43 protein-coding genes are annotated in these 45,758 nt (G+C 39.0%); 25 read left to right on the forward strand and 18 right to left on the reverse strand.

What is annotated here, in order from left to right:
• On the forward strand, window positions 1-1,187 hold a 1,187-nt coding region (locus LVD47_RS22025; protein ID WP_236980705.1), incomplete at its 5' end, for a T9SS type A sorting domain-containing protein.
• 371 nt (window positions 1,188-1,558) lie between these two features.
• On the opposite strand, the gene LVD47_RS22030 is transcribed toward LVD47_RS22025, so the two are convergent.
• The 3 genes from LVD47_RS22030 to LVD47_RS22040 form a co-directional block, all read right to left on the reverse strand.
• On the reverse strand, window positions 1,559-1,762 hold the full coding sequence (locus tag LVD47_RS22030) for a hypothetical protein (RefSeq protein ID WP_236980707.1): 204 nt from the start codon (window positions 1,760-1,762) through the stop codon (window positions 1,559-1,561).
• A 571-nt stretch (window positions 1,763-2,333) separates the two neighbouring features.
• A complete protein-coding gene (locus tag LVD47_RS22035) occupies window positions 2,334-3,797 on the reverse strand; it encodes an arylsulfatase (protein ID WP_236980709.1) in 1,464 nt (487 codons plus the stop codon).
• 218 nt (window positions 3,798-4,015) lie between these two features.
• Window positions 4,016-4,351 carry a hypothetical protein gene (locus LVD47_RS22040; RefSeq protein ID WP_236980711.1) on the reverse strand — a complete coding sequence of 112 codons (336 nt, stop codon included), beginning with the start codon at window positions 4,349-4,351 and terminating at the stop codon, window positions 4,016-4,018.
• A gap of 201 nt (window positions 4,352-4,552) precedes the next feature.
• On the opposite strand from LVD47_RS22040, the gene LVD47_RS22045 reads away from it, so the two are divergent.
• Genes LVD47_RS22045 through LVD47_RS22055 form a run of 3 tightly spaced genes read left to right on the forward strand, consistent with a single transcriptional unit; the run spans window position 4,553 to window position 8,316 of the window.
• Entirely contained in the window at window positions 4,553-6,184 is a 1,632-nt protein-coding gene (locus LVD47_RS22045; protein WP_236980713.1) for a mechanosensitive ion channel family protein, read from the forward strand.
• 13 nt (window positions 6,185-6,197) lie between these two features.
• Window positions 6,198-6,734 carry a PH domain-containing protein gene (locus tag LVD47_RS22050; protein ID WP_236980715.1) on the forward strand — a complete coding sequence of 179 codons (537 nt, stop codon included), beginning with the start codon at window positions 6,198-6,200 and terminating at the stop codon, window positions 6,732-6,734.
• Window positions 6,724-8,316 (forward strand): PH domain-containing protein, encoded by a 1,593-nt coding sequence (locus LVD47_RS22055; RefSeq protein ID WP_236980717.1) that lies wholly within the window; start codon window positions 6,724-6,726, stop codon window positions 8,314-8,316. Before LVD47_RS22050 ends, LVD47_RS22055 begins: the two co-directional genes overlap by 11 nt.
• Here the strand turns inward: LVD47_RS22055 and LVD47_RS22060 are convergent.
• The gene (locus LVD47_RS22060) at window positions 8,313-8,765 is read right to left on the reverse strand and encodes a heme-binding domain-containing protein (protein ID WP_236980719.1); all 453 of its coding nucleotides are present in this window, start codon (window positions 8,763-8,765) and stop codon (window positions 8,313-8,315) included. The two genes, LVD47_RS22055 and LVD47_RS22060, sit on opposite strands and share 4 nt — an antisense overlap.
• A 545-nt stretch (window positions 8,766-9,310) precedes the next feature.
• Between LVD47_RS22060 and rnhB the strand changes: the two genes are divergently transcribed.
• Entirely contained in the window at window positions 9,311-9,928 is a 618-nt protein-coding gene (gene rnhB / locus LVD47_RS22065) for a ribonuclease HII (RefSeq protein WP_236980721.1), read from the forward strand.
• 3 nt (window positions 9,929-9,931) lie between these two features.
• Here rnhB and LVD47_RS22070 read toward each other — a convergent pair whose 3' ends face one another.
• The 11 genes from LVD47_RS22070 to LVD47_RS22120 form a co-directional block, all read right to left on the reverse strand.
• Complete coding sequence (locus tag LVD47_RS22070) at window positions 9,932-10,372, reverse strand: 2TM domain-containing protein (RefSeq protein ID WP_369427830.1); 441 nt, start codon at window positions 10,370-10,372, stop codon at window positions 9,932-9,934.
• 475 nt (window positions 10,373-10,847) lie between these two features.
• The gene (locus LVD47_RS22075; protein ID WP_236980723.1) at window positions 10,848-11,300 is read right to left on the reverse strand and encodes a DUF1569 domain-containing protein; all 453 of its coding nucleotides are present in this window, start codon (window positions 11,298-11,300) and stop codon (window positions 10,848-10,850) included.
• Complete coding sequence (locus LVD47_RS22080) at window positions 11,297-12,076, reverse strand: alpha/beta fold hydrolase (RefSeq protein ID WP_236980725.1); 780 nt, start codon at window positions 12,074-12,076, stop codon at window positions 11,297-11,299. The genes LVD47_RS22075 and LVD47_RS22080 overlap by 4 nt, the downstream gene beginning before the upstream one ends.
• A 337-nt stretch (window positions 12,077-12,413) precedes the next feature.
• Complete coding sequence (locus LVD47_RS22085; protein ID WP_236980727.1) at window positions 12,414-13,325, reverse strand: helix-turn-helix domain-containing protein; 912 nt, start codon at window positions 13,323-13,325, stop codon at window positions 12,414-12,416.
• A gap of 237 nt (window positions 13,326-13,562) precedes the next feature.
• Window positions 13,563-13,937 (reverse strand): DoxX family protein, encoded by a 375-nt coding sequence (locus tag LVD47_RS22090; protein WP_236980728.1) that lies wholly within the window; start codon window positions 13,935-13,937, stop codon window positions 13,563-13,565.
• A gap of 188 nt (window positions 13,938-14,125) precedes the next feature.
• On the reverse strand, window positions 14,126-14,527 hold the full coding sequence (locus LVD47_RS22095) for a VOC family protein (RefSeq protein WP_236980730.1): 402 nt from the start codon (window positions 14,525-14,527) through the stop codon (window positions 14,126-14,128).
• 93 nt (window positions 14,528-14,620) lie between these two features.
• Entirely contained in the window at window positions 14,621-15,037 is a 417-nt protein-coding gene (locus LVD47_RS22100) for an SRPBCC family protein (RefSeq protein ID WP_236980731.1), read from the reverse strand.
• Between the two features lie 75 nt (window positions 15,038-15,112).
• Window positions 15,113-15,706, reverse strand: a complete 594-nt coding sequence (locus LVD47_RS22105; RefSeq protein ID WP_236980732.1) for a dihydrofolate reductase family protein — start codon at window positions 15,704-15,706, stop codon at window positions 15,113-15,115.
• A gap of 128 nt (window positions 15,707-15,834) precedes the next feature.
• Window positions 15,835-16,839 carry a glycosyltransferase family 2 protein gene (locus LVD47_RS22110; protein ID WP_236980733.1) on the reverse strand — a complete coding sequence of 335 codons (1,005 nt, stop codon included), beginning with the start codon at window positions 16,837-16,839 and terminating at the stop codon, window positions 15,835-15,837.
• Between the two features lie 374 nt (window positions 16,840-17,213).
• Window positions 17,214-18,302, reverse strand: a complete 1,089-nt coding sequence (locus tag LVD47_RS22115) for an alkene reductase (protein WP_236980734.1) — start codon at window positions 18,300-18,302, stop codon at window positions 17,214-17,216.
• 69 nt (window positions 18,303-18,371) lie between these two features.
• Window positions 18,372-18,821: a MarR family winged helix-turn-helix transcriptional regulator gene (locus tag LVD47_RS22120; protein WP_236980735.1), complete on the reverse strand. Its 450-nt coding sequence runs from the start codon at window positions 18,819-18,821 to the stop codon at window positions 18,372-18,374.
• A gap of 248 nt (window positions 18,822-19,069) precedes the next feature.
• Between LVD47_RS22120 and LVD47_RS22125 the strand changes: the two genes are divergently transcribed.
• The 8 genes from LVD47_RS22125 to LVD47_RS22160 all read left to right on the forward strand — a co-directional run bounded on the left by LVD47_RS22125 (window position 19,070) and on the right by LVD47_RS22160 (window position 27,064).
• The gene (locus LVD47_RS22125; RefSeq protein WP_236980736.1) at window positions 19,070-20,797 is read left to right on the forward strand and encodes a T9SS type A sorting domain-containing protein; all 1,728 of its coding nucleotides are present in this window, start codon (window positions 19,070-19,072) and stop codon (window positions 20,795-20,797) included.
• Between the two features lie 41 nt (window positions 20,798-20,838).
• Complete coding sequence (locus tag LVD47_RS22130; RefSeq protein ID WP_236980738.1) at window positions 20,839-21,783, forward strand: M23 family metallopeptidase; 945 nt, start codon at window positions 20,839-20,841, stop codon at window positions 21,781-21,783.
• Between the two features lie 95 nt (window positions 21,784-21,878).
• Window positions 21,879-22,607, forward strand: a complete 729-nt coding sequence (locus LVD47_RS22135) for a carbon-nitrogen hydrolase family protein (RefSeq protein ID WP_236980740.1) — start codon at window positions 21,879-21,881, stop codon at window positions 22,605-22,607.
• 22 nt (window positions 22,608-22,629) lie between these two features.
• The gene (locus LVD47_RS22140) at window positions 22,630-23,304 is read left to right on the forward strand and encodes a DUF4377 domain-containing protein (protein WP_236980742.1); all 675 of its coding nucleotides are present in this window, start codon (window positions 22,630-22,632) and stop codon (window positions 23,302-23,304) included.
• A gap of 151 nt (window positions 23,305-23,455) precedes the next feature.
• Entirely contained in the window at window positions 23,456-24,868 is a 1,413-nt protein-coding gene (locus LVD47_RS22145; protein ID WP_236980743.1) for an aldehyde dehydrogenase family protein, read from the forward strand.
• A 73-nt stretch (window positions 24,869-24,941) separates the two neighbouring features.
• Complete coding sequence (locus tag LVD47_RS22150) at window positions 24,942-25,715, forward strand: SDR family NAD(P)-dependent oxidoreductase (RefSeq protein ID WP_236980744.1); 774 nt, start codon at window positions 24,942-24,944, stop codon at window positions 25,713-25,715.
• 356 nt (window positions 25,716-26,071) lie between these two features.
• Window positions 26,072-26,671 (forward strand): YhgN family NAAT transporter, encoded by a 600-nt coding sequence (locus LVD47_RS22155; RefSeq protein WP_236980745.1) that lies wholly within the window; start codon window positions 26,072-26,074, stop codon window positions 26,669-26,671.
• 27 nt (window positions 26,672-26,698) lie between these two features.
• Complete coding sequence (locus LVD47_RS22160; RefSeq protein ID WP_236980746.1) at window positions 26,699-27,064, forward strand: DUF4180 domain-containing protein; 366 nt, start codon at window positions 26,699-26,701, stop codon at window positions 27,062-27,064.
• 228 nt (window positions 27,065-27,292) lie between these two features.
• Here LVD47_RS22160 and LVD47_RS22165 read toward each other — a convergent pair whose 3' ends face one another.
• From LVD47_RS22165 to LVD47_RS22175, 3 genes are all read right to left on the reverse strand, one after another.
• Entirely contained in the window at window positions 27,293-27,484 is a 192-nt protein-coding gene (locus LVD47_RS22165) for a type II toxin-antitoxin system antitoxin (RefSeq protein WP_236980747.1), read from the reverse strand.
• 93 nt (window positions 27,485-27,577) lie between these two features.
• A complete protein-coding gene (locus LVD47_RS22170; RefSeq protein WP_236980748.1) occupies window positions 27,578-28,432 on the reverse strand; it encodes an SPFH domain-containing protein in 855 nt (284 codons plus the stop codon).
• A 686-nt stretch (window positions 28,433-29,118) separates the two neighbouring features.
• Entirely contained in the window at window positions 29,119-29,367 is a 249-nt protein-coding gene (locus tag LVD47_RS22175) for a zinc ribbon domain-containing protein (RefSeq protein ID WP_236980750.1), read from the reverse strand.
• A 356-nt stretch (window positions 29,368-29,723) separates the two neighbouring features.
• Between LVD47_RS22175 and LVD47_RS22180 the strand changes: the two genes are divergently transcribed.
• The 12 genes from LVD47_RS22180 to LVD47_RS22235 all read left to right on the forward strand — a co-directional run.
• Entirely contained in the window at window positions 29,724-31,322 is a 1,599-nt protein-coding gene (locus LVD47_RS22180; protein ID WP_236980752.1) for a sodium:solute symporter family transporter, read from the forward strand.
• An 8-nt stretch (window positions 31,323-31,330) separates the two neighbouring features.
• A complete protein-coding gene (locus LVD47_RS22185) occupies window positions 31,331-32,392 on the forward strand; it encodes a Gfo/Idh/MocA family protein (protein ID WP_236980754.1) in 1,062 nt (353 codons plus the stop codon).
• A 33-nt stretch (window positions 32,393-32,425) separates the two neighbouring features.
• Entirely contained in the window at window positions 32,426-33,793 is a 1,368-nt protein-coding gene (locus LVD47_RS22190; protein WP_236980755.1) for an alpha-L-fucosidase, read from the forward strand.
• 18 nt (window positions 33,794-33,811) lie between these two features.
• Window positions 33,812-35,050, forward strand: a complete 1,239-nt coding sequence (locus LVD47_RS22195; protein WP_236980757.1) for an enolase C-terminal domain-like protein — start codon at window positions 33,812-33,814, stop codon at window positions 35,048-35,050.
• Window positions 35,051-35,072: 22 nt separating this feature from the next.
• The gene (locus tag LVD47_RS22200; protein WP_236980759.1) at window positions 35,073-36,575 is read left to right on the forward strand and encodes a sulfatase; all 1,503 of its coding nucleotides are present in this window, start codon (window positions 35,073-35,075) and stop codon (window positions 36,573-36,575) included.
• Between the two features lie 4 nt (window positions 36,576-36,579).
• Window positions 36,580-38,058, forward strand: coding sequence for a sulfatase family protein (locus LVD47_RS22205; RefSeq protein ID WP_236980761.1), 1,479 nt, complete (start codon window positions 36,580-36,582; stop codon window positions 38,056-38,058).
• 8 nt (window positions 38,059-38,066) lie between these two features.
• Window positions 38,067-38,684: a TetR/AcrR family transcriptional regulator gene (locus LVD47_RS22210; protein WP_236980763.1), complete on the forward strand. Its 618-nt coding sequence runs from the start codon at window positions 38,067-38,069 to the stop codon at window positions 38,682-38,684.
• Between the two features lie 203 nt (window positions 38,685-38,887).
• Entirely contained in the window at window positions 38,888-39,115 is a 228-nt protein-coding gene (locus tag LVD47_RS22215) for a hypothetical protein (protein WP_236980765.1), read from the forward strand.
• Between the two features lie 305 nt (window positions 39,116-39,420).
• Window positions 39,421-39,816 carry a hypothetical protein gene (locus LVD47_RS22220; RefSeq protein ID WP_236980767.1) on the forward strand — a complete coding sequence of 132 codons (396 nt, stop codon included), beginning with the start codon at window positions 39,421-39,423 and terminating at the stop codon, window positions 39,814-39,816.
• A gap of 134 nt (window positions 39,817-39,950) precedes the next feature.
• Window positions 39,951-40,751: an exosporium glycoprotein BclB-related protein gene (locus tag LVD47_RS22225; RefSeq protein ID WP_305067727.1), complete on the forward strand. Its 801-nt coding sequence runs from the start codon at window positions 39,951-39,953 to the stop codon at window positions 40,749-40,751.
• 94 nt (window positions 40,752-40,845) lie between these two features.
• On the forward strand, window positions 40,846-41,619 hold the full coding sequence (locus tag LVD47_RS22230) for a phage tail-like protein (protein ID WP_236980769.1): 774 nt from the start codon (window positions 40,846-40,848) through the stop codon (window positions 41,617-41,619).
• 47 nt (window positions 41,620-41,666) lie between these two features.
• Window positions 41,667-45,758 (forward strand): hypothetical protein (locus tag LVD47_RS22235; protein WP_236980771.1); only part of this gene is annotated, 4,092 nt, incomplete at its 3' end.

Below are 45,758 nucleotides of genomic sequence, written 5' to 3' on the forward strand. Positions count from 1 at the left end.
CTAAAGAATTGGAAGACCTTACCATATCATGTGAAGCGTATAACCTGTTCTACAAAGACGTAGTGGAAGAAGCGGCATCGTACAACGCTGTAGGCGGAAGCATTTCGGATACGTCAGGTGTGTATGCGTCATTGGATGAAGCGTTTGGTAAGTATATCAAGACGTGGGTAAACAACCAGGGACAGCCTACGGACATAGAGGGGAATGTATTTGGTGACAGTGTCCTTCAGTTTTACTACAGCACAGTAGTATGCGAGGAGAAATCGGTGACAGAGAAGATCGCAGATACCTTGCACGATGGCACGATTGCCTGGATCACGAAAGTGCGCAAGGAAAGCTACCTGGATACGATACGTGAAGCGGGATACAACGGAGTGATTGGGGTAAACTGCAGTGCTACGTGTGAGCAGGATGTGTGGATTGATTTGGATGATTGTGGTTACGGAACCATCACGCGTAGGTTCTTCATCCAGGGCGGGTGCGGACCACATGCGACACCTCCACAAGAAGTAGAGCAAGTGATCTATGTAGAACCGGCCTGTGAAGTAAGATTGAGCATGTTTGACTTGCCGTCGGATATAGGTACGAAGACAGAAGCCCTGTGTGTAGCGAGTGAAGTGACGGTGAACAATTTACCGACGAGTTTGACGGGAGATGCGACGTTGTTGCCGCACCTGGAAGGCGCATTGTGTAATGCTGTGGCAATCGGTCATGAAGACAAAGTGAGTCGCATCCTGGATGCGAGTGGTATGTATAAGGTAGAGCGTACCTGGGAATTTATAGACTGGTGTGATCAGGATTCACGGATCACGCATGTACAGGAGATCATAGTACAGGTAGACCCGGAATGTACAGAGCCGGATGTAGTATCGCGAGGACCGGACCCAATGGATGATTTTGAAGTAGGGAACCGTGAGATCGGAGACGGCTTTAAATTACACCAAAACCGTCCGAATCCGTTTGACGGGTATACGGTAATTGGTTTTGACTTGCCGGAAGATACGGATGCGCGGTTGACGATATACGATGTGACGGGCAAGGTATTGAAGGAATTTGAGGGTGAATACAAGAAGGGATACAATGAAGTCCAGGTAGCGCAGCACGAATTACCGATTACGGGCGTGATGTATTATCAGTTGGATACGGATAAGTATACGGCTACGAAACGGATGGTGAAAGTGGAGTAGAGATAGAAAGAATTAATTGGTCCTGAGTTCTACTCGATATTCTGAAGTATAGTTTTAGAAATTAAGTGGGGTCCTTTAAAAGGCTCCACTTTTTTATTTTGAAAAGTTTATTTAGCTGTTTCACTTGTAAAGCATAATAATATTTCTACATGAAAATTAAAATATTACTATAACATTTATACAGCGCAGTAGCTATATTTAATTTTTGAATTCCATACATGTTGGAACTTAAGTATGAGGTTAATCTATAGAATAATCCGGATTGCAAAGTCCGGATTTTCTTTGATGCGAATATTGGTTTGTCATTTAGTTAGCCGTTTGGACTTTGCGGCTCATTTTGTATGTTTTGGTCAGGATAAAAAGGAATTCCTTCAGTGTTTTTCGAAAAGTTTTTCCTTCCAGGTATAGTTCAGGAGCGTAATGATAATAAAGGATAAAAATCCGCCGAAAACTTGCCCGTATAGTATCATCCTAATTCCGGCGTCTAATCGAGCGATCCAGGTTCCTGGATCACTGTTTCCAACTTTTTGATTCCATCCTGTTATTACTCCGAATATCCATAAAAAAAGAATCATACTTAGGTAAAAAATCAAAGATTTGTAGGCCCAGTTTTTCCTGAGAAGGAGAATAGGATATTGGAAATAGATTATAGGAATTGTTATTAGCAGTGAAATACCGAAACTTTCCAGGGGATATCTGGAGCCGGATCCCTTTGAAAAAAGGAATAATAAAGCGGTTAATAAAGTAATTAGAACCAAATTGAAAATATAGAATTTTACATGTTTATTCATTCAACAATATTAGTATTGATTTGAGTGTGAATCGTATCCTGAATATACAAAGTTTCATTCCACTAACTTCTATAAATATGAACATCTGTCTTTTGACTATAAATAAGCATTATAGTTATTTCATCCTGTATTCTTTTAATTGTAGTCAGGGAGCTTATTTCGATTGAAAAAAATGTTAGAAGGTTCTGCAATCATTATGGCACAAAAATAAACCCTTATTAGGTCTCCCAATGGAAAAGAGTAAGAGAATTGCAGAAGGACGGGCTTTACCTTGCCGATTCACCTCTCATTTCATTTAAGTAGTCAAATACTCATTGATTTCAGCTTGTAAAAAAGTGGTTTTCTAAGTATTTTACTACTTTCCCCCCTGAAACATTTCTGACCGGAAGCGGAATACTTCGGATTCCGTTCGGGAATTTTTAGCAATTTCTGTTAGTTCCATTACTATTTCCGGATGGTCTTCAGACAAGTCGTTCTTTTCCCCTGGGTCCTGGGCAATATTGAAGAGTTGGATCTTTTCTTCATCCGGTTTAAGTACGTTGTAATGAACTAATTTGAAATCACCTTTTCTCACCGCAATTCTCCCTCCACGTTCGTGGAATTCCCAGTACAGGTAATCGTGAACTTTCTGGTTCTCTTCATTACCAGTAAGGATAGGTACTAAAGAAATTCCATCCATTGGGTGGGGCTTGTTTTGTTGGCCAGTCAATTCTAATATCGTGGGGTAAATATCCCAGAAAGCAGAGGTTAGGTCTGTAGAACCGGGTTGAACCGTGCCCGGCCAATTAAATATCGTAGGTACACGTATTCCTCCTTCGTAAAGATCTCTTTTATAGCCTCTATACTGTCCATTTGAATTAAAGAAGTCCGGATCTGCGCCTCCTTCCATATGTGGCCCGTTATCCGAAGAAAAAATAATTAGGGTGTTGTCCCGAATCCCCAAAGAATCGAGTACGCGTACTATTTCCCCGACATAGTCATCCAAAACTTCTACCATGGCAGCAAAAGCAGCATGGGGGTATTCCTGGGAGCCATATCCGCCGTTTTTATAACGTTCGCCACTATCGACCCCTTCATAGGGCGTTTCTTCCCCGAATTTCCCTATGTACTTGTCTATGTAATCCTTTGGTGCTCTCAATTCAGCGTGGGGAATAATAGTGGGGCGAAACATAAAAAAGGGTTGGTCCTTATTTTCTTTGATAAACTCGATGGAAGCCTGTTGGATAAATCCAGGGGCATAATCGTTTTCATTTGATCCCTTGTTCCCGGGTAAATCTACTTTTTTATCATTATCCCATAAGTAATAGGGGTAGTAATTGTGGCCTATACGTTGACAATTGAAACCATAGAAACGGTCTACGCCCTGATTCATAGGGTCCCCTTCTGAGCCGGGATATCCGAGACCCCATTTACCAAATGCGCCGGTAGCATATCCCTGGCTTTTGAAGAACTCAAATAGTGTAAATAGGGAATCCGGGATCGGGTGTTGGCCTTCGGGCTTTACTTCTTTGTTGCCCCGCACATAAGTGTGACCCGTATGTTGACCGCTGATGAGTACGGACCGCGAGGGTGCGCAAACAGTACTTCCGGAGTACATCTGTGAAAGGAAAAGCCCTTCCTGAGCCAGCCGGTCAATATTGGGGGTTTTAAATTTTTTTTGGCCGGTAAAGCTCAAGTCTCCGTAGCCGAGGTCATCAGCCAGGATGAAGACAACATTAGGGTTGGATCTTCTCGTGGCAGATTGCGTATCTTTCGATTGATTGCAACTGATTACTAAAGTCAGGACGGATAGATATGTAATTTGTTTTAAAACATTCATGCACATGTACTTTGTATACGGTTTCTAAGTATAATACATGAAAGGTAAAAATAAAATTGGAAATGGCATGTAATTCTCCCCATAAGTAAAAGCCATTCCGCTCTTTTGCGGAATGACTTTTGGCATGAAAAGATTGTTACTGACTTAACTTCTTTTCCATATACCCCCGGCGAGCGGGGGTATCGGTATATTTTGTAAGATATATTTGAAATAAAGGCTTACTGAGTCTTGAAGTGTACCTTCATATTGTAAACCCTGTTGGCTTCCACATCTTCAGCCTGCGTCTTTTTATAATTAAGACGGGCTTTGATATATTTGTCAATTGACTTAGTCCTGGAGTCCGTTTTGAGTACTACGATTTCCCCGTCTGTGGTTACAAAGAAAGATATTCTTACACTTTCGTCAACCACTTTATCAAAATCGGGTTTTTCCAACATTTTCTGAACGGATTCCCGTAGTTGATTATTAAGGTCATACGTCGTAGCTGCATTTACTGTGGCAGAAATAAAAAATGCAAAGAGGATGGTAGTTGCGATTGATTTAAAAAATTTCATAGCTGGTAGTTTTAAAAAATTAATAAATATTCTTGTAAATCTGTTATTTCATTTTACAATTGTGATTTTCTGTCATAATTTTTATAATATAATGATCGCAGAGTTATCTAATAGACGGTGCAAACTAGCCATTTGTTGCAGTGCGAAGAAAAGAAAATGATTAATTTGATGGTTTTTAAGATAAACACAAGTAATTATTCGATGAATAGTTTTAGATTTTTTATCCCATGCTTATGGTGGGTGTTTTTTATTTTACTTCTAAATGTGGAGGTTGTTCGCGGGCAAGATTATCAACCCAATTTGTCCAGTCCTTACGATGCCGTAAAGACACATTTGTATTTTCTACAAAGCGATACGTATGAACCGGAAAAGGCATCGTTACCATTTAAGAAATATACTGAAGATAGCGCACAAGCTGTAGAGAATGCCATTAAATTAAAACAAGTATTGGATGGGATGGGGCTGTATGTCTACATGAATAAATTACCCAACCAAAGAAACTTTACGGATTCGACAACGAATCAACAGAACTATGTTCTTTTTCCGGAGAAGTTGCCCTCGGTTTACCTCACAAAGGAAAATGGGGTATGGGTATATTCCGAAGAAACCGTTGGAAATATTGCGAGCTTGCACCGCAGTGCGTATCCATTTGGCACCAGCTACCTGATTAACCTGTTGCCCAGCAAATCCGGCACCAAGTTTCTCGGTATTTTTGTTTGGCAGATTTACGGACTTATTTGCGCTTTGTTATTATGTTTTTTGTCTTATTGGTTATTCAAATGGGCCGTAAGGCGGTTATTTAATTTTATTACTAACCGATTCAAAGACAGCTTGCTGGCTATTAAATTGAAGGAAAAATCCAGTAAATTTATTAAGATCATGAGTTTGATCTTTGTATTTACTTTATTCAGGGTAGTCATTGCTTTACTGCAATTTCCAATAGAGGTGAGCCGCTTTATGATTGTTGGCTTAAGGATAGCAATTACGGTTTTATTTGTTTTATTGTTTATCCAACTGGTGAATTTCATAACCATTTATATTGAAAAATGGACATCGCGCACTGATAGCCTTTCTGACGATCAGTTAGTCCCTATCATTGATAGTATATTAAAGCTCATAGTACTTACATTGGGAGTGATCCAGGTTTTGCGATTGATGGACGTAAATGTCACGGCGCTTATTGCCGGGGTATCACTTGGTGGTTTGGCTATTGCACTGGCAGCACAAGATACGGTTAAGAACCTTCTGGGTTCGGTAACTATATTTTTGGACAGGCCTTTTCAGGTAGGCGATTGGGTCGTCAATGGAAGCATAGAAGGTGCCATTGAAGAAGTGGGGTTTCGAACGACAAAGATCAGGACAGTAGATAGTTCTTTAATTTCTATTCCCAATGGTAATATAGTGAATAGTGCCGTGACGAATATGGGGGTTCGGCAATTCAGACTGTACAATACTACCATAGGTGTGGAATATGATACCCCTGCTCAAACTCTTGAGTCTTTTCTTGAAGGCATTAAAAAATTAATACTTACTCACCCTAAAACAGATCATGAAAATTACTGGGTTCGTTTTACTACCTTTAGTGACTCGAGTCTATCGATTATGTTCAGGGCCCGGATTTTTACCAATGATTATGCAGAGGAACAAAAAGTGAAAGAAGATCTCAATTTTGGTATATTGAAATTGGCGGAATCGATGGATGTTGCTTTTGCGTTTCCTTCAAGGACTATATATATTAGTAAGGGAGAAGGGAAGCCGGCAGCATGGGATGATGCAAAAGTAGATGATTTTTTTGAGTACTATCAAAAGTTTATAAATTCGGACCGACCTTGAAATAGTTAAAAAAATGATAGAACAACCGTCTTTTTCCAATCGTTGGGTGGACCCGGAATCCCTTCCAAGGGCCGGTGCCGAAGATTTTACGCCTGTGGAATCAGAATATCTTTATGTCCGATTAACTTCCGTATTGATCTTTTTTATTGTTGGTGGTGTCTTAGTGGCGTTATTTGTGCTTTTATCTTCCATGACTTTTTTGTGGAAAACGGTAATTACAGGAGGGTTTTTACTACTTATACTTCTTTGGGGAATATATGTTTGGTTGGAATTTCGCCAAAGGGGATATGCTGTGAGGGAGCAGGATGTGTCCTATCGCAGGGGGTTGATTTTTAGGACCCGACAGTACTTGCCATTCCGTAGGATCCAACACTGCAAAATTTCAGAAAGTATGCTGGAGCGTTTATTCAATTTCGCTACAATTGTAGTTTCAGCGGCGGGAGACGATATTGTCATTAATGGGCTAAGGCCGGAAGTAGCACAGTCTTTGCAGACTATGATCAATGACAAGGTTGATCAACTAAACAAGGAAATGAAGAATGGAGAATAACCTGTGGAAACGGCTTGCCAGGCCAGCGGTTTTTGTGGAGATCATTTCCGCTATCCGGAGTTATGCACTTATTATATTGTATTTTGCGTACCGTGCGTATAATCGCGCTGAAGAGATTTCAATATTTAATAGTTTTGATCTTTTCCTGGACTTTCTGTTCAATGTTATTCCGGCATTTCTAGTCATTATTTCAGGGGTGATGGAATACAGGAAGTTTAAATATCAACTAACAGAAGATTATATGATGATCCATAGGGGGTGGATCAGAAGGGAGAAAAAGAGTATCCCTATCGATAAAATTCAATCGGTACAGGTAGAACAAAATTGGTTGTATCGAATGTTGAATATTTATCTTGTAAAAGTGGATACTATCGGGGAAAGTGATGTAGAGGTAGAGGTCGGAGGAGTGAGAAAAGAAGAAGCATTCCAGCTTAAGCAAAGGGTTCAGACCCTCAAATCCCAAATCAGGGAAGAAGACCCGGAAATGGCAGCAAAAGAAGAGGAGGAAGATGTTTATCGATATGAACTTACCAATAAACAAATTACCCGGTATGCAGTAACAGAAAATCTGCTTTGGGTGTTTTTGCCTATTGTTCTTACGGGTATTTTGATCTACCGGTTGTATGCCATGACGGACCTTAGCCAATTTAATTTTGCCCTGATATTCCAATTGTTGTTTGGAGACTATGATGCAATAGATGTTGAGGGAGGAAAGGCAGATGTAACCATTTCTTATGTATTGTTGTATATGCTACTTATCGGAAGTTTTTCTTCTTCGCTTATATTTTTCAACCGGATACTCGGGTTGTTCAAATATAAATTGATTATGAGGACGTCAGAGATTTTTATCCAAAGAGGGTTGATTAATAAATTCGAAACCATCATCCCCAAAAGGAAGATTCAATATATTACCTGGTATACTAATTTAATCCGTCGTCGACTGGGGATTTATACGTTGAATTATAAATATGCAGGTTCACGGAGGACATTGGGGGCAGATGCTATTGTTCCATTTTTTGATGAAGGGATGCTTCCGGAGTTAATATCACCATACCATAAAGTGGACTTTCTCAAAAGGGGTGAAAATAATATGGAAGGTGACCACGAAGCAAATATGAGATATAATAATTCCATTAGCAGTTACCTAGGCCAGCCCACACAAATAGACAAATCCTACATTGCCAGAAATTTTATTTTTGTAAAACTTCCCCTTTCTTTAGCACTGATTATATTGAGCTATTGGGTGCATCCCTATCTTTTTTATTTCTCTTTCTTGATACCGGTTTATTTTATATTTCACAATATATGGTTTGCCAGGAATTTCCATATCTGGCTTTTACCTGAGTATATTATTATTAAAAAAGGAGTGTGGGGTAGAAGACATTTTATAGTCAAATGGGAAAAATTGCAGAAGTTGACACTGCTGAGAACTCCCTATCAGCGCAGGAGTAATTTATCCAACCTGATACTTTGTACGGCATCTTCCAATATATTTATTCCTTATATCCCTCTTGATACAGCTGAAGAAATAAAGGATTACGGACTGTATAAAACCGAAAGAAGTATTACGTTTTTATTTTAATGCCCTCCCTGTTGCTGTAGTTCCTTAAAGAATCCTACCAGGGTCATTCTTTGATCTTCAGAAAGCCGGGCATTTTTATGGACCCAGGTGTAAGAAGTAAGAGGCATTTCTTTATCCTCTATTAGTTCTACCGCTTCTTCTGCCTTGTGGGCGGCTCGGTCTGCGGGATATTGGGCCCATGTAGAGAAATTTAATTCGTCCCTTCCGTGATTAATATGGTCTTGCAACCAAAAATTTACCGGGGCAATTTTGTAGTACCACGGGTAAGTTGTTTCATATGAATGACAATCATAACAAGCGCCCTTGACTAATGTCTGAACTTTTGTGGAACTCTCTTCTGTATTGAATATGTCATCATTCGCATCGTATGGCGGAATGTCATCATTTACCGGTATAAACTGGATAACAACCAGAGCGATTAATAAAATCCATAAAATTTTTCGAGCCATAGTGTTGATAATTTTCAAACTTATTAATAGATCCAATATTAGACTCCAAAAGACAAATTTAATTTAATACTACTTTAGATTTTTAGATATATGTCCCAGATTTACCTAAAAGACCATTCTCGTCTGAAATCAAATTTGTTCTTTTTCTAATAATGAAACGAAAACAAGATATTAAAGTGTTTTTAAAAATTTATATCAATTAATTGAACGATAGTATGAGGATTTATTTTAAATGAATAATAAAAACATATTTAATTTCAATTTCTACTTGAATCGTTAGGTTTAGAATTTTACAACTGCTCGACTGAGTTCACACCTGGGTCCTTCGCGTTGTCCAACGTATCTTTTTGTGATTTTTAACTCCTTCCCAACGATCTCCTGAGATTCCGAATGAAGGTTGAATCCGAAAAGTATTTGGTAATTTATACAAACTCTATATGCTCAGGAAAATACAAAAAATTAAGGAAATTATCAACGAAATTATCGGCCAATTAAACCGTAATGCACAAATTGTAATATTACCGGTTTTTGTATACCTTTATTAGATGGCATTAATACATCATCCCGAAAATCACAACATAAAAATTGCGGGTTTGGACGAAGCCGGTAGAGGTTGTCTGGCAGGACCGGTTGCTGCATCTGCAGTTATTTTGCCCCCGGAATTTGACCATCCATTGCTCAATGATTCCAAACAGCTGACAAAAAAGCAGCGGAATGAGCTCCGGAAAGTTATCGAAGGCGAAGCTTATGATTATTCGGTATCTTTTGTGGCTCCAGCACGAATTGACGAAATCAATATCCTCTGGGCTTCTTTCGAGGCCATGCACCTGGCTTTGCAGAAGTTACAACAACCACCTGAATTATTATTAATCGACGGCAATCGTTTCAAGCCATATAAAAATATTCCTTTTGAATGTGTGGTGAAAGGTGATGGGAAGTATTTGAATATAGCAGCGGCCTCCATTCTTGCAAAAACATACAGGGATGAGTATATGGAAAAATATCATAAGGAATTTCCACAGTATGATTGGGTTAATAATAAAGGATATCCTACCCAAAAACATCGATCTGCTATTGTAAAATATGGAACCTGTCAACTTCACCGTCAAAGCTTTAAGCTTATACCCGAGGAGCAAATGGAAATATTTGCGAATGGCAAATAGACCTTAAACAAAATCCCCTTCTCCCCATTTTTTACGCTCGCTCGACTCCCTTTGCCGTTCCAGTTCTTTGAGATCGAACTGAACTTCATCATCCCAGTGATCATCTTCAAAATCTTCGTAATATTCTTGGTCCCTTTCCGTGGGGTCGTCCAGTTGCAATCTATTGAGCTCTTCCTGGTATTTAGTTTCTTTCCAGGAATTAATCCGGTTGAATAGAAAAGCGGAAGCAAAATGTATGGACAAACCAATAGCCCAGAAAAACATAGGCATGCCAAAACCTATGAAAAATTCTTCTGCCCTGATAAAAGTGGCCATAACAAGGAAAAAAGTGAGAATTATAAAATAAATTATAGCGTGCTTTAAGAAACCACTCTGGTTTTTAACGCGCTTTTTAATTTTTTTTCTCAATATGTCTTCTCTGCTGAGATTCTTTCGCTTTCCCAAGTACTAAAATAAGTTCGTGAGCAGAAATTTGAATTTACAAGGTATTTATAATTTTTCTTATTACAAAACACAGGGTTTGATTACCCCGGGTCCAGAAAAAAATATAATTGACAAAACCAAACGGGGCAGGGAGAGGATAGTGTGTAAGGGGTTCCAACCTGTTTCAAGAACATCTTCAATGTCCGAATTGACAACTACCCGTTGGATTTTTGGTTTGACCCTTCTCAATTTTTCTTCTTCAGCATAGCTATGGCAAGCCATATAAAGATTCTACTCATTCTTTGTCCTGCAAGAACATTTTTGAGGGGCCCGTAGGTGTTCAGCGTACTCCAGGACACTATAAATATAGTCCCGTGAGTATGGGATGCTTTGGCATTTAAAATATATATAAAGAATTTGTAACCAATCTAATACTTGATCAATTGCTATTTATATAATAATTTGTCGAACCAATATTTTTCCCTGTGTCAGCGCTTTAAACATTAAACTGTCGTAAATGATGGTCAGTGTGTTTGTAGACTAAAATGCCAATTTGCTTATTTGACATTTTTCCGAAAAAATCGTGGACGAATCTAGGGTTCTCAAAGTTCTCGTATTCTCTGATAAGTGAAATCCATTTTATTTTTTCAGCATTAAAATCCCCCGTCTTTTCTTTCACCTTGAACTGAGCGGATGTAGGAACATTTTTGTCTAGGGGTTTTTCATCTTTTATCATTTTTCTCAGCGCTATCTTCCCAAATATCTTCCCCAGAAAAGCTTGTCTATAGGTGTGGTCTTCTGTTCCTAAAATCCAGCCATTCCAATAGGTGTTGTGTTTAACCATTTGGAAGACATTCATTTTACCCCAATCGGCTTCGTCCTTTTCGCTTAGTCTGGATATTCTTTCGATCAGTTTATCCCGTACTTGATTTTCAAATATGGTTTTCATTTTAGAAATTTTGTTAATTCACCCAAGACCGATTCAGGGTCAGGCATATGATCCTGTCCCTTCAGCTTGGTAAAGGTGGCATCCGTGATAGATTTTTTCAGTTGATCAGCTACGCTGTATATGGATTGGGGGCTATTTTCACCTACGATAATATGGGTTGGCACCTTAAAATCTGCCAGGCTTTCAACAGGTGGTATGTCGCTGGCCAATCGGATATCATAAGCCAGAGTTGGCGCCAGAGCTACCATGGTAGACCAGTCCGGAGACTGTCTGAAATATATAAAGGCTTCCGCGGGAAGTCCTATCCCTAGATAAAACCTGTTGATGGCCTCTTCATATTTCCCTTGTTCCAGATATTTACGTAGGTTATTACCCAAATTAATAAATTCATTTTGCTCTTTTTTATTAGGCGAATACGAGCAATCATACAGCGCTATTTTTTCGACTTTATCTTCCATCATCATTGCTACTTCCAGTGCAAGAATGGCTCCGGATGAATGACCGTAGAGACTTGCTTTTCCGCCGGCTTTGTCGATAAGTGCTATGATGTCTTCAAGTTCACGTTCGCGGGAATAGGGTAATTTATTTTTACTATCCCCGCGTCCCCGTCTATCATAATTGTAGACCTTAAATTCCGTGGCAAATACTGAAGAATCATATAAAACCGGTGTGAAATTGCGAAAACATGTGGCGCCTGTAATATAAATTAGAGGAGGGCCATTCCTGAAAATATTATATGCTAATTTGGTGCCATCGTTAGAAATAACGGTGTTCATACTCATTTTTTACGTTCTGAAACAAAGGTACGTTGACACAAATGGCTTCTCTTGTTCAAAAGTCGCTTCCCATTGTAAATTTTACCGGAAATTTTGAGAACTTGTCTAAATTTAACAAATTATCTGCGTAACCTGCCCTCCTCTGGAAGGCTCTTTGGATTCCACATCCATGTGGAATCTCAGTGGGTCTGTCTTCGACTGCAGACAGGGAATAGGTAAAAAATTGCACAAAGACTCGCAAAGTTCTGAGCCTAAGAACTCATGAAGGAATTATAATAACAAATGTATTTATTTACATGTTTTATAATAATTAGGCGAACTAATGTTTGATTTGGGGCTATAAATTTTTAAACATACTCTGATTTCTGAATTGGGAGGGGGATAGTCCAACCTCCTTTTTAAAAAATTTACTAAAATTGGCCGGGTCAGAAAAATTGAGTTGGTAACAAATTTCCGAAATGCTCAAATCAGTGTAAAGGATCAATGATTGAGCTTCGGTGGCTATCCGTTCTTTAATAAAGGATAGAGCCTTCTTCCCCGTTGATTTTTTAATGGAATGGGAAAGGTGCCTGGGGGTAACTGATAACATTTCGGCGTATTCTTCCACTGTCCTTTTTTCGATGTAATTATTATTGACGAGCTGTGTATATTTTTTTAATAATACCCTCTGAGGGTTAGTCAGGTGATCTTTCCATTTACGGGTATCCGTAAAGTCTTTTAGTTCATAAAGTAGAGCAAGTAACCTGGCACTGGTTGCGGGATGGTGTGTTCCTGCCGATTTTTCATAACTTAAAAAAACATCTTCGAAAAGTGGGGTAATTTCTTTAAACCTTTTCTCTTCAAGGCCAAAAAAATTTGTTTGACGGATATCGAAAAAAGGAAATTCTTTTTTTAATTCAGGTTTAAGAAAAGAAAAACAATTCAACGTAAAATAGATAAGATATCCATATGCCGAATCATGGTGATGATAACTGGAAATCAGCCCCGGAGCCTGGAATATTAAACTCGAATTCCAGTTTATCGCACTCATGTTGTCATAAATAATTTGTGAATTTTCAACATTATTGAGTAGTCCGATGAAATAAAAGGCCCTTCTGAAAGGAGGTTTGTAAAACTTTTTAACCATATCGCCCCCCCCAATCCGTAAACAAAAAAGGTCAGGATTATTTGTTCTGTTGGAAAAAGGTGTAGAGGCCAAAAAATCGTTTATCTCCCTATAGTACGGTATTGTAGTTCTTGATGGACTCATTGCTAAATAAATATACAAACTTTACAATATTACCCTCTATATTCAAGGTTCCTCATGAATCATGGCATGATTGATGGCAAATAAATCATTGACAACCAACCACATCTAGGGTAATCTTCTAATGAAAAATGTCAGGACACAGCGGTATATAGTAAAATATTAATACACCAAATCCAAAATTTTCGGGATCACCTGAATGGCCCTGGATATATTAGGGATTTTCATAGATAACGTAGGTTAACCATTGGAATTAATTTTTGAGTTATATATGTAAGATGTGGCAAGTATGCATCCAATTACAATGGGCATTAGTATATAGTTGATGTTTCCGTCAACTATTATATGGCTTATAACGGCAAATATTAAATTAAAGGTAAGTCCTGCGTAGGCCCATTCTTTGATTTTTGGGTGCAATCTGGGTATAATTAAAACCGTTGAACCCAGTATTTTGAAAATAATAAGGGTATAGGCAAAATAATCGGGATAGCCTAACGGCTTTGTGCCGGCATTAAAATACTCAGGCTGAAATAATAAAGTGCTTAAGGGCATCATCCCTTCAAAGAGGAAAATAAAAACTGAAGTTGCCCAAAAAATTATTTTTTTCTTTTTCATATTGGTGTTGTTGATATATACAGGTGTGAGGCTTAAAAAGGTAATTGGTGTTTTTTGGCACCTTTCTTGCACCCGTTTTTCCAATTGTAAAACGGAACAAAATCGCCAAATAGTGCCAGGATAGGATTAGCCACAATGTGAACCCAGGCATTTTTATCCCTTTAGTTTTTTGTACCTAAAAACTACGATCAGGGGAGTTGGTTTTCATCCATAAATGCCAGTTCCCATTGATGTCCGTCCAGGTCTGCAAAGCTGTGTTGGTACATCCAACCATGGTCCTGGGGTTCGGAATAAATTTGTCCACCCATAGACGCGGCTTTTTTGACCATTTGGTCTACCTCTTCTTTGGAACCGGCATCAAGTGCAATAAGCACTTCCGTTGCTTTTTTGGCGTTACAAATCTCTTTTTTAGTAAAAGTTTTGAAGTAGGTTTCTGTTAGTAACATAGCAAATATGTTTTCACTTATTACCATGCACGCCGCATTTTCATCTGTGAACTGGGGGTTGAATGTGAACCCCAGGTTTTCGAAGAAATTTTTTGATTTTTCAAGATCACTTACCGGTAGATTAACAAAAATTTTAGTTGCCATGATTTAATGTTTTTTATTAGAGGAATAGTTTGAACCAATTAATAATATCGGGTTTTGGCCAGATATGCTTTTGCCATATTTTTTTGATCGCATTTAATTTGCTTCCACATACGATTTGAAATTGTCGAGAATGGCTTGCCATCCATCTCTTTGCATATCTAACGGATTTTGGTTTTCAGCATCAAAAGTTGTAGTGACTTTTGTCTCTCCATCCTGACTTTCAAATTCGATGGTACATTTCCTACCATCAGCCATGGTATAGCTGATTTTCTGCTGATCTTTTACTACATCATAGATAGCTTCAAAATCAAAACCCATACTTCCATCCCTGGCTTCCATTCTGGATTTTAGTTTTCCCCCTACTCTTAAATCATTTTCTGCTCTTGGGCAACACCAATCGTCAGAAGCAAAGTTCCAGTTAGTAATGTGTGCGGGTTGGGTGTAGTAATCCCAGATTTTTTGAACCCCTTCAGAAATTGTTGCTTCAACTGTTATTTTCGTGCTTTTCATAATTGTGTGTTTTTTTGTAAAAAATTACAACCTTTTGGTATATCAACGTCTTTACGTCTAAATGGTATTTGTTTTTTAACTTCCTACGGAGCCAGTTTTCACTTCCCCAGTTCGCTTATAATTGGCTATAATCACGCCTTTAGAGGTTACTATGCTGTCCGTTAAGTTAAATGCCGCCGGAATGGAACTGTTTGTAAATAACCTTCTTCCCGAACCGAGGATTAAAGGGTGAATTTTGAGCCGAAGTTCATCAACCAGGTCATTTTCAAGGAGTAATTGAACGAGCCTGCTACTCCCCCAAACCTGAATATCGGGACCCTCTGAGTTTTTAACTGTTTGGATATCGGTGATATTTTCCAGGAAAACGGAGTTTTTCCAATCAGATTTTTTTCTACTTCCGGACAAGATGTATTTTTTGCCATCATTGATTCCCGGCCAGGCATTGACATGAAAGGGCCAATACTCCTCCCAGATCTCAAATGTTTTTCTACCCAAAAGATATTCAGCGGGCTTTATCTCTTCGGTTACTACTTTGTTGTACAATTCGTCACCATAAGGAAAGACCCAGCCACCGTGTAAGAACCCTCCTGAAGAATCTTCTTCGGGTCCTCCAGGTGATTGCATCACGCCATCTAATGTAATCATTGATAAGACGATAAAGTTTCTCATAAAAAAAGACATATTGTTGACAATGTAAAGATGAAATCAAAAATTGAGATTAAAACGGTGTTATTACGACAATGCAAATGGGAGATTACGACAAATTTCAAATTAAAGACGTTACGAAAAAGCCTGGGTCAGCAAAAGAAGAAATAATCAGTCATTGGTTTCATCCCTTGCTTATGGAAAAAGGTCCGTATGTTCCGTTGGGCATCTTTATTGGCTACAGTTACTATTATTTGGGGATCAACAAGATTTGTAATTGAATCGAAAGGAAGCATTTCTTTGCCGTAGATTTTATGCCCTATCTTATTGGGGTTGTTACAGACCCATTGAAAGGGGGTTTCCCCTTCTATCAGTTTCCGAGCAATTTCTTTGCCCTTACTCCCTGCACCCCAGACCACCAGGGGACTGTCCGGGTTATAATCCAATTGTAGAAACCAGTGTAGCTTGATATCTAAAAAATAATTAGCAGCGTAGTGTTCATCAGTCCTGCTTGTTCGGGTGCTGTAGTCCCGCCAGTAATGTAGTATTTGGGTGCAAGGTATGACTTTCAACCCTCTTTTATAAAATCGAAATGCCAGGTCGTAATCTTCCGGGTACCTGTCGGGCTTAAATGCCCCGCATTTTTCAAGGTCTTCCCGGTAAACCATCCAACAAGGAGATGGAATGACACATTCCCTGTAGATCTCTGAGTAGTTGCTTCCATCAGAGGTGAGTCTGTTTAGCCAGTTTTGGTAATGGATATAGCCGTTGCTTAAGCCGTCTTTCCGAAAGTATTTTACTCTACCCGTAGCCAGGTGTCTTTTTCCGGATTCCAACAATCCTGAAATGAGTGTGTCCAATTTTTCCGGGGCCATTATATCATCACTGTCCATCCGCGTAATAAAATTTCCAGCACTTTGGGAATACCCCGTTCGCAAAGCTTCTATAATTCCGACGCCATTGTTTTTAGTGAGTTTGACTCGAGAATTTATTTTTGAATATCCTGCAACTATCTGGGCACTATTATCTGAAGAATGATCATCAATGAGGAGCATTTCCCAATTCTGATATGTCTGTTCCAGTACTGAATCGAGGCATTCGAAAAGGTAAGATCCTGTGTTCTTGAAAGGAGTAATGATGCTGATTAGTGGTTGCATTGAGCAAAAGTAACGATAGATATTGAGTTTGCTTTATTCAAAAGCAGTGAAGACAGAATTATTGATTCTTTCTTTTTTTGCCAAACAATCGCAATAATGTTAATATTACAACAATCGTAACCATAATAAATAAAATCTCAGTAATACCTGGAACCAAAATTATGTGTATTTAATAGGCAAATAAATAATTCGCCTAAACTAATCATATAACGTTTGTGACCCAAAATGTGATGTTGTTTTTCGTTCTGCAGAACATTTTTTATGATAATGTTAACATGTTGTTGCCTCAAGGTTGTGGTTGAAAGCCGATTCACCCGGAAGGGCACTCTTTAATTTTATCTGCCAGGTGAATCAGTTATCAATATGGTTCTATTTTAGTCGAATGTGGGATAATCTGTATATCCTTTTTCACCAGGGGAGTAAAAAGTTGCAGGATTTGCTTCTGCGATATCCCACTGGTTTTTCAATCTTTCTACAAAATCCGGATTTGATATTAGCGGTCTGCCGAATGAAATCAAATCAGCCTGACCGGAAGAAATAGCATGTTCTGCACGTTCCAGGTCATATCCACCATTTAGAATGATAGTATTAGAAAATATTTCGCGTATTTTAGACAATAGAGAAGGTCCGTTGTCTTGATTCAATGAAGGGCCTTCTACAAGATGGATGTAATTTATGTCAAGACTATTGAGCTTTTCCACCAGGTGTTGATACGTTTCGTAAACATTGTCATACAAAGGCATATCATTAAATGTGTTGAAAGGGGATAAACGAATTCCTACTTTTTTCGCCCCTATTCTTTGGACTACTGCTTTGGTAACTTCATATACATATCGAATTCGATTTTCAAGGCTCCCTCCGAAAGTATCATTCCTTTTATTTACTTCCGGGTTTAAAAATTGTTCCAAGAGATAGCCGTTGGCCCCATGAAGTTCAATGCCATCGAAACCTGCATTAATAGCGTTTTCTGCAGCCTGCGTAAATTCATTAATTGATTGATTGATATCTTCCAGGCTCATAGCTTCGGGTATGGGAAACGGTTGCATACCGGATTGGTCAGTCCACATTTCACCGGAAGGACGAACGGCTGAGGGTGCTAATATTCTGGCACCTTCGGGCATGTTTTCTTTATGGGATATTCTACCGGTGTGCATTAGTTGCATAAATATCTTTCCTTCCTTTTTATGTACAGTGGTAGAAATTTTTTTCCATTTGTCGGTTTGTAAATTCGAATATATCCCCGGGATACTGGAATATCCCAATCCGTTGGGAGAGGGTGATGTCCCTTCTGTTATGATCAATCCCACGGAAGCACGTTGGCCGTAGTATGTTGCCATTAGATCATTGGGAAGGTTATTAATGGCCCTGGAGCGCGTCATAGGGGCCATGACAATTTTGTTCTTCAGGTGTAAGTCTTTTGAAGTAAGCTCCTGGAGTGCGTTGTATTGGGTCTTTGTTGTCATAGTAAAATAGTGTTTAAATAAAATATGTTTAACTGTTAATAGTTTAAACGAATATTTGTTCAAAAAATTTTAGCTTCTTAATTTGTCCAGTAGATCAGAGAGTTGATTTGCTTCTTCATCTGTCAGGTTGTAGAGGAATTGATTATAATTACTCAGTTCCGGATCTATTTGCTTTAGAAGGTCCAATCCTTTCTCCGTAATGGATAATTCTACTTCTCTTCTATTATTTTCATTAACGCCTCTTGTAATTAATTCTTTTGCGACCAATCGATTTCCTAATCTTGTTACGTCAGGATTTTTGTCGAGCATAACTGATTTTACTTCACTGCAAATAGCAGATCGGTTTTCTCTTCCACGTAATATTCTGAGGACATTAAATTGTTGATGTGTTATCCCAAATTTTTTTATCACCTGATTGACCCGGCCCATTAGTTGATTGTGGGTGTAAACAAGGTTAATCCATGCCTTTGCTTGAGGGTCTTTAAACTTCTTTTGCTGTATGGCTTCTTCTATTTTCATAGTTCAAATATAAGTAATTAAATCAATTTCAAATGTTGTGAAAACAAATGTTGTTAAGACGAAATTAACAATTCTTTGATTTTAAGAGTCTTCATCAACGTATTATCTATTATTAGCCACAATGAATATAAAAGTAAGCTTTATGTACCTTGTTTAATTATAATGAAGGCGTAATTGGCGTGTTAAATTGTTGTGCTATTTTTGAATTTTCAATAACATTTTCTTACATTAATTGAAAAATCATCGTGGTGAAAAATTTGCTTTTTATTTTATTAAACTTCCTATTTGTTCCTTTTGTCCATGGGCAAATAGAAAATATCGAAGCAGATTCTCAAACTTTTTATTTTAATAGCGTTGTAAACGCATCAGGCGGATATGTACTCGGGGGGGCAGAATCCAGTTGTAAAATAGCAAAAGTATGGTTTGTTGATTCTGTAAACCAGGATATTGTGAGTGAAAAAACCTTGCTTTGGCCGGGTAATAGTTATGGAGAGGTGGTTGATATCAATAGGACGGATACGGGGTTTCTGGTTCTTACAGAGCAAAGATTGGCCGACGATGTAGGCAGTCCGCAGTTGGTTTTGTATTCATTGGATGAGGATCTTGTCGCGGTTGACTCTTTCAATTACGGGGAGCGTAGTTTCAATATCGAGGAATTTTATTTGCTTGGAAGTTCCATCCTGTACAAAACTGCTGATACTTTGTATCATAGGATAATGGAACATAATGTACTGTTTTCAACACCCGTTGATGCCTCAAACCAGGATCTGGTTCCCCTTCTCTACGATATTTATACCTTTCAGGATACTCTTATAGTATCCTATAAAACCAATCTTGCATCCGATACGATAGTTATGGAGCAACCTATTCTGGACCTAACTTCTACGGGTTGTTTTGAACAGGAAGTGGATTCTGCCGGAATCCTATTTGCATTAACGGATTCTTCAATTCTTCGTTTCCAGGATAGCACATGGAAGGAATTCCCTATTGCTCAATCCCTGGAGAGAATCCATTGGGACCCGTTTCGCAACCAGGTGGCAGGAATTGACTCTTTGAATAATTTTTATTTGTACGACATCGATTCATTTTACCTGACAGACTCCGTTTCTTTATTTTACAGATCGTACTATAATGAAAAATTGAATTGGAGGCCATTCACTAATGGTATTTGGGGAAGGACGGGAACCACAGGAGTCAGTTTTGAGACATTGGATTCCGAAAAATACAGGAATACTACAAGCCAGGAATTTGGCTTTTACCAGTTTTTCAACCCCGATCACCAGGAAGAAATAAGCTTGGATCGCCCGGATTTGTCCCTCGACAGTGTGTGGTTGATTGATTCATTCTACCTTGGAGAGTCCCAGGTGATGAATGGAGATACACTATATAAAGACAGTAATGAATTGGGGAAAGTAGGATTATCGGTTTCCAATAACGGACCTGATACCATTTTTATCTTGAGTTCGGGAACCAATCAACTCGGAGCAAGCAATTGTTCGAAAGCATATGTATATATAAGTGACTCCATAGAACTATCGTATGATGCTGCATCATACGATACGAATTTCGCTGTCTTCTCGGATCCGTATATTTCGTCTGTTGATCAAACCCGGGACTTGGTGATATATTCCGGATTTCCTAACAAAAGATATGATGCGGCTTTTGAGGACAACATTCGTTTGCTAACCCATGGTTACATTATGACCGGTGCTAACAATCAACCACTTATCAAATCATCTGATCTGAAGGTCTTTCCCAATCCTTCTAAAGGAGACATAACTATAGAATGGAACGGAGATAAACCAATTAAGAATATCGATATAATTAATTCTTCAGGAAAGATTGTCAGTCAAATTCCTTTGGAAGCACCGATTCGGTTGACATCAATAAGACCGAACGTGAATCCGGGTTTGTATTTTATAAAAATTGATATCTCGGAAGGTTATATAATAAAAAAAGTACTTTTTACCCAGTAATTCAACAAAACAATGTAATAGATTGCAAAAAATTTCATTTTATGGAGAACAGGTTTAGAATTATTGTAGTTGCTTTTTTAAGTATTTTTTGTACTTGTTTACTATTTAGTCAGCAAGGTCCGATTAAAATATCATATGATAAAAATAAATCAGGTAGTGTATTTATAAAGTATAGAAAAAGTAAACCAGGTAGTTATTTTTTTATTTTGACATTTGACCATTTACATAATACTTATAGCTCCGGATACAAAGGGGTTATAAAGGATCCATTTGGGAAGTTGGTAACCCTTAAACCAGAGGATAGATATAAGGGCATTAATTTCTCGTATAAAACATCCAGTACGAGGGGGATACCAAACCCTTCAGTAGATAGTTCTATTATTTATTCTTTGCCATTTAGACCGGGATTGAACGTAGGGGTTGAAGTGATAGAAGATTTTGAAGAAAAGACTTATAAGGACAAAATTCAACCGAAAGACTGGCAAATACTACACTTTAAACTTCCAGACGGTGATACCGTAGTTGCTTCCAGAAAAGGTATGGTTGTAGCAGTCGAAAATCAAAATAATTACAATGACAGATCTGGTAGTTCGGTAGAACCAAGGGACATATTAGTAGAGCATGAAGACGGCACATTTGCGAGCTATGCCAGTAATGCTATCACGCATACATTTGTTGAACCCGGAGATAAAGTATTTCCTGGAACACCGCTAGGTCTTTTGGAAAATTCGGAAGAAGGCGATCCTATTGATTTATACTTTAAAACGTATTATTTAATATTAAAATCTCTTGATGATAAGAACGAATCTATATTGTCTAATACGAATGCCGAATACCAGTATTTTTCCCCAACGTTCCAAACTTCAAAAGGGACTATGAAACTTGAAAATAACCAGGAATATGGCGCCGAAATGTCCAACATCATTATTTTTCAGGAACTTTCAAAAAGAGATCAACGGAAATGGATGAAAGAACATGCAAATTAGACAGAGGAGTTTTATTTTAACGGATAGTAAAAATTATTGTTTCAAGTATCTTAGGAACTTGTTCTCAAACCACTTTAGGGCCTAAAAAAATAGCAATGAAAATAGCAATTGCTCAAATAGAACCCGTTATTGGAAACATTCCTGCTAATATAGAAAAGCATACTAAGTTGGTTAACCGCGCGATTTCATTAAGGTCAGATGCGATTTTCTTCCCTGAATTATCACTAACAGGGTATGAACCCACGATATCAAAAAGATTAGCCAGTAACCAACAGGATAAAAGGTTAGATGTTCTACAGAAATTAAGTGATGAGAATACTATAACTATCGGCGCCGGGTTGCCGACAAAAGACCACTTCGGTATTCGGATAAGTATGGTGATTTTCCAACCAGACCAACCCCGAAAAACCTATTCAAAACAACTATTGCATGAAGATGAAAAGCCTTATTTCGTTAATGGGAAGCAGCAATTATCTATTGCTGTAAAGGGTGAAATAATTGTCCCCGGAATTTGCTATGAATGTTTTCAACCTCAGCATTTTAGTATGACTGTTGAATCCGGAGCAGATATTTATTTAGCTAGTGTTGCAAAGTCGCTAAGTGGAATGAAAGAGGCAGAGGAATACTTTTCGGAGAAGGCACAGCAATACAATCTACTAGTCGCCCTTTCCAACAGCATCGGGCTTTGCGATGATTTTGTAAGTTGCGGAAAGTCTTCCATATGGAATAAAGATGGTAAATTAATTGGACAAATGGATACTGACATCGAAGGAATTATGGTTTTTAATACAGATGTCAATGAAATTGTAAAACAGTATTCATAATGTCTATTATAAACCTTCTGAGATGAAAATGTTTGAATATATTTTTGGAATTTTTTCTTTTACTCTTCTATTATCATGCGGACCTGATTATCAGACCTCTACTTTTTGGATCAGTGGATTTAAGACTGAATGTGCTGCTGGTGCCGGGGAAAAACGTTGTTTGTTAATTAATAAAAATACCAATCCAGGTAAAGGGTCCTGGGAATATTTTTATTCAGATATTGACGGACTTGAATTCAAGTCCGGAGCCTTACAACAAATAAAAGTAAAAGTTATTCCCCGAGAAAATGTTCCTGCAGATGCTTCTTCTTTAAAGTATGAATTGATTGAATTCGTTGATGAGCAAGAAGACCCTAGAGTTGCATTGAATGATATATGGGTGGCAGTGAATATAGACGGTAAGCCTGTTGAAAGCGACACAAATCGTCCCAGGTTGGAATTAAATTTAACCCAAATGAAAATCTATGGTTTTGATGGGTGCAATAATTACAATGGACCGGTACAAAACTTGTCCCTGGAAGATATTTCCTTTGGAAACCTGTTATCAACTCGAAAAATGTGTGTTGATCAAATGGAAACGGCTGATGCTTTCCAAAAGGCCCTCTCCAGGTCTTCCCATTTTGTCAGGGAAGGACTGACCCTTTCTTTACAAAGCTCTACCGGTGCAGAGTTACTTGAATTCAGAAAAGTGGATTAAGGTATTTTACAGATTAATTAACGGTGTATTTATTGAAATGATTGACACCAAAATGCCTGGAATTTATCTTATAAAATTAGCAGGCAGGTGAATTATGCGAAATCCTTAAAGGATAAACCCTAAATTCGCTGGATGCAAAATAAGAATGAAAATGAGTGAAGCAAATTCTGACAAAGAAGTTACCCAGTTATTTGAAATTCAAAAAGAAAATGCAGAGGCGGTCAAAAGGACATCAGCTAAGGAACGAAAGCTTAAATTAAAAAGATTGTATAATGCAATCCTTGCACATCGAGAACCTTTACATGATGCGCTATGGAAAGATTTGCGTAAACCAGGAACAGAAACGGATATAACTGAAATTCACCCTACGCTTGTGGAGTTTCGCTTTGCTATGCGGAATCTCAAAAATTGGATGAAGATAAAAAGTGTCAAGACGCCGATATTGTTATTAGGTGCGAAATCTCAAATTCAATATGAGCCCAAAGGTTGTTGTCTGATCATGTCCCCTTGGAATTATCCATTTCAACTTTCATTTGCACCACTTATATCAGCTATTTCAGCAGGAAATACAGTAATTCTAAAGCCCTCAGAATTCGCGGAAAATACGTCGCGAATCATTAAAGAGATAATAGAGGGGTGTTTCGGACCAGAAGAAGTAGCTGTTGTGGAAGGTGGTGTTGACGTAGCTACTCAGCTATTAAGGCAGAAATTTGACCATATTTTTTTTACGGGTTCTCCGGAAGTAGGCCGTATCGTTATGGCAGAAGCAGCAAAAAACTTAACCGGGGTAACCCTTGAACTAGGAGGTAAATCACCGGCGATTGTGGATGAAACAGCAGTTATTGAAAAAAGTGCGGGTAGAATTGCCTGGGCTAAATTTATCAATGCTGGACAAACATGTATTGCCCCGGACTATGTGTTGGTTCACGAAACCCGCAGATCTGAATTTCTTCTGGGGTTGAGAAAAGCCATTGAAGATAGTTATGGTGAAGAACAAAATAAGTCAACAGATTATGTCCGAATAATAAATGAAAAACATTTTAGAAGAATTAAATCGTATGTAGACTCATGTATAATGCAAGGGGGAAATATTGTATACGGGGGGAAATTTGATGAGGAGACCCGGTATATCCAACCAACAATAATTTGTGATTTACCGATAGATGGTAATTTAATGAAAAACGAAATTTTTGGTCCCGTATTACCGGTATTGTTTTATAATTCAAACGAAGAAGCTGTAAATATAATTAGGTGTTTTCCAAAACCGCTTGCATTGTATATTTATAGTAAGGACAAGCGAAATACGGATTATTTTTTAAGAAATACTACTTCAGGTGGTGTTTGTATAAACACATCAGCTATCCATGCCGGAAACCCCTACCTTCCTTTCGGGGGAGTAAATGAGAGTGGAATTGGCAAGTCCAGGGGATTCTATGGGTTTAAGGAATTTTCAAATGAGCGCGGTATAATGAAGCAAAGAAGACAAAGCGTTATAGAATGGATACGGCCACCCTATACAAAGGAGAAGCAAAAAATGCTAGATTGGTTAATTGAACGTTTATGAAAATGTAAAAAAGTTAACCCCGGAATTAAACAGGAAAAAAAGTTAATTACAACAACAAAAATTTGAAAATGATATGGGTTTTCATGGCAATATTGCAGTTGTTACAGGGGGGGCAAGTGGCATTGGACTGGAGCACGTTTTGCAAATGGCGAAGCAAGGAAGTACCGTAGCAGTGATTGATATAGAAGACTCGCTAAAGGGTTTTTCTTCCTTTTCGGATAAAATTCTTCCTTTTCGATGTGATGTTACAGAGCTAAGTCAGGTTCGGAATACAATAGAAGAAATTGAGGAGAGTATTGGTGCAATCGATCGGCTTATCCACTGTGCAGCTATAATGCCAGGGGGATTGTTGTCAGATACTCCCACGGAAGAGATTGACCGTGTAATGAAGGTTAATTATTTAGGAATGGTAAATACTGTTCAATCGGTATTACCCTATTTGTTGAAAAGGGATTCAGGTGACCTGATAGTTTATGGCTCTGTAGCGGGAATAGTAGAATCCAGACGGTTTGGAGCCTATGGAGCAAGTAAATCTGCAACCAACTTTTTTATGAAGGTACTTATGTCTGAAAATGAGGGTTCGGGAGTTCGGTTTCTTTTGGTTTGCCCACCGGCAGTAGATACCCCGTTGATCAATCAAGCTAAGAACAATGGTCCAGAATTTTTGCAGGACATACAATCTACCCGAAAACATTTGGTTTCTCCTGATTTTGTCGTCAAAAAAGTGGAGGAAAGTTTGGAAAAAGGGAAAAAAATTTGCTATCCCGGACCTGCCAAATGGGTTCAGATTTTTTATCCATTATTTCCAGGGTTAATTGAGAAAATCGTAAACAGTGGAAACATGTAATATCCTTTTTGAAGGCGTAGGGTTCCCAACCAAGTGAGGTGTTGATTAGCAATAATGCGGAATAGTACAGGACAAAAATCAAGATTTTGGTATTGGTAAAAGTTGATTAAAATTCCCTTTTTGAGACTTTGAATAATTGAAACCAACCAAGCCTTGAAAAGTGGATACCAAGGGTTTGAATACATATGGCCTTTTGAAAGATAGAGACATAAGGAATGATCTGACCATATAAAGTGAGCAGAGGGGTCAATAATACATGAAAGGGAATAGCAGGCAAATCGGATTTTATAACATAAATATTTATCTTACTTTAGGATTTAATTCTTTATTGCACAAATATTTAAAGGTCATACGATATGGTGGATTTTGGTGGTTCGGTCTGGTCTGCAGCGGTATTGTTGTTCTTTTTAATGGATCCTTTAGGAAATATTCCTTTATTGCTTTCGGTGTTAAAGGATGTCGATCCCCGAAGACAGAGGGTCATTATAGCAAGGGAATTATTTTTAGCACTGGTAGTCTTATTGCTTTTTTTATTTGGCGGGAAACCACTTTTAAATTTTTTGCACCTGGACCAGGAAGCAGTGACTATATCAGGTGGAATTATTCTATTGATAATTGGATTGAGATTAATTTTCCCAAAACCTGAAGGTGTTATGGGACATCAACCTCAGGGCGAACCATTTTTAGTGCCGATAGCCATTCCTATGATTGCAGGCCCCTCGGTAATGGCTATGTTGATTCTGATGACGCAAAATTCCCCGGGGAACCTTGGTCATTGGTTGATGGCGTTATTGATAGCTTGGGGATTGTCAGCCGTTTTATTATTGACGGCTCCATTTCTATTGAAAGTTTTGAAGGAGCGGGGCCTGTTGGCTATGGAGCGTCTGATGGGGATGATATTGGTTATGGTAGCGGTTCAGATGTTGCTAGAGGGGTTTAAGGCCGTATTACAATAATCTCGAAAACTGGCTAAAATAGGTGCAATGAAAATTGATGCATATAGAAAAGGAAACGTAAAAATTGCAGTAATTACCTCGGATGGGCATATTATTGAATCAGTGGAAGATGGGGTGGACTTAATGGGGAATATTTATTACCAGGGATATGACAAAGTAGTGTTATATGAAGAAAATATTACGCCCCGATTCTTTGACTTAAAAACAAAAATGGCCGGAGAAATACTGCAAAAATTTTCAACATACCGAATTCGTCTTTCTATAATAGGCACTTTTTCCAGAAGTAATAGCAGCAAAAGTCTAAAGGATTTTATCCATGAGAGCAATAAAATGGGGCAGGTTAATTTTGTCCCTGCTTTAGAAGAAGCGTTGGAAGGGGCCGAAAGAGTATAAGGAAATTTCGCCATTCTACAATTATCTGAATTCCAATTCGGAATGGTGGAAATATGAAACTATACCCCTGTGCTCAATATAGTTTCAGATGGAGAGGAAGGCGAATGTACAAGGCTTGCCCCAGCTTGTATGAAAGCTTTATTGGCGGCAAATTTCCCCTGTCGTATTGAGTTAAAAAAAGGGGAGGGAATGCGGCAAATTCACCTTCTCTCTCTACAAACATGTGTTCTAATCTTCGTTATTATTGGTTTCTTCGGAAGGTTTCTTTTTGGGAAGTCTATTCTCACTTTTTAGGGCATTGTAAATAATCCATTCCAATTGACCGTTTATACTCCGGAATTCATCTGCAGCCCATTTCTCAACGGCTTCCTGCATCTCCTCACTTAATCGCAGTGGTATTTGTTTTCTCTTTTTAGCCATTACAATACCGTCTCTTTTTTATTATTGTCAATTGGATTGCAGCTCGATTCAAATGAGGCTGCAATGAACCTTTACAAATATATGCATTCCCAATTACTGGTGAAGCGTTCCTGTATTAACTACGGGGCTGGCATCCCGATCACCACACAGAACTACCATTAAATTACTTACCATAGCAGCTTTTTTAGTCTCGTCCAAATCGATGATCTCCTTCTTATTCAATTCCTCCAATGCATGTTCTACCATTCCCACGGCGCCCTCTACAATTTTAAAGCGTGCAGCTACAATAGCTGTAGCTTGTTGACGCTTCAGCATGGAACTGGCTATTTCCGGGGCATACGCAAGGTACCCGATACGTGCCTCCAGGACTTCTATCCCTGCAATATCCAGACGGTTAGACAACATTGTTTCCAGATTTTCATTTACTTCTTCGAAGTCAGACCTGAGGGATTTTTCAGCATTATCATCGTCAAAAGTATCGTACGGGTAACTGGCGGCCAGTTCTCTGACTGCCGAATCAGTTTGTATTCTTACGAATGCTTCATAATCATCTACATCAAATGATGCTTTGAATGTGTCTCTAACCCTCCATACCAGGATTACACTAATTAGAACGGGGTTTCCCAGTTTGTCGTTAACTTTCACGCGTTCACTGTCAAAATTACGAGCACGAAGAGAGATGGCTTTTTTGACGTATAGAGGGTTGGTCCAGAAAAAACCATTGCCTTTCACAGTTCCCTTGTAGGCTCCGAATAATGTCAACACCTTTGATTGATTAGGGTAGACAATCATAAACCCGGGAATCAGAATAATTAAGAACAATAAAAGCACCAACCATAGTGGGTTTTTGGTCTGGAAGAAGAAATAACCGAAAAGAATTATGCCCATCAAGAATACTAATAAAACGATATATCCGGAGATAGCAGAGGTTGTTTTTTCATTATTCATAATTTCAAATTTAAATTGACATCATATTGATATCACAAATATATCAAATTATATTAAAATCCGTATTATAGCTATTGTTAATTTTCCATAGTGGGGAAAGAGTCCATGTACTTTTTTCGAATGGGGAATAGTATTGGTAATGGGTTGGGGTGGTAAAAGCTAGGACAATTCCGTGCCAGGACGATTCAGGATATTTGAATCATCTTTGACAGGGCCTTTCAAGGACCGTGAGAATCGTTTAATAATCAATCCCTTGCTGGTGAATATTTATTAATGAATTGATTTCTGGTAGTTGTGTGGAATAATTATTCAAAATATTCGTCTTTAATCTCCCGTAAAAAATTGGCCCACTTCTGGGGCTTTTACATGTTGCTTTTTTTGCTAAAGATTTTTCGGGGAGTTGACAGCCACGAGTACAGCTTTTTCCTGGCTATCATATATTTTTAAAAAAGAAAGGATTGATATCTCGTATCATCTCCAGTCATGGGCAAAGACTTACCTCTCGAAAAGAACTTTAAACCCTTCGAAAGGAAGGTTGTTAGTGCTTTTCTTCGGGCAGAAAAGGGCCGGCCGGAGTTTGGCAAATAAATGCAGGATACTATAGGATATTCATAAGAACCTGCATCACCATGGTTTAAAAAATAAAGACTAAAGTCAATTTAGTTTCAAGTCGAAAGATCTTCGCCCTAAGGCGAAGTATTCCACCGGGCCAGCTTCTGAATATTTCTCGAAACCATTTTATTTAAAGTGGTTGAAAACTTCCGTTTACTTTCTTTCATAGCCTGAAGGTAAATCTCGGGTATTTGAAAATCACCTTCCTGATAACAAAGCGAACAAAAATGTGATTCGGAAGAGTTCTCCAGAGAATATTCAGATACCTCTGATTCCACGATCATAGGAATTCCACAGCTTTTACAATTACTATATTTGGGCATTTTGCTATTATTTTGGAAGGTGTAATTTAATAAAAATATTTAATTGACTTGTGTTTATTTGACATCTTTTTTGATCTGTAATTGGAGCTATATATAGTTGTTGATTTTGAAAATTATGTACAATCTTTGTAGTAATACTATTACAATTTGAAAGAATATTGAGGCCTATTTTTATATACGAAAGGTGTGGTTGTGAAATATATAATTCTTTATAAACTGTTGAATTTGTCTATAGGAGAAGACCTACAAAAATCAAATAATAATATTCTTTGAGGCAAAATTAGGGCTATTGGACTAAAAATGCTAATTTAGCTTTACATTTTTTATACTAAAAGATACTTCAAGGAGGCAGTTTGATGAACGAAATATCTACTATTGATATCGTTATTACCGGAGTCTATTTGACGGGTGTAGTTGCTCTTGGACTTTGGTATGGTAGAAAGAAAAACACTACCAGTGAAGGATATTTTTTAGCAGGAAAATCATTGACCTGGAGTGTAATAGGAGCCTCTTTATTTGCTTCAAATATTTCTACTGTACATTTAGTTGGACTTTCGGAGTCGGGTTTTATTGATGGAATTGTATGGGGGAACTTTGAATGGTTTTCTGCTTTCGAATTATTATTATTAGCCTTTCTTTTTATTCCTTTCTACATACGGTCAGGAATTTCTACACTTCCGGAATTTTTGGAAAAACGCTATGATCAACGATCCCGTGTTGTTCTGGCCATTTTCAGCATTTTAGCTGCCCTTTTTATGCATATAGGCGTAAGTTTTTATGCCGGGGCTGTTGTATTTGAGAAAATTTTTGGCTTGGATATATTTTTTTCTATTATAGTCATTGCCATTGCGACAGGTATCTATACGATTATCGGTGGGTTAACATCAGTAGTAGTCACAGAGACTGTACAGACTGTAATTCTAATACTTGGGGCATTAATAATAACCATTTTGGCAATCCTGGAGCTCCCGGAACAGGGTATTAATACGTATACTGCTTTTAAAGAAGCTGCAGACCCAGATCGATTGAAGGCAATTAGTTTTGACTCGGGGCAAAAGGGTTTTACCTTTTTTGATATGTTATTTGGTCATCTTGTGTTGGGAATTTGGTATTGGTGCACAGATCAGACCATTGTCCAACGGGTATTAGGTGCACGTTCTGAGACGCAAGCAAGGCTAGGGGCTATATTTGCGGGATTTCTAAAAATTTTACCGGTTTTTATTATGGTTGTTCCGGGGGTCCTCGCTTTTGTCCTGTTCCGTAATCAAATCGGTGAAGACACCAAAAGTGTGCTGCCTGTAATGATAGTAAATTTATTGCCTGCAGGACTCAAAGGAATAATGATTGCTGCATTACTGGCTGCAGTGATGAGCAGCGTAGCTGCAGCTTTGAATAGTTGTTCTACTTTGGTAGCCTATGATGTATTTGGGCGTATGGCACCGGAAATGGCTGATGGCAGGAAAATATTAATTGGCAGGCTAACGGGAGGTTTGGTATTAGTGCTAGCAGTTATTTGGTCTCCATTTTTAGGGGATCTTGGAGGCATTTTTGAGTTGATAAACCAGATGTTCAGCATTTTTGCCCCATCAATAGTAGCTGTTTTTTTCTGGGGAGTGTTGTTAAAGAGGGGAACTGCCAATGCATCTTTTTGGACCTTGCTCCTGGGTAGTGTGTTCGCTTTGATAGTATTTGTTATCGAAAAATACCTACCGGTTAATGGCATAGCCAATTTCATATCGTCTCCAAAAGGGCTGGGCTTGAACTGGTTGCGCCAGACGTACCTGTTCTTTATATTTTCTACGCTAATGTATTTTACCATATCACTATTTGACCGATCCCCACAGTTTTTGAAGGATGATTTCTATCTAAATACCAAAAGGTCGGATCAACGGGTCCGGTTATTTAGCCTCATCCTGATGGTAGTAATGATATTAATTTATATTATTTTCTTTTAGAAGAAATTATGGAAAGGATAAAACAAAAACCTGAATTGCCGAAAAACCCTCTTCCCATTGTTGTAATTGGGGCAGGTGGGATCGTTACTGACGCACATCTTCCCGCATATGAGATCGCAGAATTTCCGGTGTTAGGGATTTATGACTTAGAGGTAGAAAAGACCCAAAAAGCAAAAGGTAATTATCCTTTTGTCCAAAGGATATACAATGACTTTGATGAACTATCAAAAGATTTAGATACGAACGATGTAGTCGTTGATTTGGCCATACCTGCGGGAGAGATTTTCGGGATACTTGAGAGATTACCGGATGGAGTGACTGTTTTAATACAAAAACCGATGGGGGAGAATTTAGAAGAAGCCCAACGAATTCTGAATATTTGCCGGGAGAAAAAATTAAAATCAGGAGTTAATTTCCAATTGAGATATGCTCCGTATTGCATAGCAGCACGACAGTTAATAAACGAGGGGTGGTTGGGCGATATTTATGACTATGAAATTAAGGTGTGTGTCTATACCCCGTGGCATTTATGGGACTTTTTATTCGATCTGCCTCGCGTGGAAATTTTGTACCACAGTATCCATTATATTGATTTAATACGAAGTTTTGCCGGAAACCCTGTGAAAATTTATGCGAGTTCGGTCAAGCACCCAAAGATGAAAGAATTGTCTTCAACCCGTTCGACAATAGTTATGGATTTTGATGATTGTGTACAGGCGAGGATTCTGACTAACCATGGTCATGACTTTGGCGGGAAGCATCAGGAATCATATTTCAAAATAGAGGGGACAAAAGGAGCGATAAAAATTACAATAGGAGTTTCTCTCGATTATCCTAAAGGTATTCCCCCCAGGTTTGAATATATTATTAACAGGGACGGGAAAGGTTGGAGAAAGTTGACTCTTACGGGAGGTTGGTTCCCCCATGCGTTTGTAGGTCCTATGGCAGGAATTCAGCGATTTCATTCAGGTGAGGATAAAGTGTTGTTGCACGATACTGAAGATGCTTTTGAAACCATGAAATGGGTTGAAAAAGCGTATAAAAGTAGTGAGAGTGGTGGAGTAAAATAAAAGAGAATTATGGAATAAATTAAAATATTGAAAATGAATATATCCGGCTTTTACAGGATAAAATTAGTAACGATTTTAATCTTTTTCACACTTTCATTTACCTGTATGCGGTCAAAGGCCCAATCGGGAGGGGGGGAAGCTTACCCGAATTTACAAACCAATCAAATAGCGCTGGAAGATTTCTCGGAAATGAAGTTTGGTCTGTTTGTTCATTGGGGCCCGGTATCGCTAAGGGGGACTGAAATTGGTTGGTCTCGCGGTAAGCAAGTTCCGATCGAAGAATACGACAATTTATACAAGGAGTTTGATCCAGCACTTTTCAATGCCGATACATGGGTAAAAACAGCAAGTGATGCAGGGATGAAATATCTTGTTTTCACCTCTAAGCACCACGATGGGTTTTGCATGTGGCCATCAGTTTTTACGGATTACGATATTGGCTCTACCCCTTATCAAAGGGATATCCTTAAAGAACTGGCCGATGCTTGTAATAAGTATAACATAAAATTTGGATTATATTATTCTATTGCGGATTGGCATCATCCACATTATACCACCCGGTACGGTGGTGATCCCCGGCCGGTAGAGGAATCAAACATGGAAATATATGTCGATTATATGAAAAACCAACTTAAGGAATTGATCGATCGTTACGACCCGTTCTTGATTTGGTTTGATGGAGCCTGGGAGAATGCCTATACGCATGAAATGGGAATGAACTTATATGCGTACCTGAGGACCCTGAAGGATGACCTTGTAATAAATGACAGAGTTGATAAGGGGCATCAGGGAGTCAAAGTAAAAGAAATAGAGAACCCGGAAAAATACGCGGGGGATTATGCTACACCGGAGCAAAGAATTGGGGCAGTTGATTTTAATTTACCCTGGGAAACCTGCATGACTATATGCAAGCAATGGGCCTGGAAACCCAATGATTCCATGAAATCAGTCGAACAAAGTCTTTCCACCCTGATCCGTACGATAGGAGGAGGAGGGAATTTACTGTACAATGTGGGGCCGATGCTGGATGGCAGGATTGAGCAGCGACAAAAAGACCTTTTAATAGCGGTAGGAACCTGGGTGAAAAAAAACGAAAGAGCAATATATGCCACAAAAGGTGGCCCGTACCTTCCCAATGACGATTTTGTATCGACGCGAAAAGGGGAATCTATTTTTGTATTTGTCCTCAACAGGGAATTGAAAGATTTAAAATTACCACTTACCAGGGAAATGAGAATAAACAGGGTTTCAAATTTGGCCACGGGAAACCCACTTGAATACAAAATGTACAAGGATAGTGTAATAGTTACTGTATTGCATTCCCCGGAATATCCGCAGGTAATTCAGATTGATATAGATTCAGACACAGGAAAATTAGGTCCGATTTCTTCAAGAAAATAAAGATTTCAATATAAATAAATGAATAGAACAGTAGTTATAAAAAAAGTACTTTCGGTAGATAAGAGATTTAAACTACAGAATGGAGCAGGAACGGATGCTATCCATACAGGATCATACTATGCCTATAGTGTTTGCCGGTTGGTCACAGATGGAGAAAGTGAAGGGATTGGATTGGCCTTTACACTTGGTGAAGGGAATCAACTGGTTTGCGATGCCATAGTGTATTTGGCAAAATATGTAGAAGGAAAGGAGATTGGTGAATTAATGTCTAATTTTGGAGAAACATTCAAAGCCATGGCAGATGATCCCGGTTTTCGGTGGTTAGGCCCTCAGAAAGGCATCGTTCATCTTGCTCTTGCATCCATTGTCAATGCCTGTTTCGATCTTTGGGCTAAAACGCAAGGTGTTCCGTTGTGGGACTTATTGATAAGTTGTTCCCCCGAGGAAATAATCAACACGTTGGATTTTTCTTATTTTGAAGAGGTTCTTACCCGGCAGGAAGCGGTTGATTTGTTGAGAGCTGAAGAAAAGGATAAGGAGGAGAGAAAATCTATTTTACTACGGGGATATCCGGGATATGACACATCAATTGGGTGGTTGAAATATAGCGATTCAGAGGTGATGGATAAAGTCCGAGAAGCATTGGACGCTGGATTCAACTCAATGAAACTTAAAGTAGGGTCAGAGGATTCTAGCCGGGATATTCGAAGAGCACATATGTTAAGAGAAATGGCTGGGCCAAATGCAAGGATTATGTTCGATGTCAATCAACAGTGGTCCTTAGACAAAGCTATATCCCTTTCCGGAGAACTGGAAGAGCTGAATCCATTTTGGTTGGAGGAACCTACTCATCCGGATGATTTGATCGCTCATATTAAATTATCTGAAAATACTTCTATCCCTTTAGCTCTTGGAGAGCACATTCCCAATAAGGTTCTGTTTAAGAATTTTATTCAAGCCGGTTGTATGAGCTTTAATCAGGTGGATGCTGTGCGTGTCGGAGGCGTTTCGGAATTTATCCTAATAAGTTTGCTTTCAAGAAAATTCAAAATTCCTGTTGTTCCTCATGTAGGCGATATGGGACAAATTCATCAACACCTGGTATTATTCAACCACATAAGTGTAGGCCATCCGGTAATATTGTTGGAGCATATACCACATCTTCGGAACTATTTTAAATTCCCGGTTGATGTATGTGATGGGGTCTACAAAGTACCGCAAAGTCCGGGTATGAGCGCCGATTTAGTTCATTACTAATATTCTCTGAAAACCCATTTTTATGAAGCTTCCATATGTTTTTATTTTACCGATTTTGATCTTTTTGTTTGGATGTGCAGACATTAATGATAAATCGAGCAATCGTCCCAATATAATATTCTTTTTTGTTGACGATATGGGGTGGCAGGAGACCTCTGTCCCTTTTTATTCTGAAAAGACATCGTTGAATGATAGATATTTTACGCCCAATATGGAAAAATTGGCAATGAAAGGTATGAAGTTTACGCAGGCATATGCGTGTGCTGTGTGTTCACCTTCCAGAATTAGTTTGATGACAGGTATGAATGCAGCGCGTCATATGGTCACTAATTGGACGTTACGAAAAGACCAGTCCCCGGACCAGCCTAATGATACCATTGAGTCACCAAAGTGGAATGTAAATGGATTAAGTGCGAAGGAAGGGCAAAGTAGGGCCGTCTACTCCGAAACACTTCCTCAAAAACTTAAACGAGTCGGATATAGAACCATTCATGTTGGGAAAGCCCACTTTGGAGCCAGGCAAACTTCCGGCGAGGATCCCAAAAACCTGGGCTTTGACGTAAATATAGCAGGTCACGCAGCCGGGGGACCGGGAAGTTACCTGGGTAAATATAATTACAGTGCAATATGGCGTGCACCAAAACAAGATATATGGGATGTTCCGGGTCTAGACAAATATCATGGAACAGATACATTTTTGACAGAAGCCTTGACGATAGAAGCAAGTAAAGCAATAAAAGATGCGGTAGAAAGGGAAAAACCGTTTTATCTCTATATGTCACACTATGCGATACATGCTCCCTGGGAGAAGGACGATCGTTTTTACCAGAAATATGTAGACCGGGGACTGGACGAATTTGATGCTACCTATGCATCTATGATTGAAGGGATGGACCAATCGTTGGGAGATATTATGGAAATGGTTGATGAATTGGGAGTGATGGAGAATACTATTTTTGTGTTTATGTCCGATAACGGTTCTCCCAGCCAGGCAGATCAAAACCTGCCATTGCGTGGGCACAAATTAACCCCATACGAAGGAGGTGTCAGGGTGCCAATGATTGTGAAATGGAGCGGTGTAACCCAAGAGAATTCAACAAATAATCAATACCTGATTATTGAAGATATTTTTCCTACTTTTTTGGAAATGGCTGGGATTGACTTCGAAAAAAGTGATGAAACAGACGGGGTTAGTTTTGTCCCGTTGTTGAAAGGGGAAGGCGACTATCCCAAAAACAGACCGATTTTTTGGCATTATCCTAATACGTATAATCAACCACCTTATAGTGCCATAAGACAAGGAAAGTGGAAGTTAATCTACCATCATACCAATAGAAAGCTTGAGCTTTTTAATTTGGAAGAAGACATCAGTGAAAGAAACAATTTTGCTTTTCAAAACCGTGAAAAGACCCATGAGCTGTCCAGGGCGCTGACAGATCATTTGTTATCCTCCGGAGCCCTAATGCCCTGGGACAAGATAAAACAAGAAACCGTTCCTTATCCAATAGAGGTAATTAAATTGTAATTTTATGATTAAGCTTTTTAAGTTATGCGGCGTTGTGTTTGTGATCTTGTTCTTATCCCATTGCCAAAGCCCCGGTGAAAAAATTCAGAACCCTAATATAGTATTGATCCTAGCTGATGACATGGGGTATGGAGATGTAAAGTGTTATTACCCCAACGCCAAAGTGGAAACCCCCAATATGGATGGTTTGGCCAGGGAAGGAATGCGGTTTTCAGATGCCCATACACCTTCTTCCGTTTGTACTCCGACCCGATATGGCATACTGACTGGAAGATATGCATGGAGAACAAAGCTTAAAAAAGGAGTTTTGTGGTCCTGGGACCCTCCATTGATCGAGAAAGACAGGATCACTCTTCCGCAATTACTCAAGAATAATGGTTATGCCACGGCAGCTATTGGTAAGTGGCACCTTGGGTGGGATTGGCCTACTAAAGATGACAGGACCGCTAAAGAGGGAAATGGGGAAAATGTAGATTACTCTCAGCCTATTAGAGGAGGTCCTTTGACTTACGGGTTTGATTATTATTTTGGTGATGATGTTCCTAATTTCCCTCCGTATACCTTTATTGAGAATAAAGAGGTGGTCTCAGTTCCTTCCATGGTAAAACCCGATTCCTTATTTGGAACACCGGGACAAATGACCAAAGGGTGGGCATTAGAGAATGTAATGCCGGAGATTACCCAGAAAGCAGTAGAATACATAAAAAATCAGGAGAATAGAGAGGATCCTTTTTTTATGTACTTCGCGTTGACGGCCCCTCATACCCCAATTGCGCCGGCTCCAGAATTCCAGGGGACCAGTAATGCAGGTGCCTACGGAGACTTCGTTCAGGAAGTGGATTGGGCGGTGGGAGAAATCATGAAGATTCTTGAGAAGACAGGAAAAGCAGAAAATACTATTTTTGTATTTACGAGTGATAACGGTTCCCCTGCGCGGAATGGTGAAGATTACAGTGGACCTACGGAATCTGTCATTGCAGAATTTGGTCATCGGGCGAACGGAGATTGGAGGGGATTAAAAGGTGATGCCTGGGAGGCAGGCCATAGAGTTCCGTTTATAGTGCGATGGCCTGGATACATTAAAAAGGATTCTAAAAATGCCGGATTGATTTCATCTTTGGATATACTGGCTACAGTACAAGACCTATTAGGGTGTAAAAAGGATGTGAATATTTCACCGGATGGTCAAAGCTTTTTAATGAATTTGGAAAATGGAGGTGAAGTAGCGAGGGAATCACTGGTTCATCACTCGCACCAGGGTGTATTTGCGATTCGAAAAGGGCATTGGAAGCTTATTCTTTCAGATCGTTCCGGTGGTTTTAGCGATGGGAAAAACCCTACTGGTTATGGAATTGATACCCCGGGACAACTGTATAATTTGAGTGAAGATCCCGGAGAGTCAAAAAATTTATATGATAATTTTCCTGAAAAGGTTGAGGAATTAACGGAATTGTTAGAAACTATACAAATGGAAGATAATTAGGTAAAATAATGAGTAAATTAACTACAAAAGAAAAAATAATACAGACAGCCATCAAAATGTATAATGAATTTGGTGCTCAAAATGTTACCAGCAGGCATATTGCTTCTGAAATAGGTATAAGTCACGGCAATCTGGACTATCACTATAATACGAGGGAAGATTTGATGATGGCAATATATCAGCAAATGAGGTCGGAGATGTCAGAATCCTATAAGCCGATGAAGGATCCAAGGAATTCCTTTGAGCACTTTCACAAACTGCTTATTCATCTTGATAATTTTCAACTTAAATATAGATTTTTCACCCTGGATGTATTGGAAATATCCAGGTCATATCCTAAAGTAAGTGAATTATTACACGAAACATTAGAATTGAGAAAGAATCAAATGTCTGAATTTTTTGATAGGTTTATAGAAGATGGATTGATTAAAGACAATTCGGAGAAAAGCTATGGTCGTTTGAAACATACGATACGGATTTTAATTACATTTTGGTTGCCACAGCAAGAAGTTCTTACTACGTATAAATACCCACAGGCCCAAGAAATGTCAAAACATATATGGGAGTTGATATTACCACATATGACAGAAAAGGGAAAAGATGAGTATATAAGAATTGTAATGTAAGTATTGTCCTTTATGTCGTCAACTCATTGTTTTGAAGTAATTTGATGAAGTTACGTCAGTTCTTTGGAGAAGATGAAAGCTTTGAAGGATCGAGATCTTACTAGCCCTGGGTGTAGCCCAGGGCTGAAAACAAGTAAAAATGAAGTTTCTGGCATTGATTTCCGCATAGCGAAGCCTTTGGCATTGCCAATATTGCAAAAATATTGACAGAAACAATTATTCGTCGAGTTCACGTTAAAGTAACAATTTTTGGAGGAGCAGATATTACATTTAAAAGGGTAAACGGTATAGAGATTAGATCTCAACATATATTGGGGTATCCTTCCGGTTTTCATTCTTTGGATCCGGGGAATATAACTTATGCTGTTACTATCCATAAATGTGGTTTGCTAAAACGTAAAACCCCATGGGATTTTCCGGAAGTATGGTGAATAATTAAAGCCTGCATTCCATGAAATGCAAATTTATTTTACTAATTAGAAAAAAATTAAGTAATTATTAAGTACTGAGGATTTAAACTGTTAGGATTAAATAATTGATTTTGTTGTTTATATATATCTGAAAATCAATATTTTATATGTATTTTTTGTTCTTCTGATAGATTCAAATTGAGTTGGTTGGTTTATTACATATTAAAAATTGTGCATATATTTTTTTGAAATTGTTATAATTTGAACAATTTAATTACTACATTTGAATTGAAATTGTTTTTAACCTGTTTACCTCATACAACTTTATGAAGAGATTCATAAAAGACTCTATTGCTTCAGTATTAGGGCATCATGCCTTAATTGAGCATGTCCGTAGAACGGGCATCAGTACACCTGTCTATGATTCGAGTGTTTACCTCGAAGAATTTTTGTACCCTACAAAAGCTTCTCTATTATTTTATTGGACATCCAGATTTAAAAAGACTTTGACTGACAATCATAATTATGATTTACATGAATTTGTAAATGATATGTTGATTCGTAGCAAACGAATAATTAAATCAGTATTGCGAATTTCTATAAGTGAGTTTGCTTTTTCAAGAGCGTTAGACTATCCCCTATCAGCGACCAGGTGTACTTTTTTTTCTTGCTGGAATACTAGAGTGAAAACATCTATTTACTTAAAGTATTTAAACGCTTAATTTATGGAGTGATAAATTAAATTTTAAGTGAAACCCCGCTAAGAACCAACCAAAAGCATAAACTAAAAGCCAAACTATTTTGAAAGGTCAATATATTGACCCTGTAACACTATTGAATGGGAAAAACTTAAAATATGAGAACAATAATTTACACACTTCTACTGATGTTTTTTATCCTGGGAGTAGGATATAGCCAAACAGGGATCGGGACGACAACCCCGGATCCCAGTGCCCAACTTGATGTTTCTAGTACGGAAAAAGGAATATTGATCCCGAGAATGACGGAAGTACAGAAAAATGCTGTCGTTTCCCCTGCAACCGGACTAATGATATATCAAACGGATGGAACCTCCGGATTTTATTATTATGATGGTTCAATGTGGCTTCCTTTCGTTTCGTCCTCTTCTTCTTCCGGAGGAGGGGCCATTATTCCCTTTTCTTCCGGATTGCCAATTGTAATGACAACTATTGCAGGTGGTTTGGTTGGTACTTCTGGAGCAGTAGCTTTTGGCAGTTCTGCCAATGGAATATCTTTAACAGGTGGCGTAATTGACCTGACAGGGGCCGCAGGGACATTGCTGAATATGGCCTTTTCGGTTCCAAGGGATGGAGTGATTACTTCCCTGTCTGGATACTTTAGTACTACGGTAGCTTTAGCATTAGTAGGTACTACGGTAACTGTTACCGGGCAGTTGTACTCCAGTTCGACTCCTGATAATACATTCACACCCGTCCCCGGTGCATTGGTGACTCTTTCTCCTTCTTTGACAGGGGTTATTTCATTAGGAAGTATTAGCAGCGGAATTACCTCAGGGTTAAATATTCCGGTTACTGCTGGAACGCGTTTAATGATGGTGTTTTCTTCTACTTCAGCAGGATTGTCATTAATCAATACGGTTGCAGGTTATGCCAGTGGGGGGGTAACTATCGACTAGTTTGGTAGTAATATCTTCTAAATAACCTAACGTGATGAAAGAGTAAAAATATACTAGAAACATTTTTTGATATAAAACCTGGAAAACTTAAAATATGAAAACAATAATTTACACATTCCTATTAATCTTTCTTTTCCTGGGAGGCGTGTATAGCCAGACCGGTATCGGTACTACTACACCTGATCCCAGTGCTCAACTCGATGTGACCAGTTCGGACAAGGGGTTATTAACACCTCGCATGACTAAAGCCCAAAGAACAGGAATAGCCAGCCCTGCTACGGGGTTGCTCGTATACCAGACTGATGTAGTCGACTCTACAGGATTTTATTATTTTGATGGAACCGAGTGGATATATTTGTTCCCTTCATCCGGTGGTGGCGGTGGCGGAGATTTTGAAGGATTTTCTGCCTCTAAAACATCTTTTAGCGCAAGTTCAAGTACCCAATTCAGTAATTGGTCGGTTGCTTCACCTTTCTATGGCTCAGCTGCATTTAATAATACCACGGGAAGTTATACGGTTCCGGAAACTGGAAAATACCGTATTTCCGCTACCATTAATTATTCTACAACCGCTGCTGTCACCGTTTCACTAGGGGCAGGTGTGGAACCTTCCTTTGTTGTGCGGAGAACCTCTCCGATGATGACAGACCTGGTAGGAGGTAACCTGCCGATATTAAATGTGAATGTAGCTTTGGTACTAACCTTACGTGCGGTGCTGGGAACCGGCCAGGTGGCTTTGAGTGGGGATGTTGAGCTTAATGCCGGGGATGAGATAGGTTTGTTTTACGAAGCGGATGGCTTGACCATTAACCTCGATCTGGGAGGAGGAGGTTCGGGTATTACCTGGTCTGTAACCAAACTTGATTAGAAGCAGATGTTCGGAATGTTATCTAATAACTGCTTAAAACAACAATTATGAAAAATAAATTTACTTGGTTATATATATTCTTTCTTTTCCTGGGAGTTTTTAAGGCTTTAGCCCAGGCACCAGGATCTGTGACCAGCCATACAGGACTGACCATTACCGGTCCCGGATTGGTTTCTGATGTTTCTGAAACATTAATAATAGGACCCGGAACATACACCATTGACGGAACATGGTATATTTACAGTAAGTATGTATGGATTGATCCTGCAGCTGATATCAGCGGAGATGGAACCATACGGTTTTACAATTCAATTGATGGCGGTGCTGCCGATTCTTCAGCTACCTATATAGATGGCAACAATGTGCTGGTCGATGTAAATACTGAGCTTTATAATACCGCCAACATGATTTTAGCGGATATGGCTTTTATATTACCTGATATGTCTTGGTCGAACCTGGCTGACACAGCCTCATTGGGAATAGGCAGAGACTTCAGCTTTCAAGTGGACAGCGGAGATGTTATTCTGGGAATGGAGTTAATGATACCTGTACCTCCTATGCATTTTTCTTCAATAGAGAATACGGCCTCTACTATCACGGATTTCATTTTTGATTCTGATGCCACTATTAGTAATTATCGACCGGAGCGTATGGTAGTGACGAGCAATAGCATTCAGGGACATATGGTGAAACAGGCTTATACAGGATCATTTGAATTTCCTGTAGGTATAGCAGAGGGTGATTATACTCCTGCGGAAATTACAAATAACGGTGCTGGTACTGGCGTACATGTTAGTGTGCAGGATTACTTAGAAAGCGTATCTGATGAACTAACAGGTTCTATGGGTAATGGTATGGATCGTACATGGCATATTTATGCAGATGACACCGGGACGGACTGGGAAATTAATTTACAACATAATCTGGCCACCAACCAATCGCTATTCAATAATATGGAGCACTTTGTCACACAATGGAGTGCTATGACTCCCAATAGTAGCGGTGATGTAGCACTGTCTACCACTGCCTGGCAAAGCAATACGCTGGGAGCCGGGACTGCCGGAGATATAGTCACTCCTGCCGGGACAGTTGCCGGATCTTCAATGAGAGACCGTAGCTATTCAACTTTGGCTACATCCGGAACTGATGAAACCAGTTATTTTTCCAAGAGTAGTAGTCAGATTTCCCCTCTTTCTTGTCTACCGCCAATTCTTGTTTGTGGCGAATTGGATACTATAGTAGATTGCATGACTTCATTGGATACCGCCATTCTTGGGGTTCCGGAAATAACTTCGGAATGTGGTATCGATACGATATATTTTTCAGACGAAACCATAGATTTAGCTTGTGCAGATACTGTTTACAGAGAATGGTTTGTTATGGATCTCAATGGGAATCTGGATAGTTGTATTCAGACGATTACAATACAAGATACGGTTGCGCCTGAGATCATGACAGAACTAGAAGTAGAGGTTGTAGTTCTTTGCGGGGAATCAATTCCGGAAGCGGACACAACTTTGATCACTGCTACAGACAATTGCGCACCGGCGGACAGCCTGGTGATCACCGTTTCGGATATGGACAACGGGGGTGTTGGCACAGCTGATGACCCATTAGTTTTAACAAGGACCTATACGGTAACGGATCCTTGTGGATTAACTTCCGAGTTTATCCAGACCTTTACCATTAGTGATTGTATGCCGGAATTGATGGTGTTTAAGGAGCTTGCGGAAGGTCCTACAAACAACGGTATGGGTGAATACACAATAAGTTATAATCTTATTATTGAAAACATGGGGACTTTCCCGGGTGAATACGATTTAAGTGATACTCTGAAGTTTGGGGCAGGCGCTGTCATTAGCAGTGCAACAGCATCCTATGTGAATGGAGACGGTTTGATGGGGATGTTAAATACAGATGTTCTGAGCGACCCAATTGTAGTTGAAAATGATTCATTGGGGATAGGAGCAAGTGATACCTTTCTTGTCGAGGTAATATTTACATTGGATCCGATGTTGGTGACGGAAACAAGTGCGAATTGTGAAGATGATGATGGAGAAGACGGAAATACAGGCTTGCGCAATATAGCTACCATATCAAATGATACATTAAACAATTCTGACACCATCTGTATAGAAATGCCTTGTTTACCGGTGACATTTGAAGATTGTGGAAGCCTTGATACCCTGGTAAATTGTGATTCGGATTTGGATTCAACTACGCTGGGTGTACCTGAGATTATTGCTGCCTGTGGGGTAGATACCATATATTTTGCGGATGATACTGCAAATATAGACATGAACTGTACGGTTACCATATACCGGAATTGGTATGTAGAAGACCTGGACGGTAATTTGGATAGTTGTATACAGGCAATTACCGTACAGGATACGGTCGCGCCAGAGATCATGACTGAGCTTGAAGAAGATGTATTGGTTTCCTGTAGTGATGGAATTCCGGAAGCGGATACTACCTTGATCACTGCCACTGACAATTGTGCTCCTTTTGACAGCCTGGTAATTGCTGTTTCTGATATGGATAATGGAGGTGTTGGAACAGCAGGGGACCCGCTGGTATTAACAAGAACCTATACTGTAACGGATCCATGCGGGCTGACTTCTGAATTTGTACAGACCTTTACGATTAATGATTGTACCCCAGCATTTGAAATCAGTAAAGAAGTTCTGGATGGCCCCAATGAATTAGGAGGATCGGAATATGAAATTACCTATCAGTTGATCGTAGAGAATATAGGAAATGGACCGGGAGAATACGACTTAAATGACACCTTGAAATTTGGTGTTGGAGCAACGATAATTAGTGCTGTCCCTTCATATGCCGGAGGGCCAGGATTAAATGGATCTATTTCCACCGATGCGATTAGTGACCCTGTAATAGTTGAAGGACAGGAACTGGGAACAGAACAATTGGACACATTTGAAGTGGAAGTTGTATTTTCAGTTGATCCTTGTACAGCAACCGAAGCAAGTGCAAATTGTGATGATGATGCCGGTGAAAATGGGAATACAGGCTTACGTAATATAAGTTCTGTATTCGATGGGAATGTATATGTAGTGGATACTATTTGTGCTAATATGCCGATACCTGAAATTCCGGACGGACCATTGAATTGTGTCTCCGTCATCAGTCCCGCTATAGATGCTGAAGGATATATTTCAATCCAGATTGTAGAAATGGTGCCTAATGCCAATTGTATGCCTGTTCACGATGTACAGGTATTCAATGAATGGAATGCTGAAATATGGAGTGAAGAAGATTTAATTGGGACAGATTATATTTTGGAAGGGGTCAATATATGTGATTATTTAGGTAAAAAACTTACGGTTCGAATAAGTAATGGGATTAGCACTTGTGAAACTATGCTGATTTTTGATAAAGTAGCAGAACCCATCCTTACTTCTGCCTTTGGTACTACCATCAATGAAGCAAGTGACCTGGATATTCCCACAGCCCGTATTGATACGGGATTATTGGTAACCTATTGTGGATATGTACCTGAACCTTCAGATCATGAACCTGGAGTTGAAGTACCCTGTGGAAGAAGCTATCAGGGACTTGCAGCACAACCTGATTGGATAGAAGTGATAAATTGCAATGAAGCAAGCGATACTTCGGAAATTATCTATCGTACGTGGGAAGTATTTAATGGTGAAAATGAAATTGCAACCCTGACGGATACGATTGTGGTATTGCGATTGCCGATGATGACGGCGGAGTCGTTTGTAGGGTATATGGAAGATACGGTGTATTGCGAAATCGAGCCATTGGAAGAAGAAGGAGAAAGTATAAAAAGATATGCAGCGTGGAAGCAGCCGTTGGGTATCCACGATTACGAAGAAGCGTATAGCAAATTAGGCGGTGTGGCGTATCAATTGCCAGCATCTATTATAGGTGCGGGGTTGATCAATGCCTATGCACAGGGAGAGAATGTATGGGAAGAATACCTGGAGTGTGTGATACTGAAGAAGGTAGACGGTACGGAGATTACTATTGGTGATATAGTTGGAGACTTTGGAGGTAGTCCATTTGATACGGAATACATTGAGTATTTAGCAGATAATACGAATAGCAGTCAGTTAGGATATGGCTTTTTGCATGGGATATATGAATTGGGCGAA

It is taken from the genome of Membranihabitans maritimus (assembly GCF_021729145.1).
Lineage (GTDB): Bacteria > Bacteroidota > Bacteroidia > Chitinophagales > Saprospiraceae > Membranihabitans > Membranihabitans maritimus.

Bases quoted from the DNA above. Each gene is read 5' to 3' on its own strand.
- LVD47_RS22175 (WP_236980750.1), bottom strand. From the start codon at position 29,367: ATGCCCAAATATAGTAATTGTAAAAGCTGTGGAATTCCTATGATCGTG.
- LVD47_RS22135 (WP_236980740.1), top strand. From the start codon at position 21,879: ATGAAAATAGCAATTGCTCAAATAGAACCCGTTATTGGAAACATTCCT.
- LVD47_RS22140 (WP_236980742.1), top strand. From the start codon at position 22,630: ATGAAAATGTTTGAATATATTTTTGGAATTTTTTCTTTTACTCTTCTA.
- LVD47_RS22195 (WP_236980757.1), top strand. From the start codon at position 33,812: ATGAATAGAACAGTAGTTATAAAAAAAGTACTTTCGGTAGATAAGAGA.
- LVD47_RS22225 (WP_305067727.1), top strand. From the start codon at position 39,951: ATGAGAACAATAATTTACACACTTCTACTGATGTTTTTTATCCTGGGA.
- LVD47_RS22145 (WP_236980743.1), top strand. From the start codon at position 23,456: ATGAGTGAAGCAAATTCTGACAAAGAAGTTACCCAGTTATTTGAAATT.
- LVD47_RS22120 (WP_236980735.1), bottom strand. From the start codon at position 18,821: ATGAAAATAGAAGAAGCCATACAGCAAAAGAAGTTTAAAGACCCTCAA.
- LVD47_RS22200 (WP_236980759.1), top strand. From the start codon at position 35,073: ATGAAGCTTCCATATGTTTTTATTTTACCGATTTTGATCTTTTTGTTT.
- LVD47_RS22130 (WP_236980738.1), top strand. From the start codon at position 20,839: ATGGAGAACAGGTTTAGAATTATTGTAGTTGCTTTTTTAAGTATTTTT.
- LVD47_RS22150 (WP_236980744.1), top strand. From the start codon at position 24,942: ATGGGTTTTCATGGCAATATTGCAGTTGTTACAGGGGGGGCAAGTGGC.
- LVD47_RS22080 (WP_236980725.1), bottom strand. From the start codon at position 12,076: ATGAACACCGTTATTTCTAACGATGGCACCAAATTAGCATATAATATT.
- LVD47_RS22100 (WP_236980731.1), bottom strand. From the start codon at position 15,037: ATGAAAAGCACGAAAATAACAGTTGAAGCAACAATTTCTGAAGGGGTT.
- LVD47_RS22165 (WP_236980747.1), bottom strand. From the start codon at position 27,484: ATGGCTAAAAAGAGAAAACAAATACCACTGCGATTAAGTGAGGAGATG.
- LVD47_RS22155 (WP_236980745.1), top strand. From the start codon at position 26,072: ATGGTGGATTTTGGTGGTTCGGTCTGGTCTGCAGCGGTATTGTTGTTC.
- rnhB (WP_236980721.1), top strand. From the start codon at position 9,311: ATGGCATTAATACATCATCCCGAAAATCACAACATAAAAATTGCGGGT.
- LVD47_RS22220 (WP_236980767.1), top strand. From the start codon at position 39,421: ATGAAGAGATTCATAAAAGACTCTATTGCTTCAGTATTAGGGCATCAT.
- LVD47_RS22115 (WP_236980734.1), bottom strand. From the start codon at position 18,302: ATGACAACAAAGACCCAATACAACGCACTCCAGGAGCTTACTTCAAAA.
- LVD47_RS22160 (WP_236980746.1), top strand. From the start codon at position 26,699: ATGAAAATTGATGCATATAGAAAAGGAAACGTAAAAATTGCAGTAATT.
- LVD47_RS22060 (WP_236980719.1), bottom strand. From the start codon at position 8,765: ATGGCTCGAAAAATTTTATGGATTTTATTAATCGCTCTGGTTGTTATC.
- LVD47_RS22045 (WP_236980713.1), top strand. From the start codon at position 4,553: ATGAATAGTTTTAGATTTTTTATCCCATGCTTATGGTGGGTGTTTTTT.
- LVD47_RS22210 (WP_236980763.1), top strand. From the start codon at position 38,067: ATGAGTAAATTAACTACAAAAGAAAAAATAATACAGACAGCCATCAAA.
- LVD47_RS22185 (WP_236980754.1), top strand. From the start codon at position 31,331: ATGGAAAGGATAAAACAAAAACCTGAATTGCCGAAAAACCCTCTTCCC.
- LVD47_RS22035 (WP_236980709.1), bottom strand. From the start codon at position 3,797: ATGAATGTTTTAAAACAAATTACATATCTATCCGTCCTGACTTTAGTA.
- LVD47_RS22170 (WP_236980748.1), bottom strand. From the start codon at position 28,432: ATGAATAATGAAAAAACAACCTCTGCTATCTCCGGATATATCGTTTTA.
- LVD47_RS22110 (WP_236980733.1), bottom strand. From the start codon at position 16,839: ATGCAACCACTAATCAGCATCATTACTCCTTTCAAGAACACAGGATCT.
- LVD47_RS22180 (WP_236980752.1), top strand. From the start codon at position 29,724: ATGAACGAAATATCTACTATTGATATCGTTATTACCGGAGTCTATTTG.
- LVD47_RS22105 (WP_236980732.1), bottom strand. From the start codon at position 15,706: ATGAGAAACTTTATCGTCTTATCAATGATTACATTAGATGGCGTGATG.
- LVD47_RS22230 (WP_236980769.1), top strand. From the start codon at position 40,846: ATGAAAACAATAATTTACACATTCCTATTAATCTTTCTTTTCCTGGGA.
- LVD47_RS22030 (WP_236980707.1), bottom strand. From the start codon at position 1,762: ATGATTCTTTTTTTATGGATATTCGGAGTAATAACAGGATGGAATCAA.
- LVD47_RS22075 (WP_236980723.1), bottom strand. From the start codon at position 11,300: ATGAAAACCATATTTGAAAATCAAGTACGGGATAAACTGATCGAAAGA.
- LVD47_RS22095 (WP_236980730.1), bottom strand. From the start codon at position 14,527: ATGGCAACTAAAATTTTTGTTAATCTACCGGTAAGTGATCTTGAAAAA.
- LVD47_RS22205 (WP_236980761.1), top strand. From the start codon at position 36,580: ATGATTAAGCTTTTTAAGTTATGCGGCGTTGTGTTTGTGATCTTGTTC.
- LVD47_RS22090 (WP_236980728.1), bottom strand. From the start codon at position 13,937: ATGAAAAAGAAAAAAATAATTTTTTGGGCAACTTCAGTTTTTATTTTC.
- LVD47_RS22085 (WP_236980727.1), bottom strand. From the start codon at position 13,325: ATGAGTCCATCAAGAACTACAATACCGTACTATAGGGAGATAAACGAT.
- LVD47_RS22055 (WP_236980717.1), top strand. From the start codon at position 6,724: ATGGAGAATAACCTGTGGAAACGGCTTGCCAGGCCAGCGGTTTTTGTG.
- LVD47_RS22040 (WP_236980711.1), bottom strand. From the start codon at position 4,351: ATGAAATTTTTTAAATCAATCGCAACTACCATCCTCTTTGCATTTTTT.
- LVD47_RS22190 (WP_236980755.1), top strand. From the start codon at position 32,426: ATGAATATATCCGGCTTTTACAGGATAAAATTAGTAACGATTTTAATC.
- LVD47_RS22050 (WP_236980715.1), top strand. From the start codon at position 6,198: ATGATAGAACAACCGTCTTTTTCCAATCGTTGGGTGGACCCGGAATCC.